The organism is Phyllobacterium sp. TAF24 (assembly GCF_052113785.1).
Classification (GTDB): domain Bacteria; phylum Pseudomonadota; class Alphaproteobacteria; order Rhizobiales; family Rhizobiaceae; genus Phyllobacterium.
Map to the genome: position 1 here is coordinate 37,501 of NZ_JBFRDN010000006.1, position 57,671 is coordinate 95,171.

The window sequence follows — 57,671 nt, forward strand, 5'->3', positions numbered from 1 at the left end:
TATGCCATTGAACCATCATCACTGCGGCCAATCCGCCGATGAAACCCGACACTGACCCAACGGAAAGATCGATATGGCCAGCAACGATGACCAACAACATGCCAAGCGCCATGACGATAATATAACTGTTCTGCAGCACGAGGTTGGTCAGGTTAACCGGTTTGAACAATGTCCCATTGGTGGTGAACTGAAAGAACAACATGATCAGGATCAACGCCAACACCAGCCCGTATTCGCGCACATTACCCTTCATCGGCGATCCGTCCGTCTTAGCTTCGGTCTTGGCCGGGGTCGCCGTGTTTTCTATAGTCATGATGCTTTCCCTTCAGCACGAATAATGGCGCGCATGATTTTGTCCTGGCTGGCTTCTTTAGCAGGCATTTCACCGACGATCCTGCCCTGGTTCATCACATAAATCCGATCACAGACGCCGAGCAGTTCTGGCATTTCCGATGAGATCATCAGCACACTTTTGCCTTCACTCACCAACTGGTTGATGATCGAATAGATTTCATATTTTGCGCCGACATCGATACCGCGCGTCGGCTCATCGAGTATCAAGAGATCAGGGTTGGCAAACAACCACTTTGACAGGACGACCTTCTGCTGGTTGCCGCCGGAAAGATTGCCGGTTTTCTGGTAGATGCTGGACGAACGAATATTGGTCTTGCGACGGTATTCATTGGCCACTTTCAATTCGGCCATATCATCCAGCACACCGCCATGGGATACGCCTTCGAGATTGACGATCGTCGTATTGTGCTTGATGTGGTCAATCAGATTGAGCCCATAGGTCTTGCGATCTTCTGTGACGTAGGCAATGCCGTTATCGACAGCTTTGCCAATGGTCGAGACATCGACCTTCTTGCCATTGATGAAAACCTCGCCGCTGATCTTGCGGCCATAGGCCTTGCCAAAGACACTCATGGCAAATTCCGTTCGCCCCGCGCCCATCAGACCGGCAATACCAACGACCTCGCCCTTGCGGACATTGAGATTAATGCCATTGATGACTGTTCTGTCACTATGAACGTGATGGTGGACGACCCAGTCCTTCACTTCAAAGACAACTTCGCCAATATTCGGCTCGCGCTGCGGAAAGCGATCGGCGAGTTGACGTCCGACCATGGAGGTCACAATCCGGTCTTCGGAAATTGCTTCCTTGTCGAGCGTTTCAATGGTCGCCCCGTCACGCAGGACCGTGATGCGATCGGCAACTTTGCCAACTTCGTTGAGCTTGTGGGAAATCAAAATCGATGAAATGCCCTGGGCTTTGAACTCGAGTAGGAGCTCGAGCAATGCATCACTGTCTTTTTCGTTGAGGCTTGCTGTCGGCTCATCAAGGATGAGAAGCTCGACCTCTTTCGACAATGCCTTGGCAATCTCCACCAACTGCTGTTTGCCGACACCGAGATTGGTGATCAAGGTTTGCGGATCTTCCTTCAGGCCAACTTTGGCCAGAAGTTCGCGTGTGCGGGTTTCCGCGATATGCCAATCGATGATCCCGAACCGTGCTGGCTCATTGCCCAGAAAGATGTTCTCGGCAATCGACAGGAGCGGAACAAGTGCCAGCTCCTGATGAATGATAATGATGCCCTTTTCTTCACTGTCACTGATATCGCGAAAATGCTGTTCTTCCCCGTTATAGTGAATCTCGCCCTCATAGCTGCCATGCGGATAGACGCCGCTCAGCACTTTCATCAGGGTTGATTTTCCGGCGCCATTCTCGCCAACAAGCGCGTGAATTTCACCCTTGCGCACGTTGAGATTGACATTATCAAGCGCTTTCACCCCGGGAAAGGTCTTGGTGATACCGCGCATTTCGAGGATGGTTTCCATCGGGACCCTCATCGACGCCTCATGGCGTTTCTCTTTGCAATTTATAAATGGCGCCGCGGCCTGGTACTACCGGAATGTTCATCCGCAGGAGCCTCTGTCGATACAAAACAAACCCCGCGCGATCAGGCGCAGGGTTTGCCAGGCTTAAAAGGGGCCTACTTGATCTGCGCTTCGGTATAATAACCGCCACCGATCAGGATTTCTTTCCAGTTGGTCTTGTCCACTTCAACCGGCTTCAGAAGATAGGACGGAACAATCTTGACACCGTTATTGTAGGTTTTGGTGTCATTGATTTCAGGCTGTTCACCCTTCAGCACCTTATCGATGAGATTGGATGTAACCTTCGCCAGTTCGCGCGTATCCTTGTAGATCGTCGAGTACTGCTCGCCTGCAATGATCGACTTCACCGAAGGAACCTCCGCATCCTGTCCGGAAACGAACGGGAATGGCTGATCCTTTGTACCGTATCCGACGCCACGCAGTGACGACAGGATGCCGATCGACAGACCGTCATAGGGTGACAGAACCGCATTGACCTTCTTGTCCGTATAATAGGCGGAAAGAAGGTTATCCATACGGGACTGAGCCACAGCACCGTCCCAACGCAATGTACCAACCTTGTCCATGCCGGTCTGGCCGGATTGGACAACGAGCTTGCCACTGTCAATCAAAGGCTGAAGCACGGACATTGCGCCATTATAGAAGAAGAACGCATTGTTATCGTCAGGCGAACCACCGAAAAGCTCAATATTGAATGGTCCCTTTGCCTCAGGAAGGCCAAGAGCCTTTACGAGTGATCCGGCCTGCAGAACGCCAACCTGGAAATTGTCGAATGTCGTGTAGTAGTCGACATTGCCGGAATCGCGGATGAGGCGATCATAGGAAATGACCTGGATATTGGCATCATGCGCCTGCTGCAGCACATTAGACAGCGTGGTGCCGTCAATCGCTGCAATGACCAGAACCTTTACACCCTTGGTGACCATGTTCTCGATCTGAGCAAGCTGGTTTGGAATGTCATCTTCCGCATATTGCAGATCAGTGGTGTAGCCGCGTTCTTTCAGCGCCTTCACCATATTGTCTCCGTCAGCAATCCAGCGTGCGGAGGATTTTGTTGGCATCGAAATACCAACCGAGCCCTTGTCCTGGGCAAACCCTTGCGTACCCATCGCGCAAAGCGCGATCAGGCCTGCAGCAACAACTTTAAGCATTTTCACTGGTATCCTCCCAATTTCCCTAATGGACGCAACGTTATTCGAGCATGTTTTCCGGGCGGAATCTTTTTTGCTTATGCCGCCAGCTCCTCCCAGAGCACGATCCTTACAACACTTAACTGAAAAGTATGACTTTTGGAATAGCTCTTTCAAGACGAGCTGAAAAGTCTTTTTTCCAGTGATTGGTGGCACAGTTAAAACGTCATTTTCCACCGTTTACATCAATATAATATTATTATACTATTTTTAGAAATTATTGGCTAAAGGTCAAGAATGAAGTGAAGCTGTCTGTGCTTCACTCGATGTTTCCCGGGAGGATAGACGTGAATCTGGTTCAGTTGCTCAATGCCAATGGAAAGAGGCAGGTTGCCGCGCGCGTAGATGGCCCATTCCGGCACGTAAAGCGGACGAAATCCATTCTGGAGTTGGCTCACGCCGCAATCGAAGCGAAATCCAGTCTCGCCAACATTGTCGAAGAACGCGGACTGGGCAAGGTAGTCGACGTTGAGGCTGCCTATGCCGAAGGACGCCTGCTTTCACCCATTGATACGCACGATCCAGCACACATCCATTTAACGGGAACAGGTCTCACTCATCTTGGGTCGGCTGCAACGCGCGATGCCATGCATCGCAAGATCGACGATGCCAAGGAAGAGGCCCTGACGGACTCGATGAAGATGTTCCGTATGGGCCTTGAAGGCGGCAAACCCAAAAAAGGTCAGACCGGTGTGCAGCCTGAATGGTTCTACAAGGGCAATGGCACAATGCTCACGGGTCCCGGCCAGCCGCTTTTATCTCCAGCCTTTGCCGAGGATGCCGGTGAAGAACCTGAGATTGCCGGCGTCTATGTTATCGGTCCTGACGGCTCGCCTTTCCGCATTGGCTTTGCGCTGGCCAATGAATTCTCCGACCATGTCACCGAACGCGTCAATTATCTCTTTCTCGCCCATTCCAAACTGCGTCCCTGCTCGCTTGGACCGGAATTGATTGTGGGTGATTTGCCTGCGGATATCCGTGGCAGTTCGCGTATTCTACGCAAGGGCAAAGCGATCTGGGAAAAGCCATTTCTATCGGGTGAAGACAACATGTCCCATACGATAGCCAATCTCGAGCATCATCATTTCAAATATTCGCTATTCCGGCAGCCCGGTGATGTCCATGTCCACATGTTCGGGACTGCTACACTGTCTTTCGCCGACGGTATCAAGACCGAGAATGGCGATGTTTTTGAAATCGAAGCGCCCGCGTTTGGTTTGCCTTTGCGCAATCCGCTGAAGGTGGAAAAGCCAGTCAAGGTAAAGGTGACAACACTTTAGGCGATCAAGTTGCCAGCCAATTCCCCTTTTTACCACCGCAACAATGGTGTCGCCATGACAAACACATCACCCGTTTTCGCGCGCTATCCCGGCCTTATCGACAAGCCCGTCTTTATATCAGGCGGCGCGACAGGAATTGGCGAGATGATTGTGCGCGCCTTTGCGGCGGAAGGTGCCAAGGTGGGATTCGTCGATCTTGCCGAGGCGGCAGGCAAGACGCTGGCGGAGGAGCTGAACGCATCCGGAGGCAAGGTAACGTTTCGTGCGGCTGACATTACGGATATCAGCACCTACCAAAAGATCATCCGGGAAATCGAGAAGATACAGGGCGCAGCGACCGTGCTTATCAACAATGCGGCCAACGATACGCGCCATGACTGGCGGGAGGTAACACCGGATTATTTCGATCAACGTATCGCTGTAAACCTGCGCCATATGTTCTTTGCCATTCAGGCAGTTGCACCGGCAATGATTGAGGCTGGTGGTGGTTCGATCATCAATTTTGGCTCCGTGGGCTGGATGATGGCCTCCGGCGGATATCCCGGTTATGCCTCAGCCAAGTCGGCCGTCCACGGCTTGACCCGCTCCTTCGCCCGTGACTTGGGCAAACACGGTATCCGGGTCAATACGTTGGTGCCGGGCTGGGTGATGACCAAGCGTCAGCTTGATCTATGGGTTGATGATGCAGCGAATGAATTGATCGACCGCAGCCAGTGTCTTGCTGGACGCGTCCTGCCTGAAGACATAGCCCGCATGGCTCTCTTCCTTGCCTCGGATGATTCAAAAATGTGCTCGGCGCAGAATTTTATCGTCGATGGTGGCTGGGTCTGATCTCAGATCAATCCGGGCTTGAAGCAGCTAGTACACGCTCGGCACCATCCTGAATGACGCCGCGCATAGCTTCTTTGGCAGCCACAACATTCCGGTCCCTGATGGCGTCTGCTATGGCTTTGTGCCGGGCAACGGAATGCATGTGGCGCTCGGAATTGGGTATGGGTGAGCTGATCGTGAACGTTGTCACCAGAGCCACTTCGATCAAAGCACTGATAGACCGCATGAACGGATTGCCGGAGGCTTCCGCAATGGCAATATGAAACTGCAGATCGCTATGGACGAAATGAGCAGGCGTTTCCCGTGCGCTGCCCATTTCATCAACCCATTCGTAGAGTTTTTGGAGCTGCGTATCGGTTCGCCGTAAACAGGCAAGACCGGCGGCCTCGGGCTCCAGCGCCAGCCGCATTTCGACAATACTCGACAGGAAATTGGCACTGGCTCCAGCTTCAAAATGCCAGACAAGAATATCTGGGTCAAAGAGGTTCCAGTTCGACCGCTCCAATACCCGTGTGCCAATCTTGGCCTTGGGTTGAATGAGCCCTTTCGCCGCCAATGTTTTTAACGCCTCGCGCAGGACCGTTCTGGATACGCCGAAGCGTTCAAGCAGTTCCGCATCTCCCGGCAGAATGCTGTTCTCGGGATAAGAACCATTGACGATCCGCAAGCCAAGATCACGCATGACATGACCGTGATGCGTGCGCGAATGGCCCGCAGTGCGAAAATCATAATTGCTGAGTTTGTTTTCTGCCAAGTGTATCCCTGCGACTGGTGGTTGCTTCTCATTGCAGAAGCAAATATTGATCAATCCACTCAATATGCGGACGCAATCTACTTCGCCAGTCCCTCCCTTCACATCATTTATAATATTATATGATCAATAACAATTCTCATTATTAACTAGTCGCGGTTCCGGCTGGCCTTATGGCAAATTCTGCATTCCGGATGAGGCACTGCTCAACTGTCCTCCACTGCGCATATCACGACGGAAGTCTGATGGAGACATACCTGCAATATTACGGAAGGATTTGTTGAAGGCGCTGAGCGAGCCAAATCCGCTATCCATCGCGACCTGCAGGACATTCGCCCCGTCCCGTAGCAGCATCGCCTGCGCATAAGACAGCCGTAGCAAGCTGACATAATTGTTCAGTGTCATCCCTGTGGATTTTTTGAAAACATTCATCGCATATTTGGGATGAACGCCCGCCGAAGTGGCGATATTGACTGAGTCAATATCGTGCAGGAAGTTACCGGCAATGAAATCACACATCCGTGCAACCACCCGGGACGACTGCTGGCTCGATTGTTCGCCAGAAGAATGCGCCCGGCAATCCGGCAACATCTTATATGGTTCGAATCCAACCCGTTCGATCCGCAACAATAATTCGTTGACCGCATGTTCCGCCTTTACCGGATCGCCTGACCGGGCATAGCTATACCAGCGCGCAAAATTCTCCTTGTCTGCAGCGTCGGTCGCAGATGTCACCAGAGTTGCTCCCTGCATCAATTGGCTCGGAACACTTTCCGGCAAACGCATACGAAAGAAATGCACGAGAGGCAGATGCGCGCCTGCATAAATTGAATCGTCAGATGAATCATCCATCTGGTGCGGCTGACCACCCCAGAACAGGCACATATCTCCCGCATTAAGTTGGATTGCGTGATCGTTCATCCGATAATGTACTGAACCGCGTATGATATAGTTGACTTCGACCTGTGCATGCCAATGGGGCATAGCCATAACAGGCGGGTGATTGTGAAACATTTGCAGAGCCGTCGGCAGACCTTCCACACTGCTTGCACCCGGCTGATAGATCGGCCTGTCTCCCATCTTACTTTCCGCCCAATTCATATTCCCTTTATGGGAGACACACGCTCCCTTGTCGCTAGTGTAGCCATGTTCGCAAAGAACGGGCAATTGAAAAGGGAGGATTTTCAATGGGCTGTAAATTTCTTGGCGCGACAGCACTTGTCGCAGCATTGGCTTTGGGTTCTGCACCGGCACGGGCCCAGCCTACCGAAATCACCATCTGGAGCTGGAATGTTGCGGCGTCTTCGCTGAAGTCGACACTGGAAGGCTTCAACAAGCAATTTCCTGACATAAAGGTAACGGTTCAGGATCTTGGTAATCAGCAGGTCTTTGACAAGACGCTTGCAGCCTGTGCAGCTGGCGGTGACGGTTTGCCCGATATCGTGACAATCGAGAACTTCGAAGCTGAGATTTTCTGGAACCGTTTTCCCGATTGTTTCGCCAATCTGAAAGACCTTGGCTACACCAGTGAGATACAAGCCAAATTCCCGGAGTTCAAACGCACTGAACTTGAGGTCGGCGATGTTGCCTATGCCATGCCGTGGGACTCAGGCCCCGTTGCCGTTTTCTACCGGCGCGACTTTTACGAGAAGGCGGGCGTTGATCCTAAAAGCGTAAAATCATGGGATGATTTCATAGCTGCCGGCAAGAAAATCGCAACCGCCAATCCGGGCGTTGTCATGGCGCAGGCAGATTTCAACGGTGACAGCGAATGGTTCCGCATGATCTCCAATGAACAGGGATGCGGATACTTTTCGACCGATGGCCAGACCATCACAATCAACCACCCCGCGTGCGTCGCCACGCTGGATAAGATCAAGCAGATGAAAGATGCCGGAACCCTGACGGCGGCCAACTGGGACGAAAAGGTACAGTCCAACACAGCGGGCACGGTTGCTAGTCAGGTTTATGGTGGCTGGTATGAAGGTACTGTCCGCACCAATTCTCCCAAGCTTACGGGCAAATGGGGCGTCTATCTTATGCCAAGTCTCACCGCCGATGGTCCGCACGCGGCCAATCTTGGTGGCTCATCACTGGCAATCAGCAACGGCTCCCAGCACAAGGAACCGGCCTGGACCTATCTGAATTACGCACTCGGTACAGATGAAGGGCAGATCGCGATGCTCAAGAGTTTCGGTCTGGTACCATCGCTTCTCAGTGCGGAGAAACAACCCTTCGTTTCCGAACCACAGCCCTATTGGGGTGGTCAGGCGGTTTGGGCTGACATTCTCGGGACATTGCCAAAGGTCGTGGCGAGCCGTGGCACTGCATTCCAGAGTGACGCTGACGGTATCTATAAGGCAACCCAAACCAAATATTTCGCCGGAGGATATCCAGACGCCAAAGCAGCACTCGACGACGCGGCAAACCAGATCGCATCGGCGACAGGACTGCCAATCGCTCAATAAGCTCAATGCCGGATAGGCGTGGGAGCGCATATCCGGCATTCAGGTGGATCGTCGTGGAGGACAATTGATGCAACTACGCAACCGGGCCGCCTATGGGTTTCTCGCCCCTTACCTTTTGATCTTCGCGGCGTTCTGGATATGGCCGATCATCAGTTCGTTTCTAATGTCGTTCCAGAATACCCGCGTGAACCCGTGGGTCTTCAGCTTCGGGGCCAATTGGGGCCGGCTCTTTAACGACCCTGCATTCTACAATGCACTGAAGAACACCATGATCATCCTGATCATTCAGGTCCCGGTGATGATCACGCTGGCAACAATTATGGCTGTGCTGCTCAATTCCCCGCTTTTGAAAGTGCGCGGCCTTTTCCGCTTTGCATTTTTTGCACCTGTCGTGGTTGGCGAGGTTGCCTATGCCGCCGTGTTTCGCCTCATGTTCAATCTTGATTTCGGCATTATCAACAAACTGCTGAACGGCATTGGCATCGCGTCCATATCCTGGTTTGCCGAAGCCCCAGCTGCCATGGCGTTGCTGATCATCGCCGTGACATGGCGGTGGGCCGGGTACAATGCGATCATCATTCTGGCCGGGCTTCAGTCCATTCCCGGTGACGTTTACGAGGCGGCAACGCTGGATCGCGTCAGCAAAATCAGGCAATTCATCTACATCACGCTGCCGCTTCTCAAACCGATTATCCTTTTCTGTGTGATCCTGTCGATCATCGGGTCCATGCAGCTCTTCACCGAACCATTCCTGATTACCAATCGTGGCGGGCCCGGCGGCGGAACGGAAACTCTTGGTCTGTTTCTGTATCGGCAAGGCTTTACCTCGCTCAACTTCGGTTACGCCTCAGCCATCGCCTACACCATGGCTGCGCTGGCAATCCTGATTTCACTGCTCAATCTCTGGGTCGGGAGGGACGAGAAATGAGTTCCCAAACACGCTCAACACTGATCCGTTCGCTGTCCCTGCACGCTGTTCTGATCCCGTTGGCGATCATCTGGCTGTTTCCGCTGTGGATGATGTTCGTCTTCGCGACTATGCCGGATTACGGCATTTTCAGCCCGCAGATCGAACTCCTGCCATCAACCCATTTCTTCGAAAACCTGAGCAATCTGCAGGCGGATACGGATTTCATCCGGGCTTTGATGATTTCGATCAGCGTTGCGATTGTTTACACGATCCTATCAGTTCTGCTTACCTCAATGGCTGGCTGGGCGCTGGCGCGTTACCATTTCATTGGCAAATCGCTTGTCGTGGCGATCATTCTTGGCACGATTACCCTGCCCTATTTTGTTGTGGTGATCCCGCAGTTCATTATGGTGGCACGCGAGTTCAAGATGGCCAACACGTGGATCGCGCTCATCGTGCCGCCCCTCTTTAATTCGCTTGGCGTCCTGTTCATGCGTCAGGCCTTTTCCATGATGCCCGCTGAACTCTTCGATGCAGCACGGGTCGAAGGTGTCAAGGAATGGCAGATCTTCCTGCGCATTGCCCTGCCGCTTGCACGACCAACCATGGCGGCATTGGCAATCATTCTCTTTCTCGCCTCCTGGAACAACTATCTCTGGCCGCTGCTGATCAATTCACGGCCCGGCATGCTGACTGCTCCTGTTGCGCTGGGAACATTGATCGGCCTCACCAAAGTATCGTGGGGTGGGATCATGGCAGGCGCTGTGATGCTCACAGCTCCAATCCTCATCATTTTCATTCTGTTGCAGCGCCACTTCATCGCCGGCATCGCCGCTGGTGCAATCAAATAGGAAACCGCCGCATGGCTGAACTTTCACTCAAGAATGTCATCAAACGCTTCGGCTCCTACGAGATCATCCGCAATGCCAGCCTTGATGTGGCCGATGGCGAATTCGTGGTTTTTGTCGGCCCATCCGGTTGTGGCAAATCCACTCTGCTCCGCATGATTGCAGGGCTTGAACACATAACAGATGGGGAAATTCATATTGGCAATAAACTCGTCAATGACATCGAACCGGCAGATCGCGGCATCGCCATGGTGTTCCAGTCCTATGCTCTTTATCCGCACATGACTGTCGAAGAAAATCTGGCATTCGGCCTGCGCATGACCGGCAATCCGAAAGCCGATACGGATCGCCGGGTTCAGCGCGTGGCGGATATTCTTCAGATCAAGGAGCTGATGCAGCGCAGGCCGAAACAACTTTCGGGCGGGCAGCGTCAGCGCGTTGCCATCGGCCGCGCCATTGTGCGCGAGCCGCAGGTTTTCCTGTTTGACGAACCTCTTTCCAATCTGGACGCGGAACTGCGGGTACAGATGCGCGTCGAGATTTCCCGGCTGCACAAGGAGCTGGGTACAACCATGATTTATGTCACCCACGACCAGACAGAAGCCATGACACTTGCAGACAAGATCGTGGTGCTTCGAGGCGGCAATATCGAACAGATCGGCGCGCCGCTTGATCTCTATGACAATCCAGCCAACCAGTTTGTTGCCGGTTTTGTCGGCTCTCCCAAGATGAACTTCATGAGCACAGAGATTGTTGCTGCAGATAGCGCAAGCGTCACCATTGCGCTCTTGAATCAGGGCAAGGTCCATCTCACCCTGCCCATAAAAAACCCGCCGCCTGCTATTGGCGAAAGGGTCACGCTGGGCGTGCGTCCAGAACATTTCGTCAAGGCAGGCCACGGTGATGCTGACCTTACAATCACAGTGGATGTTGCCGAACACCTCGGTAACACCAGTTACATCTACGCCAATGTTGCGGGCGGCGAACAGCTGATCATCGAACGTGAAGAATCCCGCACAGAACTCAAGACCGACACACTGACCGTTGCCATCAAATCCAGCCATGCCCTGTTGTTCGACAGTGCAGGAAACCGACTTCGATAAACCGAATTTCGATCTCCCCGCCATACTCCCGGTGGCAAAACTAATCCAAAGAGGACATAGCATGACTGACACAGTATCAATCCGTTGGGGCATTATCGGCCCCGGCACAATTGCCCGCACCTTTGCTGGCGGCGTTGCCCATTCCACGACAGGCAAGCTCGTCGCCATTGCTTCGCGCAATCCGGATAGGCCGGAACTGGCAAGCCATTTTCCCGGCGCGCGCATTGTCAACGGCTATGACGCCTTGCTTGATGACCCTGAGGTTGACGCCATTTATGTCTCAACGCCCCATACCGGACATGCCGAGTGGGCAATCAAGGCCATACGCGCAGGAAAACATGTGCTGGTGGAAAAACCGATAGCCCTCAGTGCTTATGATGCCGATGCAATCTTCCACGAAGCCCGCAAGGCCGGTGTCTTCGCAGGTGAAGCATTCATGTACCGCGTTCACCCGCAAACCATCAAACTCATCGAATTGGTCAAAAGCGGAACCATAGGCGATGTACGTATTATCAGATCAAGCTTCGGCTTCAACATGGGCAGCGTCAAACCCGAGCACCGCCTGTTTGCCAATGAAACAGCAGGCGGCGGTATCCTCGATGTCGGCTGCTATCCCGTTTCGATGACACGATTGATCGCAGGCAGTGTCGAGGGCAAGCCGTTCCTTGATCCTGAATTCGTGTCGGGCGTCGGTCATCTCGGCCAAACCGGCGTTGATCAATGGGCGTCTGCCCTGTTGAAATTCCCGAACGGAATTATTGCTGAAGTATCCTGCTCAATCATGGCAGATCAGGATAATACCCTGCGCATCATCGGCTCAACAGGCCGTATCGAGGTCAAGGATTTCTGGTACGCCTCCGGTCAAGAAGGCGGCATTGGTAAGATCGAGATTCACCGGCACAACAAACCGCAAGAAACAATCGAATTTGAGGAGAGCCGTTGGCTTTATTCCTTCGAAGTGGATGCAGCGGGCGAAGCTATCCACCAGAAGCGGCAGGAATTTGCAGCGCCGGGCATGAGCTGGGCCGACTCCATCGGTAATCTGCGGGTGCTGGATCAGTGGCGTGCCGCAATAGGTCTTGAATACGGCATCGAGAAAGCCGCAAAGCGGACGACGACGATTTCCGGCACCAAGCCAGTGCCGGGCAAGAGCGTACCAAAACGGGCAATTCCCGGCCTTGCTAAGCAGGCTTCCTCTGTTGCACTCGGCTTTGAATTCTTTCCGAACTTCGCTGCTGCTTCTCTGACCCTTGACGCCTATTATGAGGCAGGCGGTAATCTCTTCGATACAGCCTTTGTTTACGGCGGCGGCAAAACTGAAGAAATTTTTGGCGACTGGCATACGAGCCGCAACGTCCCGCGCGAAGATGTGGTCCTGATTGGCAAAGGTGCCCACTCCCCGCTTTGCTACCCTGACGTCATCGCCAAGCAGCTCTCACGGTCGCTGGAGCACCTGAAAACCGATTATGTCGACGTCTATTTCATGCATCGTGACAATCCCGACATTCCCGTGGGTGAATTCGTCGACGCGATGGATGCTGAGGTCAAAGCCGGTCGCATTCGTGGTCCGTTTGGCGGGTCAAACTGGACACGGGAGCGGATGGACGAGGCCATTATTTACGCCGAAAAGAATGGCAAGACGGCACCGGGCGCCCTGTCTAACAATTTCTCATTGGCTGAGATGCTGGACCCAATCTGGGCGGGTTGCGTTGCTGCGTCTGACGATGCGTGGAAAACATGGCTCAATAAAAAGCAAATGCCCAACTTCGCATGGTCCAGTCAAGGCCGGGGCTTCTTTACGGATCGCGCTGGCCGCGACAAGCGGGACGATGAAGAATTGGTACGGGTCTGGTATTCGGAGAAGAATTTCGGACGTCGTGACCGGGCGATAGAACTTGCAGGGAAACTTGGCCGCAATCCTATTCATATAGCTCTAGCCTATGTGCTCGCCCAACCCTCTCCCGTCATCCCTTTGATTGGACCACGCACGCTTGGTGAGCTTGAGGACAGCCTCTCGGCACTCAACATTAATCTTACGCCAGATCAGGTGAAATGGCTGGAAGGCTAGGCTTGGATGTGGCAAGCAGGGATACCGGTTTGGCGAGGATGAAGCGATGAAGTATTCGGCATGTATCGAGTGGTTGTTTGCTGAAGAGTCACCCGATTTCGCCAACCGTATCCGCTTGGCTGGAGATGCGGGTCTGGATGCAGTTGAGTTCTGGAAATGGACCGAGAAGGATATTCCTGCGGTCGAGAAGGCGTTGGCTGAAACAAAGCTCGCTCTGTCCAGCCTCGTTGCGGAACCCATGATTCCGCTGACCGATCCTGCCAACCATGATGCCTTTCTGATTGGCCTTCGTGCCAGTGCGCATATGGCAAATCGGCTGGGTGCCAAAGTGCTTATTGCGCAGGCCGGGGATGATCTTCCCGGTCACACCCGCGCCGAGCAGCATCAGGCTTTGGTCGATTGCCTGATACAAGCTGCCGATGTGCTTGCGGGAACAGGCGTCGTTCTGGGTCTCGAACCACTCAACACACTGATCGACCACAAGGGCTATTTCCTTCATTCAACGGTTGAAGGCCTTGATATTATCGATGAAGTGAACAGGCCAGAAATCCGGATTGTCTACGATATCTATCATTCCCTCGTGATGGGAGAAGAGACCGCAAAAGTGCTCGACGGCCGGGTTGATCGGGTTGCGCACGTCCATGTTGCCGATCATCCGGGCCGCAATGAGCCGGGCAGTAGGACACTGGAACTGTCAAAGTCTTTGAACTGGTTGTTCGATAATGGCTATGATGGCTTTGTCGGATTGGAATACAGGCCAACGGCTGGCACCAAATCCAGTCTTGAGACGACATTCCGGGCGCTCGGCTCACGCTAAAACCTTTCCGGCTTAAATAGAATCGTTCTGCCGGAAAGGCTCTGGAACGGCGTTTTGCTATTGAAGTGTCAATGGTTAAGCAGGTAAGCAGGACGTGATCCGCACTTCACGTCACTACGTCGCAATCATTCATGTGCAACAAGGCGGGATAGCGGATCAGACATGAAGGATGCCGATATCCATGACCGAGCCCCGCAAACGCCAGCCCCTGCCGACCATTGCGGATGTCGCTGAACTCGCCGGCGTTTCCCGCGCCATCGCATCGCGGGCCCTCTCAACTGAACCGCGGCCAGTGTCGGCTGACAAGCGCGAACGGGTGCTGGCAGCAGCGGCAAAACTTGGCTTCAAACCCAATCTTCTCGCGCGAAGCCTGACCACCAAAACTGTCAATCTTGTTGCTGTCATCGTCAACCACATCCACGATCTTTCCGATCTAGACCTGTTTGATCTCCTGATCAGTCAGATACAATCCATCGGCAAGCAGGTGATTTTTGTTCGTGTTGGCTCCGCCGAACGCATAGATGAATTCCTGCGCAATGGTATCGCCTATCACGTCGACGCAGCCCTCGTATTTTCAGACTTCGCCGATGCAGAGACAGTACGGAAAATGTTCCGTAACGACAGCGTTCTGATGCTCAATGGCATGCGCGACGCAAATTCTCCTGCCATCATACCCGATGAACGGATCGGCATTGCTGCGGCGGTAGCGGATGCCGCCCGCAAAGGCGTGCGCAGTGCGATCCTTGTTACCGGTCGCGCAGCTTCTCCTGTCGAACAAGCCCGCATTGCAATCTATAAATCGGAGCTGATGCGCCAAGAAATTAAGCTGGTTGCAGAACTGCCGGGCGACTATTCCTATCAAAGTGGACGTCAGGTCGCATCCTCAACCAACTGGCAAGCAGCCGACGCCGTTTTCTGCACATCCGACGCCATGGCTATGGGTATCCTCGATATCCATCGACGAGACTTTCCGGCCAACAAATCTGAAGCATTTCGGCTGTATGGCTTCGATGACGTAACCCTAGCCGAATATGAGGCCTATCCCATCTCCTCGATAGGCTACGACAAGGCCACTTACATCAATGAAATCCTGAAGTTTTTGCGGGAACCTGCTTTGTTCAGTTCAGGAGAGAAACTGATACAGGTGCCAACCTATTTCGTTTCGCGGTCCAGTTCCTGACCGAAAGAGAAAAGACCGGGAGATACCCGGCCTTATCAAGTCAAATTACCAAAGCGGCGTTAGTGCCGGTGGATTGGACTTTTCACCCCACCATTTCTTGTAATTCGCATCATAGGCACCTGACTGAATATAGTCAGAGACGAACATATCGAGCCAACGGACGAACTCTGGATCGCCCTTGGCAACTGCGATGCCAATCGGATCGTTTGAGTAAAGGCCCGGTAAAGTGACAAGGCTATCGTTCTTGGTTGCGAGATAATCGAGCAGTGAAGAATCTTCGATAGCCGCATCAACGCGCGTCTGCTGCAAAAGCAACACGCCATCGGGTGAGAAATTGTCGGTGTAAACAAGCTCGGCCGTTGGCACGCTCTTCTTCAAAAAGCTTTCGCCTGTCGTGCCCCGACCGACGACCACTTTCTTACCGGCGAGATCTTCGAGCTTGGCAATGCCGGCATCCTTTTGCACGATGACCCGCAGGCCAGCACGGTTGTAAGGGATCGAGAAATTGACGGTCTTGGCACGTTCAAGCGTCGCCGACGTATTGGCGACCACAATGTCAAGCTGTCCGGAAACAAGCATAGACACACGAGCGTCACCGGAGACATCAGTAAATTCAACGGGAACACCGAGCTTGGCCGCCAGCATCGTTGCCACATCGACGTCATAGCCAACGGGATTATTCTTGTCGTCGCGGAAACCGATGGGCTCGCCGCCAAGTGAAACACCAATGCGGACTGTTCCGGCAGCGCGAATGTCGTCAATCTTCCCGGCATGGGCTGCGCCGGTAAAGGCAAGTGCGGCAGTCAGCGCCAGTGCCGCTAATTTTCCGATTTGTACTCTCATGAATTTCCCCTTTATGTTGTTTATTGCGTCTCAAATTGTCTTGCTACCCGGTGCTCGGGCGCACTCATTCCAGCTTGCCAGAACCAGTATTTGATTTCTCCATGGCAACGGAAACTGGCCACTTCATGATTGCCTTTGGCGTCAATCGCATGAATGACCACACCTGCCAGAAACCCGGTGGTCAATTGCGCAAGGTCCTCCATCGCCATATCGACAGCTTCGCGCAGTGAATGCCCGAAGCGCATGGCAAGCACGATACTACGTGCCGTCCCGCAGCGGATCGTCATTTCGCCCGTATGGGTACAGGCCGCTGCACCATAGCGGCTGTCCGCATAAAACCCTGCTCCTGCGATAGGCGAGTCGCCCAAACGCCCCGGATATTTCCACGCCCAACCGGAAGTGGAAGTTACCGCATGAATACCATTTGCAGAATCCTTCGACAGGAACACCGTCGTATCGCGCACCCGTTCCGGGTCGGTAATGGTGCGGCTGAGAGGGGCCAATGGAATATCGGGAAAAGCCGTCAGTTCTTCCCGCGTCAATTCCTTTTGAAGACGCTCCCACCAGACGCGCTTGCTGTCTTCATATAACGTTTCATCGATGGGAAAACCAATTTCCGTGGCAAAACGGCGGGCACCTTCGCCGGTCAGCATAACGTGCGGTAAACGTTTCATCACCTCATGGGCCAAAGCCGCCACGGGAAGTGTATCGGGAACAGCGCCGACGGCTCCAACATCCCGCGTCGTGCCATTCATCACACCAGCGTCAAATTCCATACGCCCAAGCATATTCGGCCAGCCGCCATAGCCGACGCTACGGACCTTCACCTCGCGCTCAACCTCGCTGATACCGGCCACCATGGCGTCAATGCCATGCGCTTGCTGCTTAAGAAGTTCGACACTCTTGGCGAAACCCGGCCAGGCTTCCGTATTTGCAATCAGGATCATTGTCAGTCTTTACGCATTTTGGAGAGGAACTGGGCGATACGCGGCTTGGCCATGCCGCCATCGGCGGCAAAGAACTCAGCCGTTGGCAGATCAACGACAAGTTGTCCCTTGTCGAGAAACACAACCCGCGATGAAATCGTTCGGGCAAATTCGATTTCGTGGGTCACGAAAACCATGGTCGTTCCGTCACTGGCAAGTTTGGCGAGAATGGCCAGCACATCCGATGTCATCTCCGGATCAAGCGCGCTGGTGATTTCGTCGAGCAACAGATAGCGCGGCTTCATGGCAAGCGCCCTGCAAATACCAACACGCTGGCGTTGACCGCCGGACAATTGCGACGGAAACGCGTCAGCCCGCGCGCTCAGACCCACGGATTCCAAAAGCGCGCGTGCATCGGCTTCCGCCTGTTTGCGCGGTATTTTCAGCACCTCAACCGGAGCCAACGCAATGTTCTGCACGGCGGTCATGTGCGGATAAAGATTGAAAAGCTGGAAAACCGTTGCTGACCGCTTGCGCGCTTCGGTGAGTTCCTTCGGACGGGACACATCGAAATCATCGATGGTAATGCGCCCGGCATCAAGCTTTTCCAGACCGTTCATGCAACGGATCAGGGTCGATTTGCCCGAACCGCTGGAACCGAGGATCGACACGACTTCACCACTATGGACATCAAGGTCTATTCCATCGAGTACGGTTGCAGCGCCGAAAGCTTTGCGTACACCTCTCACGCTGATCATTTCACAGACCTTTCCATGCGGTATGCGCCCTCAGCCGCTTTTCCAAAGTTGCCCCCCCATACGCGATGAGCTTGGCCATGACGTAGTATAGCGCGCCCACCATCGCCCAGACGACGAAAGGCTTGAGTGTGCGCAGATTGAGGATGTTGCCAATCTTTGTCAGGTCAACCACGCCAATCACCGATATCAGCGATGTCACCTGCAACTGATTGACCAGAAGGCCTGTGAGCGGCCCAATGGCAAAGGCCATGGCCTGCGGTGCAATGATATGGCGAAGCACCTGCCAGCGGGACAGGCCAAAAACCCGGGCAGCCTCGATCTGGTCGCGGCCGATGGATTCTATCGCGGACACGGCAATCACATAGACGAATGCGGCGGTATTGCCGGAGAGCGTAATGACGGCAGCCTCGACCGGTGTGACGTTGAGCTTGGCAAAGGCAGGCAGGCCAAAGAACACGAGAAACAGCTGAACCAAGACCGGCGAGTTTTTCAAAAGCTCAGCGAATACGGTAACGATCTGTGTGAGTACAGGCACACGATAGAACCGGATAACTGCCCAGAGAGAACCGAGCAAAAGACCGATGATCGTCGTTGCCAGAAAGAGCGCGAGGGAAACACCAAGACCCTGCGCAAGCAGAACAATGTCGTAAGAGGTGAACGACGTATAACGCATCAGGCGACCCCGCTCTGATCACGATTGAGGTAGCGATGCAAGGCACCGATGGCGAGCGAAACCAGATAAGTCAGGCTGGCATAGGCGACGAGCAGCACCGCGTATATTTCAAAGGGCCTGAATGTGTCCGATGCGACGATCTTTGCTGAACCCGTCAATTCGTTGAGCGTGATGGTTGAGAGGATCGATGATGTCAGGATGAGGTTGATAAAGACCGATCCGAGCGGACGTACTGATGTTCTCAACGCAATCGGCATCACGATCTTGCGGAAGATGGTCGGTTTTGAAAGCCCGCTCACCTCGGCGGCTTCCAAAATACCCGTATCAATCGAAAGAATGCCCGAACGGATCACATCCGACGTGAAAGCACCGCCCGCTATGGAGAGGGCAATCACGCCCGTGGCAAAAGCATCAAGATAAATGCCAATTTCCGGCAGGCCGTAGAAGAAAAAGAACAACTGGACGATGAACGGAATGTTCCGGAACAAGTCTACATAGATATAGGCGATACGGGAAAGGATCGGCGAAGCTGATGTAACCAGCGCGGCAACGATCATGCCAATGCACAGGCTACCGACAAGCGCCAGAACGCAGGCCTCGGCTGTCAGAACCGCACCTTTCAGCAGAAAAGGAATATGCGGAGCCAGTATGGTCAGATCAAAGGTCAAACATCAGTCCAGCGCAAAGTGAAACCGGTTTCAGTTTTGCCCAACAGAGGAAGTCTGTCAAGCGGATATGACATCAATAAAAGGATTGATTATTAGGAGAGAAACTCGGCGCGGTGGGGCGAGAAACTATCAATCAAACGGCCTTTTTCCAGCGCCTTGACACCATGAACAAGGTTGGAGGGAACAATGAAGCTGCCGCCCTGCTCCAGCACCTGGCTGATGCCATCAATGGTGACTTCAAAGCGTCCTTCGGCAACATAGCTCGCCTGAATATGCGGATGGGAATGGAGCGACCCAACGGCGTCTTTTTCGAACTGTACTTCAACCAGCATCATCTCAGGCAGATAGGCCATGATCCGGCGACTGACACCGGGCTCAGTCTTCGTCCATTCAGAAGCGTCTTTTGAAACAAACAGAATATCGTCAGCCATTTACATAGTTCCCAATATCAACATGTCGACCAAAGTCGTATCTCGGTTTAGTCGACATTGTGAACGGAGGGAAGTGGCGCGGTCAAGCGGGTCGACCGCGCCTCTCTTATCATGCCGCCAGGCGGCGGTTATTGGCGATCTCAGCGAGTTTCAATGCGCGTTCGAGGCACTCGGCCTGTTCACTTGCAAACCGTTCTCCAGTGATTTCCATAATCAGCATCGTATCCGGCAGGAAAGTCAGCTCTTCAAAGATTTCTTCCCACGGAATGTCACCCCAACCAATCGGCAGATGCAGATCGCCGATACCCAGCGCCGTTGCTTCAGCCGGATGATAGAACTTTGTCATGCTGTAGGGACGACCAAAGCTGTCATGCACATGCAGATGGCCCGTAACCGGCGCCATGGCTTTGATCTGTTCGCGCCAGTTGAGTCCAAGCCGTGTGCTTTCAATATAGGCATGGCTAAAATCGATCAGGCCGCAGACATTGGCACTGTCAATTGCTCGCACCGTTTCACCGACCTGTGCGGGCGTCTGGCGATATTCCGCATCGGTGACAGCAAAGATGTTTTCGAGTGCGATCCGCACACCATAACCCTTGGCAATTTCCGCCATCTCAGCAAGCGCATCGCGCTCCATCTTGTCGAGATCGGCGATCCGCGACTGGGCCGGCATTTTGGCATTGCCGCTGTGCTGTACGAGGATTCCGGCTTCAACACGGTTGCAAAGTTCCAGCATCGCGCGAACAACGGCCTTCTGGTACTCCAGATGCTCGCGGTCCATGAAGTTGGACACGATCTGGCCATGCACGCTGTAGCGCAAGTCGAACTTGCTTGTGATTTCAGTCAGACGTTCGGCACGGCCCGGAATGATCCGGCCACCCGAGATAATCTCTTCGCCATAAAGCGACAATTCGGCGGCATTGGCACCCAGATCGGCGATGGTACGCAAGGCATTTTCCAGCGTGTCAAAATTACCTTTGCCGGTGTAAGTACAAAAACCGACGGCAGAAATGGTTGAGTCCGTGCTCATGTTTGATCCTTTCAAAACAGGTTATGCGGCCACTGTCTTCGTTGCAGGTTGGCGCGTTGCGACAGGAGCATCGTCAAGGCGCAAACCGCTTTGCAGCGAAAACAGATGAATATGTTCAGCGGGCAATTGCAGGCCAGCAACTGCGCCTTGCTCGAAGAATTGGTCTTCCTCAACAGAGACCGCAAAGCTCATTCCGTCGATCTCAACATGCACGATGCGGCCAGAGCCAAGCTCCTCCACAAAATCGACATTGGCCGGAACACTGTTGACTGTACCAGCCGGAACGAGACGGCAATGTTCTGGACGGATACCGACAGAAACAGCGGCACCCACGTGCTTACCACCCAGAACCGGATCGATTGCCTGCCTGATACCATCAAGCAGTACATGATCACCACTCGGCGCGATCATCGTGTCGAAGAAATTCATGGCAGGCGAACCGATAAACGTTCCGACAAAGCGCGTGCGTGGCCGATGATAAATTTCAAGCGGTGTGCCCACCTGTTCCACATGGCCCTTGTTCATGACGATCAGTTTGTCGGCAAGTGTCATGGCCTCCACCTGATCGTGCGTAACAAAGACTGATGTCGCCGAAAGCCGCTTGTGCAGCCGGCGGATTTCCACCCGCATCTGAACGCGCAGCTTTGCATCAAGATTGGACAACGGTTCATCGAACAAAAATACTTTCGGCTCGCGAATGATAGCGCGACCCATGGCAACGCGCTGGCGCTGGCCGCCTGACAGTTGTGCCGGTTTGCGATCAAGCAGTTCTTCAAGGCCGACAATCTTGGCTGTCTCCGCAATGCGCCGGTCGCGTTCGGCACGCGGAACGCCCGCAACTTTCAACGCATAGCCGATATTGGCAGCAACGTTCATGTGCGGGTAGAGCGCATAATTCTGGAAAACCATCGAACAGCCGCGGTCTCTCGGCTCGAGATTGTTGACCACTTTGCCATCGATTGAAATCTCGCCCGAGGTGATCTCTTCAAGACCAGCGATCATACGGAGCAGCGTTGACTTGCCGCAACCCGATGGTCCGAGAATGACAACGAATTCACCGGATTTGAAGTTCAGGTCGACGCCGTGCAAAATCGGCGTGCTTCCATAGGTCTTGCGCACATCTTTGATGCCAATTTCGGCCATTGCTTTTTCCTTTACTTCTCAGTCGAGACGAGGCCACGGACAAACCAGCGCTGCAGGACTGCAACGACGATAAGGGGTGGCAGCATGATGATGAGAGCGCCTGCCATGGAGACATTCCATTCGGGCAAGGCGTTGACGGATGGTACAAGCGCACGCATGGCAACCATGGCCGTCTGGTAACTGGCATCGGTGGTCATCAGCTTGGGCCAGAGATACTGGTTCCACGCATAGACAAACATGATCGTTGCCAGCGCCAACATATTGGTGCGCGAGAGCGGCAGCAGAATATCGATGAAGAAGCGCAGCGGTCGCGCTCCATCCATCTTGGCGGCTTCCGCCAGCTCATCGGGAAGCGTCATGTAGAATTGCCGGTAAAGGAATGTGCCTGTCGCTGTTGCTATCAGCGGAAGGACCAGACCTGAATAGGAATTCAAAAGATTCCACTGCAACGACAGTTCAATGCCAGTCACAGTCTGGATGATCCAGCGAACAGGTTCGAACACATCGGCGGCAATGTTGTAGGTGGGGATCACGCGTACTTCGAGTGGCAGCATCAACGTCATGAAAACCATCCAGAAGAAGACGTGACGCAGCGGGCTCTTGAAGTAGACGATGGCAAAGGCGCTTAGCGCAGCCAATACGATCTTGCCGGTCATAACAAGCAGCGAGGTGATAAGGCTGTTGAGCAATGCCGGACCGAGATTGGCACGATCCCAGGCGGCGTGAACATTTTTGAAAAAGTCTCCGCCGGGCGTCATGTTGAAGGGTACAGCCGTGACCTCTTGCAGGGACTGGGTCGCGGCCGTGAAAATCATCCAGAACGGCCCGAGAATAAGGACCAATCCCAGAATCATGATGAGGTAGGTGATGGCGTTGAGTATGGGGGTGCGTTCGATCATCGCCATAATCCTACTTGTAATGCACGCGCCGCTCGACGAAGCGGAACTGGATGAACGTAAACACCATGATGAGCGCGATGAGGACGAGGCTCTGCGCCGCCGCACCCGAATAGTTCAGGCCGCGGAAAGCTTCGCTGACGATGCGGTAGACCATGACGTCAGTCGCCTTGTTCGGCCCGCCTTCCGTGGTCAGATCGACGATACCGAATGTATCGGGGCCAACGAAACTTTCCGTCAGATTGAGGACCAGAAGGAAGAACAGGGTCGGGGCAAGAAGCGGAATCTGGATATCAAGCGCACGGCGAACCGGTCCTGAGCCATCCATGGACGATGCTTCGAGCAGACTACGCGGTATGGATTGCAGACCGGCGGTCATGAAAATGAAATTGTAGCCGATCCATTTCCACGCAAAGCAGATGATAATGAGGATCATCGCGTGGCTGCCATATTTGGCGGGATTCCAAAGATCGGGCGACCATGTATTCACCACTGCAATCAGCCCGCTTTCCGGTGCAAAGATGAAGCGGAAAGCCAAACCCACGGCGGGCGCGGCAATTGCATAGGGCCAGATGTAGAAAAAGCGAAAAAGACCTGATCCCTTCAACTGGCGGTCAACGCAGATCGCCAGAACAAAGGCAATCAGCATCGACAATCCGGTTGCGGTGAATGCAAAGAACAGGCTGAGTGAAACGGAACGCCAATATTCCCTATCGGCAAAAACATCGCGAAAGTTGTCGAGGCCGACAAAGAGACGTTCGCCAGCACCACCAAAGGCAGGTTCCAGCGTAAAAGCCCAGTTGAAAACCGATATGGCCGGCCAGTAAAAAAAGAACAAAATGAGCAGGAGTTGCGGCAAGGCAAAAAGGAGGGGCAACCACCAGCTTTTGAAAACAGCGCGCTTGTTCATGAGATCAATCAATTCTGCCTATGGGCGAAAATGAAATGGCCCGGTGCAGCGATGCTCCGGACCATTTGAAAGCCTGTAATTAGTTCAGTGCTTTACCGGCATAGGTCTTTTCAAAACGGCGCAGGATGACATTGCCGCGCTCGACAGCCTGATCAAGACCAGCCTGAACGGTCAGCTTGCCAAAGAAGATGCCTTCCATGGCATCGGAGATTTCCTTGCGGATCTGCGGGAAGCCGCCGAGACGGATGCCGCGGGTATTGGCTGATGTTGGCGTGAATGTCAGGCTAGCGATTGCTTTTTCACGGCCCTTGAAGGCTGGCTGATCGTAAAAGCCCTTGGCTTTCATGGCTTCAAAGCCTGTCTTGGTAACAGGGATATAGCCCGTTACTGTCGACCACCACTCAACCATATCGGGCTGGGCAATAAAGTTCAGGAACGCAGCCGCGCCCTTATATTCAGCTTCCGGACGATTGTTCAGCACCCAAAGCGACGCACCGCCAACCATCGAATTCTGACGGGCTGTGCCCTTCCAGACTGGAAGCATGGTGACGTCCCACTTTGCACCCTGCTTGATTGTCTTGCCGATTGTGCCGTGATCGGCAATCGAGGACTGGATCATCTGGCAGGTCTCKGACGTAAATGCTGGAACAACGTCCATGCCGAGCTGCTTGGTCTTGACCACGAACAGGCCTTCATCCGTCATCTTCTTGAAGAATGTCAGCTGGTCGACCAGCTTGGTCTTATTGAGCGTAAGCTCAGTATCAAGCCCGTCATAGCCATTGTTCTTGGTGGCAATAGGCTGATTGTGAATGGCGGAGAACTGTTCGACGGTTGCCCAGCTGTCAAAGCTGAAGCCGAATGGGCAGGCATAACCGGCAGCTTTCAACTTGCGTGCAGCGGCTTCAACATCTTCCCACGTTTCAGGCGCATTCTGGATGCCTGCTTTGGTGAAGGCGTCAACATTGTAATAGAACATTGCGGTGGAGGAATTGAACGGGAATGAGTTCAGCTCGCCCTTTGCAGTGGCGTAATAATTGGCGATGCCCGGGAAATAGTTGCTCCAGTCGATCTTGTAGCCATTGTCTTCCATCAACTTTTTGGCTGGAACGAAAGCGCCTGAGAGCATCAGGTCGAGCGTGCCGCCATCAAATACCTGTACGACAGCTGGGTGCTTTTTGGCGCGGTAGGCAGCAATAGCGTTCTGGACAGTTTCAGGATAGCCGTTCTGGCTGGTGCAGACGATTTCAAAATTGGCCTGCGAGTCATTGAACTTCTTACAGGCGTCCTGCACGCGTTCGCCAAGGTCACCGCTGAGGCCATACCAGAATTCAAACTTGACCTTTTCGGCCATAGCCGGTGTCGCGCTGAAGCCAGCGGCCAACAGCCCCGCGGCCAAACCTATTTTCACACCAAAACCCTGCATTAAAGCCCCCTGAATACGGCAATTGAGAAAATGATCTCGAGGCAGTTCTGGACAATTCCAGCTGCCTCGCTCGCATTCAACTCTGGACGGGCTGTGTGAAAGTTTGATCGAACTTAGACGAAACTATTATGACAATTGTTCAATCTGGCCGTGTGAACCAGATTGAATGGCGGCGAGAAGATCGGTGACTACAGCAAGCCCCGCGCGGCAAGATTGCGCATAAGTGCCGACGTGCCAAAGGTCCATTCGGGACATTCCGTCGACAACCGCACCGTATTCGTAAGCGCACCCAATTGCGGATTTGATATAGTCACGACATCGCCGATCTTATGGGTGAACCCCTGCCCCGGTGTGTCGCGGTCTTCAACCGGCGCAAAGAGCGTTCCCATGAACAGCATGAACCCATCGGGATACTGGTGATGCCTGCCGGTAGTCTGGGCAACCAGATCCAGCGGATCTCGACTGATCTCCCGCATAGTGCTGCTGCCCCTGAGAACGTAGCCATCCTTGCCCTCAACCATGAGGTCAAGGTCGGCATTGCGCACATCATCAATGGAATAGGTCGCGTCAAAGAGCCGAATGAACGGGCCGATTGACGATGAGGCGTTGTTGTCCTTGGCCTTCCCAAGAAGAAGTGCAGAACGGCCTTCGACATCGCGTAGATTCACGTCATTGCCGAGCGTTGCGCCTTTCACCACGCCTTTGCTATTGACGGCGAGGACGATTTCCGGCTCCGGATTGTTCCAGCTCGATATGGGATGCAGGCCTACCGCTGCGCCCCAGCCGACCGATGAGAGCACTTGCGCCTTGGAGAACACTTCCGCATCCGGCCCGATACCGACCTCCAGATATTGCGACCAGACGCCTTCCTCTATCAGGGCAGCCTTGACCTTTGCCGCCTCTGGCGAACCGGCTTTCAGGTCGCGTAGGCTATCACCAATAATAGGCATCACACGTTCGCGGATCTTGAGCGCAAGCGTGGGATTGCCTGCCGCCTTTTCCTCAATAACGCGTTCGATCATGGAGCGGGCAAAGGTGACACCACAGGCTTTCACTGCCTGAAGATCGCACGGCGCAAGCAGTCGAAGCTGCGATGCGTCCCCCTCGCTTTCGACAGATGCCTTGAAAATCTCGTCCAGCGAGCCCAGCTTCGCGCCGCCCTGTGCTTTCGCGTAAGCAGCGGGATCTTCCAGTTCCAGAAGATCGCGCATGGTTGCGATCTCCTTGGATGTGATGTCGAACAAAACTCCGTCGCGGATCACAACGATTGCGGGACCTTGCACATCAGGGCGCCAGACACGGCCAGCAAATGTTCCGGTCTTGAAAGTCTCTGTCGATATGGTCACGGGCAATGCTCCTGGAAGTCTTGATATTATGGCGATCAATGCGTGGCAGTTTTACTGCCAAGACGCATTCCACTAGCACCATCAAACAGATGGCTGTGAGCAGGATCAATCCCTATGTGAATTCTATCGCCTGATTTAATGGAGAGCCGCTCACGGAAGAGGCACATGATCTCCTGATCACCCAATTTGCCAACCACCATGATTTCCGATCCCGTTGGTTCGACAACACTGACGTCGACCGGAATGCCGCCCTCCGCAATCCTTATATGTTCCGGGCGCACGCCATAGATCACTTCATCCGATCCTGCCGATGCAATCGTCTGCGGTACAGGCAGTTTGATCCCCTCCGCCGTTTGAAACGAACCAACTCCCGCCAGACTGCCCCGGATGAAATTCATCGACGGTGAACCGATGAATCCGGCGACAAACAGATTGGCCGGATAGTCATAGAGGTCGAGCGGCGTACCGATCTGCTCAACCAGACCATCCTTCATCACAACGATCTTGTCCGCCATGGTCATGGCCTCGATCTGATCGTGAGTTACGTAGACAATAGTTGTCCCGAGCCGCTGGTGTAGCCCCTTGATTTCGCTGCGCATCTGCACCCGCAATTTGGCATCGAGATTGGAAAGTGGCTCATCAAACAGGAACACCTGCGGATCGCGGACAATGGCGCGGCCCATGGCAACACGCTGCCGCTGACCGCCTGACAATTGCCGGGGAAAACGGTCGAGCAGTTTTTCCAGACCAAGGATTTCGGCAGCCCGGCCAACACGACTTTCCTTTTCCTGCTTCGGCGCATTCTTCAGCATGAGCGCAAAGCCCATATTGTCGGCAACAGTCATATGGGGATAGAGCGCATAATTCTGGAACACCATGGCAATGTCGCGTTCCTTGGCAGGCAGATCATTGACCACACGACTGCCAATGGCAATCTCGCCCGTGGTGATCTCTTCAAGCCCTGCGATCATACGCAGCAACGTCGATTTTCCGCAGCCTGATGGCCCAACGAGAATAACGAATTCGCCATCTTCAATATCGACGGATACGCCATGCATCACATTGATGGTGCCGTATTTCTTGGTGACATCCTTGATCGAGACCGAAGCCATCGCGTTCTCCCTGTTCTCTAAGATTATTTTAGCCGCCCTTGACGGCACCGGCGGTAAGCCCTGCAATGATCTGGCGCTGGGCAAAAACCGTCAGCAACAGTACGGGTAATGTCACAACCAGCGCCGCAGCGGCCAATGGGCCCCAACTGACCTGTTCAAAGGACAGCATATTGTAGACGGCGACCGGTAACGTCCGGGTCTCGCGGCTGGCAAGCACAATGCCAAAGACGAAATTGTTCCAGGAAAAGATCACCGCCAATATCAACGAAACCACAATACCGGGTTTGGCAATCGGCAGCGCTACCTTGACAAAAACCTGCCACGAGGTTGCGCCGTCAATCATGGCAGCCTCTTCCAGTTCCATCGGCGTTGTTTCGAAATAGCCGATCATGATCCAGATCACGATAGGCACTGTCACAACCAGATGGATGATGATCTGCGGCCACAGTGTCCCCAGCAACCCCATTGTCTGGAAAAGCAGAAACAAGGGGATGAGATAGGAAAGGCCCGGCGTCATACGCGCGATCATGATGACGATGGCCGCCTTGTCGGCGCGCAAACGTGCAATACCATAACCCGCAGGCACGCCGACAAGCAGTGCAAGCAATGTCGATATGCCAGTTACGACAAGACTGTTCCAGAAATAGTGCAGGAAATCATTGGTTGCAAAAATCTGCGTGTAGTTCGACCACGCAATGCGTTCCGGAATGAAGATGGGTGGATAGGCGCCATTGTCGATCTCGTATTTCAACGAAAGCGACAACATCCAGAGAAAGAAGAAAATGGCGGGCGAAACAATCACGAACACGACAAAGGCAGTGCCCAGTGATTTCAGCGGACTACGGCGGGCCATCGGCGTCTCCCTCAGCTATTCCACTTGGTCCGCTGGCGCAGGTAAAGCAGCGCCAGAGACATGGTGATGATGACGATGAAGAAGACCGCGGCAATCGCCGAGCCATAGCCTATGTCGTAATAGGAGAACGCAACGTTATAGAGATAGATATTGATCGTTTCGGATGCCGTTCCCGGACCGCCTTGCGTCATGGCAAAGATGATGTCGAAGCTCTTCAGAGCATCGATTGAACGGATAATCACTGCGACCATCATGAACGGCAGGATCATCGGCAGTGTGATGTAGCGGAATTTCTGCCAACCATTGGCGCCGTCAATCTCCGCGCTTTCGAACGGGTCGCGCGGCATGGAAGCGAGGCCCCCGAGCACAATCAGCATAACCAGCGGCGTCCATTGCCACGTTTCGACGAGTACGAGCGATGGTATCACGGTCTTCTGGTTGAATATCCATTCCTGCGGACCGATGCCAACCAGCGACAACAAGTAATTGAGAACCCCAAGCTGCGGGTGGTACATCATGGTCCAGACCAGTGCGATCGCCACGGGCGTTGCCATCATTGGCATGACGAAGATACCGCGGAGCAGCCCGCGCATCGGCAGTTTGCTGTCAAAGATCAGAGCTGCAATTGTTCCGAAAAACAATGGGGCTATAACCGAGAGAAGCGTATAGAGCACCGTGTGCCCCATCGATTGCCAGAAGCGGGCATCGGTGGCCAACCGGGTAAAATTGGCAAAGCCGACAAAGCTTTGTTCTCCACCAAGATGCCATTCATTGACACTCATCCATAGCGTGAACGCCCACGGGAATAGAATGACCGCCCCGACAATAACCAGCGCCGGAATAACAAACGGCCAATAGCTCGGCTTGAGCCGGCGTTTGCCTGATCTGGCCTTGGTGTTTTGTGCTTCACTGGTCATGGCCGGGGCGGCGATAGTCATTTGCCCTCGCTGCGCGCGAGGATCGGGCGGAATTCTTCCGTTGCCCGTTTCATTTCCGTTGCAGGGTCAGCACCACCGAGAAGGTTGGTCAGCCCGACACCCATCACATCGCGGAACTCTGTGACCGGGACGATAACGGGCAGGCAAAGCTGGCTGACCTTGGCCGATGCCGTCAACACATCAACCCATTCGGACGGCATGGTTACACCCTTGCGAACCTCGGGATCATTGAGGATTGAATTGCGGAACGGTACACCCGAACCGGTTTGCAGCAGACGTGCGCCCATCTCCTTCGAGATTGCCCACTGGCAATAAAGATAGGCTGCTTCCTTCTTCGATGACCCTTCCGTCACTCCGATACCGTCACCAAATGTTGGCGCGGCCTGCGTGGCTGGTCCCTTCGGCATAACGCCATAGCCGACCTTGCCAACGACCCGCGATTTCTCCGGGTTTTCCAGTGGCGGTGCAAAGCCGATACCATCAAGCCACATGGCAACCTTGCCCTGCAGGAAGTTTGATTGGCATTCGGCCCAATTGAAGCCAGTCACGCCGGGAGGCGCGGATTTGGTCATCAGCCGCTGATAGAGCGTTGCCGCTTCGATAGCTTCAGGCGTGTCGGTCTGGAGATTGCCATCATCAATCGTGCTCTTGCCATAACCAAGCATGAGACTGGCCCAGACAGGCGTATTGGCGTTCTTCATGCCCCGCGCGACGAAGCCGTAAGTGCCCTTGCTCGTATCGGTAAGCTTCTCTGCTGCACTCACCAGCTCATCAAAGGATTTTGGATATTCAACCCCTTTGGCGGCAAAGAGTTCCTTGTTCCAATAGAGAATCCAGTAATCCACTGAGAACGGAAGACCGCCGAAACGACCGTTTTTGTCCTTGGCAAAAGCCAGCCCGGCTTCGGCGAAATCGCTTTCGACGAGTGAAGGTTCGGTAAGGCTGGGGTCCTTCAGGAATGGTGTCAGGTCGGCAAGCCAGCCGCCCTTTTCGAACTGCCGTTTCTGCACGTGATAGCTGATATGGATGACGTCAAAGCTCGGCTTGCCGGATGTCAGTTCAATCACGGCTTTCTGGCGTTGCTGCTGTTCCGGTGTCTGCTCGGAATTGACCTTGATCCCCGTCAGTTCTTCGAATTCTTTCTGATACTTTTGCAGGATATCGCCACGCGGACTCTTGATCAGGTTCACCTCAAGCGTCGTGCCCGCATATTTCTTCCAGTCGACATTGGCGAATGCCGGTTTTAGTCCGGCAAAGCTGGCAGCGCCTAGTGCTGCTGATCCGGCCAGAAATTGCCGGCGTGTCGGTTGAATCCGTTGCATGCTTATCATCCTCCCATGATTATTTGAGTGCCGTAACTCCCATTTCCGGCACCGGCGCATTCAGACTTTCAGAGCAAGGTTCCTTGCATTGTTTATGTGTTCAGCGATGGCATCCATCGCCGCCTGGGGTTCGCGTGACTCGATGGCTGATATTACCGCCAGATGCTCACGCATCACCGGAATGACCCGACCTGTGATGCGAAACCGCTCCTGGTTAATCAACCGCATCTTGATGGCATTGATACGATAGGCTTTCGAAATGATCCCGTTACCAAGGGAATCAATGATCGTATCGTGCAGGGACCAGTCAATCGCCTGTGCGTGCAGCTCAAGCTCCGGCGTTTCACCATCCCTCAATGCCATTTCCAATGTCTCTTCATGTTCGCGGCGCAGCTTTGCCAACAGATCATCGGATGCGGACACGCAGAACAGCGCGATGGCCTCCTTCTCCATGAACACACGAAACTGAAACGCCTCGCGTATCAGGTTGATATCAATATGCGCAATCTGTATTCCGCGCTGCGGAACCGTCTTCACCAACCCCTCGGCTTCAAGCCTTGGGACAACTTCGCGGATCGCGCCAAGCGGCATCCCCGTCATGGCCACAAGCTGGCGCTGCGATACGAACTGTCCCGGATGAAAATCACGGGCCAGAAGATGCTCTGTGAAACTGGCATAGGCTTTTTCACGCAGTCTTACCGGCTCGCCACTATCATCCATGCCTGTTCCTCCTCGGGGCGCTTTTACGATTCCCCGTCAGGCTGCCGCTGCTACGAACAAACGATCAAAGATCGTCGTCAGATGCTTGAAATCACCCTCTGGCAAAGCGTCCAGCGGGCCGCGCGTGCGCCGCCAACCGTCTTCACCACGATGATGCGCAACCATTGCCTTGACCGCAGGAATCACTGGATACTTCACCAGTTCGTTGACAGCCGCAACCACCTCTTCGTCATCACGCCCTTCATCAATCATGCGCAGAAGACGTTCGGGGTAAAGATTGGCCAGCCCTGAAATCGCGCCCTGCCCGCCAAGCCGCACGCCGCCTGCAAGGCTTCGCTCGTCACCAATCAGAATGGCAAGATCATTGTGCCGCGCCAGCATTTTTTCCGTATAGTTCCAGTTGCCGGAGGAGTCCTTTACACCTGCAATGGCGTTGGGGAAGGCCTCCCGCAAGCGCGTGACAAGATCAATGGAAATCTCAACCGCCGTAACAGACGGGAGATTATAAAGAATAACTCCACGAACATCTGGTCCGATTGCCCTGAATGTTGCCGAATGCCAGTCAAACAATCCGTCATCACTGACATTCTTGAAGTAAGATGGCGGTGCAAGGAGAATGCCCTTGCATCCCGTATCAAGCGCAAACCGCGCCTGCTCAGCAGCATCGACGTGGGAATTTGCCATGATGCCGACAACGATTTGCGATGGTTCAATTCCCGCCGCAATGAATTCCTTGATAACAGTCTGACGCTCCAGCGCACCGATAGACGAGCCCTCACCCGTTGTTCCAAACAACGTCACACTGCTGCAACCACGCTGCAAACAGGACTTTGCATGATCGATCGCGGCACGCAGATCAATTGCCAACGCCGCATCAAACGGCATCGTCAACGCCGCAGAAAGTCCAAACCGTTCAACCCGAGACAATGATTTTCCTCCCACCCTCTCAATGAATAAAGACTACTAACATGTTAGTTATGAGTCAATAAGTTGTCACGCACTTTTTTATCATTATGAATACAGATGTTGCTAGACTAGGAGGAACTGTTCAACTTCATTTCGCGTTGGCGCACCGGCGCGTCCACCAAACCGTGCGCACTTGATAGCGGCGGCAGCGCTGGCAAACCGCATGATCTCTTCCATGGCCTGCCCCTCAGCCAACCCAAGCGCAAAGGCTCCGTGAAACACATCTCCAGCCGCGAGCGTGTCCACGACATCTACTGGAAAAGCCGGCATATGGTTCACTATACCCGCTTCGCCTTCCGACCAGAAACAGCCCTTATTCCCACCGGTTACAGCGACAAAACCGCGATAGCGTGCCGCCAGGGCAATCACCGCATGCTCGATATCCGTTTCACCGGTGACGATTTCCGCCGCGGGTTCGGAGGCGACAATGTGCGAGGCTAAAGGCAACAGTCGTTCAAGTGTCTCAAGCGACGCAACGTCCGCATCGAGAACGCCGGGAACGCCTGCCTCCCGCGCCGCCTTGAGCGCAGTTGCTGCCGCCAACGGCCAGCGGACATCCGTCATCACCACATCGAATGCGCCGTCTTTAACCGACGGAATTTCCTCCGGCGCGCTCAAAAGGGTTTTGTCATAAAACGGCACGATCATACGCTCGCCCGATCTGTCGACGAAGATCGACGAGAAGGCCGAACGTGCGCCCTCAATGCGGCGGACGAGCGAGCAGTTGACACCTTCGTCTGTCAATTCGGCAACCACCCGATCACCAATATGGTCCAGCCCGGCTGAGGCCCAGAGAAATGCGTCACCACCGAGCCTCGCAATGCTGGCCGCCTGACTTGAGGCCATGCCCGCCGCAATCTCAACAGCCTCCTGCGGGATGAATTTACCGGGACCGGGCGGCAACCTATCCAACCGGAAGATCGTGTCCATCGTCAGCGCACCAACGCACAGAATCCTTGGCTTCGTATTTGCCTGCATAGTCATATTACCCATGTTGGCTGAATCAGCAGAGATGTGCAGCGATAAGGAAACGTTTCATCTGATCCGTCAAGCCAAGGGCAGGTCCTCCAATTTTCCGTGGAACGCTTTGTGCGCGGCAGGATCAAATGATTGCCGATTGCCAGTGGCAGCCCTATGGTCACCCTCCGATTATGATTGATGAGACCAGTATGACTGCCACAACTGCCCGTATTGCGCGTATCATTGCCACCGAGATTAACGCCAGACCTGAACAGGCCAATGCTGCCATTGACCTACTGGATGGCGGCGCAACCGTTCCGTTCATTGCCCGCTACCGCAAGGAGGTGACCGGTGGGCTTGATGATACACAGTTGCGGCTTTTGGATGAGCGGCTGGTGTACCTGCGTGAACTCGATGCGCGACGCGATACGATCATCGAGTCGATCCGCAGTCAGGGTAAACTGACCGATGAGTTGGAAAACAAAATCCTGTCATCAGTCACCAAAGCTGAACTTGAAGACATCTATTTGCCCTACAAACCCAAGCGGCGAACACGGGCTGAAATTGCCCGCGAGCGTGGATTGGGCCCACTCGCCGAAACAATTCTGTCTGACCGCCGCACAGTTCCATCCGAACTTGCTCAGACCTTTCTGGCCGCAGATGTACCTGACGTAAAAACGGCTCTCGATGGCGCACGCGATATTCTGGTCGAGACTTTCTCGGAAAATGCCGATCTTGTCGGCCGTCTGCGCAACCATATGAAGGATAAGGCCGTTCTGCGGGCCAAGATTGCCAATGGCAAACAGGAAGCAGGCGCGAAATTTTCTGACTATTTCAACCATTTCGAGCGCTGGGCAACTATCCCCAGCCATCGCGCCCTCGCCATGCTGCGCGGGCGCAATGAAGATGTGCTGTCGCTCGACATTGAGGTTGATGCCGACGATACGTCGCCCGTCAAACCTGTTGAGCGCATGGTCGCCAGCGCTTATTCAATCTCACCGAACGGAACAGCCGCCGATAGCTGGTTGATGGAGGTTGTCCGCTGGGCCTGGCGTGCGCGACTGTCTCTCAACCTGTCCATCGATCTGATGACGCAGATGCGCGAAAAAGCCGAAGAAGAGGCTATTCACGTTTTCGCCCGCAACCTGAAGGATCTGCTTTTGGCAGCACCGGCGGGATCGCGCGCAACGATGGGACTTGATCCGGGCATTCGTACCGGCGTCAAAGTCGCTATTATCGATGGCACAGGTAAAGTGCTTGACACCACAACAGTCTATCCCTTCCCGCCGCGCAATGATGTCCGCGGGACGCAAGCCGAACTGGCCCGCCTGATTGTCAAACACAAGATTGAGCTGATCGCGATCGGCAACGGGACCGGCAGTCGCGAGACCGAGCGCCTTGTCGCTGATATGCTTGGCGATATGCCATCGCCAAAGCCGTTAAAGGTGATCGTTAGCGAAGCCGGTGCGTCGGTTTACTCGGCATCTGCAACAGCAGCTGCGGAATTCCCCGATCTTGACGTTTCGCTTAGAGGCGCTGTTTCCATAGCCCGGCGCTTGCAGGACCCGCTGGCAGAACTGGTCAAGATCGAGCCTAAATCCATTGGCGTTGGCCAGTACCAGCATGATGTTGACCAGTATCGCTTGGCCCGCTCACTCGACGGTGTTGTCGAAGATGCTGTGAATGCGGTGGGCGTTGATCTCAACACCGCCTCGGCACCGCTACTCGCTCGCATTTCAGGCCTGGGCACCTCACTGGCCGAAGCGGTAATCGCTTACCGCAACGAGGTTGGTCCGTTCAAAACCCGGCGTGATCTTCTGAAAGTCGCCCGGCTAGGGCCGCGTGCCTTCGAACAATGCGCAGGATTCCTGCGTATTCCTGACGGCACAGAGCCGCTGGACGCATCAGCCGTCCATCCGGAAGCTTATGGCGTCGCCAAGAAGATCGTCAGTGCTTGTGGTCGCGATGTCCGCTCGCTGATGAATGACGGTTCTGCTTTGAAGGCGCTCGATCCACGCCTTTTCGTTGACGAGCGTTTCGGTCTACCAACGGTTCGCGACATCATTGCAGAGCTTGAAAAACCCGGTCGCGATCCTCGCCCGCAGTTCAAGACGGCTGCCTTTGCCGACGGCATCGACAATATCAAGGATCTGAAACCGGGAATGATGCTTGAAGGAACTGTCACCAACGTGGCTGCCTTCGGCGCCTTTGTCGATATCGGCGTCCATCAGGACGGTCTGGTCCATCTCTCACAGCTGGCAGATCGTTTCGTCAAGGACGCGCACGAAGTCGTCAAGGCGGGGGATGTGGTGAAGGTTCGCGTCGTTGATATCGACGTAAAACGCAACCGCATCAGCCTGACCATGCGCAAGGATGGCAGCGCACCTGTGCCAAGAGAGCAAAAGGCTGACAATAACAGCTACAGACCAAAGCCAGCCGCACCGAACAAGCCGCAGACTTCATCACCGCAGGGCGCTTTTGGTGCGGCACTCGCGGATGCCTTGCGCAAGAAGTAACGGCTTTAATGCATATCCAGCGGCGTCTTGTGAGCAGCAATATCGTGCGGCAAAATTGTTTGCCGCTCGATCATGCGATGAACGTGGATTTCGCCACCGCGATGTAGCTCGCGAATGCGGTCACCAATCGCGGCATCGGCCTGTGTTCGCCGTTGATTATGGCGAACATATTCAATCCAAGTGGGCGTGTGATAACTTTCCGTCCAGATTTCCGGTTTTTCCAGATCGCGCATCAGCGCCCACTGCCCTGCTCCATCGCGAATTCGCACACGGCGACGGTCTGACATCAATGAGAGGAATTCGGGAATGTCTTCTTCGGCAATCACATAATCAATCATGATGACAATCGGACCGCTGCGTGGCTTCAGATCAAGTGCCAGAAGCGGCTCGCTGAACCGGTTGAGCGGATCAAGATTGAGCGATTTGAATTCAGGCAAGGCATAGCGAAATCCAATCACAGCCCCCACAAGCATCAAGGCACCGGACGCGATCAGTGCTCTGTCCGCTCCATATTGCTCCGCTGCCGCACCCCAGACCCAGCTTCCTGCGGCGATACCTGCAAATGTCGTCGTCTGATAGAGCGACAGGGCGCGTCCCACTACCCAGCGCGGCGTCGACAGTTGCACCGTTACATTGAACAGGGAAAGGGCGAGCACCCAGCACGCCCCCGCCAGCAACAGAGCGATATTGGTTGGCCAGACAGACGTGCTTATCGCTGTAATGACAGCACTCACGGCAAATCCTGCAAATGCAAAGCGCACAATGGCTTCGCTTGAGAGAAATTCGCGCAAGCGTGCGCTAAGCAAAGCACCGCCAATAGCGCCAATACCGAATGAGCCGAGCATGACGCCATACGTCAAAGGTCCGCCGTGAACGAGATCACGCGCGACAAGCGGCAACAGTGCCAGAATGGCGCTTGCCGAAAGACCGAACACAAAACCACGAATCACCACTTTGCCGATATTGGGGGACATCGCCACATAACGCAGACCCGCCGAGATGGCTCGTCCCAGCGATTCGCGCGGCAAGGGGCTGGGGTCAATCTTCGGCTGCCACCGCATCAATGCGTAGATAACGGCAAAATAGCTGACCGCATTCACCGCAAAGGTTGCAGCTGCACCGGCTATGGCAACGATAAGACCGCCGATGGCCGGACCGACGCTGCGCGTAATGTTGAACCCCATACTGTTCAGCGCCACGGCATTGGGAAGGTCCTCGCGGGGGACCATATCACCCACCGAGGCTTGCCAGGATGGGTTGTTCAGAGCCGTTCCGCAGCCCAGAAGAAATGTAAAGGCCAGCAGAAGCCACGGCGTAATAAGGCCGAGATAAGCAAATACCGTCAGCAGCGCTGAAACAATCAGCATGAACCATTGCGCCACGAGCATCACTTTGCGCCGATCAAAATTGTCGGCAAGTGCACCGGATACAAGCGAAAAAATCATGATGGGCAGAGCAGTGGAAGCCTGAACGAGGGCCACCATATTCACCGAATCGGTAATTGACGTCATCATCCAGGCAGCACCAACCGCCTGAATCAGCGATCCAAAGTTGGATACAAGGCTCGCCATCCAGATGGTGCGGAATATGTCGTGCCTGAACGGGGCCAGTGGTGATGATCGATCCGCCACCGCGTCTACTTTCTCTTTGGCGTGAAGTGCAAATCACTGCTCTGAACATTTATAGGCTTGGCAGATCGGATTGCCAGCGGTCAAATAGCTTTGAAACGCATTTTCGATAGCCTGGTAACAAAATCCGGCAACGATCCGTCATTTGCGCGCATTCAAATGATCGCTGGAAGATAAAATGGGGTGCAGTGCAAAAACCGTCCGAACAGGGGTTTTCTTCCTGAATGAATTGGACTATATGACCCCCCATCGGCTTAATCAGCCACCGCATTTCAAAGCGGTTGTTGGGGAATAGGTTAACGGTAGACCCACGGACTCTGACTCCGTTAGTCCTGGTTCGAATCCAGGTTCCCCAGCCACTTTTTCGCATCAGCAAACCATCTCATTTAACGTCCTTAGTTTGATCGTTATTGACTTTCGACCTTGCGCGGCTGACACCTTACGAGAGTATTTCGCGGCACCAGCTTCAGTGGTTGTAACATTGCAATGAGCAGTTTGAAATTCGGAACAAGCGGCCTGCGTGGTCTGGTAACGGAACTACCCGACGCGGTTTGCAAAGCTTATACTCTCGCATTCCTCACACACATGCAGAAGGTGACCGGTGTTACATCGGACAGCACTTTGCTCATCGGTTACGATCTGCGTTCAAGCAGTCCGCGCATAGCCGCAGCTTGTATTGCCGCAGCGCAAGCTTTCGGCATGAAGGTGGAAAATTGTGGTCCTTTGCCAACACCGGCGCTGGCATTGAGGGCCCTTACCTTGAAGGCGCCAGCAATTATGGTCACAGGCAGCCATATTCCTGCAGATCGAAATGGCTTGAAATTCTATCGACCGGATGGCGAAATCGACAAGATTGATGAAGCCGGTATTCTGGCGGTTCTTGATCTCGCCATGGAACATTCGATTGCGCCGGATGAACCGACAATGATCATGCCGGATGCCTTGCAAAATTATATCAATCGAAGCATTGCCGTGCTCAAGCCAAGGGCGCTGGCCGGAAAGAGGATCGGCGTTTATCAGCATAGCTCTGTTGCTGGCGATTTGATCGTCACTATTCTGCAAAGCTTGGGAGCTGATGCTATCGCGCTCGGTCACTCCGACATATTCGTGCCTGTCGATACCGAAGCTCTTCGTCCAGAGGATGTCGCCTTCGCCGAAGATGCGTGCAAAAAGTACAAGCTTGATGCGCTGGTTTCAACTGATGGCGATGCCGATCGGCCGCTTATCGCTGATGAGAATGGCGTTTTCATCCGCGGTGACAGTGTTGGCCTGTTGACCGCACATTTTCTCAACGCAGATGCCGTCGTTACACCGGTAACCTCGAATACCGCCATTGAACTCAGCGGTCTCTTTGCAAAAGTCTATCGGACGCGCGTCGGATCACCCTACGTGATAGAGGGCATGGAACAGGCCCGGGCGGACGGATTGAAGCGAATTGTTGGCTTTGAAGCCAATGGCGGAGTTCTGTTGGGCACTCCCGTGACCACCGAAGGGGGAACATTGAGTGCATTGCCAACGCGCGATGCAATGCTTCCCATCTTGAGCGTTCTCGGCATGGCGGCCAGTAAAGACGTTGCGATATCCGCGCTGCTACAAGACCTGCCGTCCCGCTTTACCCGCAGTGGTCGTCTGGAACATATCCCATCAACGGCTAGCGATCCGTTTCTGCAAGGTTTGCTTGATAGTGTGCGCCGCGATCCTTTCTTTGCGCAGGTTGGCACGATTAGAGCAAGCGACGCGATTGATGGCGTGCGTGTTGTGCTCTCGAGCGGCGAAGTGGTCCATTATCGCGCGTCGGGCAATGCACCGGAACTGCGCTGTTACGCAGAGGCATCCAACGACAGCCGCGCTGAAGAACTGCTTCAATGGGGATTGAAGCAAGCTCAAGAAGTCTTGAGCTCGCCTTCTTGATCTCTGCTTAAGGCATTAGCTCAATTGCAGAAGTCTTTTGACCGTTGACTTGGTCGACTGTTCCCAATCGGGCGCTTTCCAGCCAAACACCTCATGGAATTTTTCAGTGTTAAGGCGTGAATTCAAGGGCCGCCGGGCTTTTGTAGGATATTCTGACGTCAGAATATCCTTGACGTCAGCAAATGGTCCTTGCACGTCTTGACTGGCCTGAAAAATCACCCGAGCAAAATTGCTCCAGCTCGTGCTGCCTGTCCCGGCAAGATGATATATGCCGAAAGCGTCAAATTGCGGATCGACATGAAGACGCTCAGCCACGCAAAGAATACCATCCGCAATATCAATCGCCGATGTTGGGTTACCCCATTGATCCGATACAACTGACAAACTGTCGCGGCTCGCCGCCAGATGCAGCATGGTTTTGACGAAGTTCTTGCCGAACGGACTATAGACCCATGCAGTGCGCAGGATCAGGTGCTTGCTGTTGGCTGCAGCGACCAATGCTTCGCCCGCCAGTTTGGTTCGCCCATAGACGCCGTGTGGTCCGGTGGAGTCAGCTTCGGTATAGGGCTTTTCACCTTCGCCAGCGAAGACATAATCCGTTGAAAGATGAATAACAGGAGCGCCTACCCGCGCGGCAGCCTCGGCTACCGCGCCTGCACCAGTTGCATTGATAGCATATGATAATTCAGGTTCATCCTCCGCCTGATCGACAGCCGTATAGGCAGCGGCTGAAACAACGAGATCAGGCTTTGCAGTCTTTATCGCATCGAAAATTGTATCCGGCTTTGCCAAATCAAAGTCCGGGCGTCCGAGCGTCAACAGTTCCACCGACGGATGAAGCGCGGCGCGTTCGATCAGACTGCGGACAACCTGCCCTTCCCGTCCTGTTACAACAACTCTCATGCTGTTCCTTTTTTCAGGGATACCGAACCGAGCCGCTCCCCTGCATAACTTCCACTACGGATCGGCTCCCACCACCACTTGTTGTCGAGATACCATTGCACAGTCCGCTCCAGACCAGTGTCAAACGTCTCTGCTGGCTTCCAGCCGAGTTCCCGTTCGATCTTGGAGGCGTCGATGGCATAACGGCGATCATGGCCGGGTCGATCGGTAACGAAGGTGATGAGATCTCGGTAGCGTACTCCGCCTTTGCGCGGGCGTTTGCTGTCAAGAATATCGCATATGGTTTCGACAACGCTGAGATTGGTGCGCTCGGCACGACCGCCAATATTATAGCTTTCGCCCGGCTTGCCTTTGGTTACAACCAATTCCAATGCCCGAGCGTGATCCTCAACGAAAAGCCAGTCGCGAACATTTGCACCGGCTCCATAAACCGGCAACGGCTTCTCATCCAAAGCGTTGAGAATAACCAGCGGGATCAGCTTTTCGGGAAAATGGAAGGGACCATAATTGTTCGAGCAATTCGATAGGACTACCGGCAGACCATAAGTCTCATGCCATGCACGAACCAAATGATCCGAGGCCGCTTTTGACGCTGAGTAAGGGGACGAGGGAGCATAGGGCGTCTCTTCCGTGAAGATGCCGCTGTCGAAAGGCAGATCGCCAAACACTTCATCCGTAGAAATATGATGGAAGCGGAAATTGGATTTTGCTGGTTCCGGCAGGTCTCGCCAATATGTCAGCGCAGCATTAAGCATGCGGAATGTTCCGACAATGTTTGTTTCAATGAAGGCTGCCGGACCGTCAATCGAGCGATCCACGTGACTCTCGGCAGCCAAATGCATAATCGCATCGATCTTCTCATTGCGAAGAATGTCCAGAATTGTGGTGTCATCACAAATGTCAGCCTCAACGAAGCTGTAATTAGGATAATTCTCGATCTGTCGAAGCGATGCGAGATTACCCGCGTAAGTAAGCTTGTCGAGGTTAAAGACTTGGTTTTGGGGATTTGCCGCAAGCTGACGGCAAACCGCCGACCCGATAAAACCCGCACCACCCGTAACTAGGATTTTCATGAAAAAAACTCTCTCTCAGGGGAAAACTTCGGTGCCGTCAAGCAAAGGTGCTTTCCGGTCCTTGTCAGAAAGCTGGAGCATTGAAGCATCCAGTGGCCACTCAATCCCGATAGAGGGGTCATCGAAGCGAATACCACGATCATGTTGAGGTGAATAATAATCCGTAACCTTGTAAATAACCTCGGTATTTTCCTCCAATGTTACAAAGCCATGGGCAAAACCTTTTGGAACAAGAATCTGGTTCCACTTTGCAGCCGACACCTCAAGCGAAACCCACTTCCTGAACGTCGGAGAGTCCCGGCGAATATCGACGACCACATCAAGAATAGAGCCCTTGACGACGCGCACCAATTTATCCTGAGCACGCGGCGGCAACTGATAATGCAACCCGCGCAAAACACCTTTGGCAGCCGAAAACGAATGATTGTCCTGCACAAACTGCAGCTTAATCCCCGCCGCGGCAAAACTATCGGCATTGTAGGTTTCGGAGAAAAAGCCTCTGTCATCACCAAACTTGGGCGGCAATATCTCAAGTACGCCTTCAAGGGCGAGAGGTCTGACTTCAATCATTCTTTCCCAATCTCCTCAGCACGCCGCCGCAAATAGGCTGCATATTCCGTCTTCCCCATCTTTGCTGCCCGTTCGAGCACCTGATCGGAGTTCAACCAACCCCATTCCAGACCGATCTCTTCCGGGCATGCGATCTTGATGCCTTGCCGATGTTCGATTGTCCGAACAAACGATGAAGCCTCATGCAAACTGTCGTGCGTACCAGTATCAAGCCAAGCATAGCCGCGCCCCAACTGCTGGACCTGCAAATCCCCGCGCTCAAGATAGACATTGTTGACGCTGGTAATTTCCAACTCGCCACGGGACGATGGTTCAATGGACGCTGCAATGTCCACAACATCATTGCTGTAAAAATAAAGCCCCGTCACAGCCCAGTTGGATTTGGGTTTCGCCGGCTTTTCCTCGATGGATATTGCCTGACCTGTGACTTTATCGAATTCAACGACGCCATAACGTTGCGGATCGTCAACATGATAGGCAAAGACTGTTCCACCCGTCGTAATCGATGAAGCAAGCTGACACAATTTGGAAAGGCCATCGCCGAAATAGATGTTATCGCCCAGAATCATGGCGACACTGTCTTGGCCGATAAATTCGCGCCCTATGATAAACGCTTCAGCCAAGCCGTTTGGCTGCGGTTGTTCAGCATAGGAAAAGTTGACGCCGAAATCCGAACCATCTCCAAGCAGTTTCTGAAAAAGCGGCAAATCGTGCGGTGTTGAGATGATCAGAATATCACGGATACCCGCGAGCATGAGAACACTCAATGGGTAATAGATCATGGGTTTGTCATAGATGGGGAGAATTTGCTTCGACACCGCGATCGTCAATGGGTAAAGACGTGTACCGCTTCCGCCAGCTAGTATAATTCCCTTCATTCGATCACTTCCTTATGTCAATGCTAAAGTCGAGTCGTGACATGACGCCTTCAATAGCCGCCGGTAATTTCATTTAAAAATGGCGAAATGCGGTTCGCCTATCATTGTGGCAGACATTTGGCGAGAACAGAACCACGAGTCAACCGAGACGAAATGGAAAAATGGCAAGACTAAATGTCTATTCTCCAACAAGTTGATGATTTTACGACATAATTATCATCGATAACTATATACGCAATGCCAAGTAAAACGGATTTTTGAATGCGAACTGAGCACCAATCTGAAGTCAGCGCGATTATCGTGACCTATAATCCGGATGTTGCAGCTCTTGCGAAACTTCTGAACGCGATAGGTCCCCAAGTTGCTGATGTCATTGTGGTGGACAATGGTTCGAAAACCGATTTGAATCAGTGGCTTGCAAATCAGCCCATCGAGGTAAAATTCGTACCTCTCGGCACAAATTGCGGTATCGCAAAAGCACAAAATGTCGGCATTGATCAGGCCCGAACAAGGGGTTCAAACTTCATTCTTCTGCTTGATCAGGACAGTGTGCCAGCCCCAAACATGGTGGCCATATTATTATCGGCAGCGAAAGCCCAGATCGCCGAAGGTATCAAGCTTGGGTGCGTTGGTCCGCGGTATGAGGATTCGCGCCAGAACAATCCTCCCCCTTTTGTAAAAATAGAGGGGCTCCGCCTTCAGCGTCAAACCTGTGCTTCGGCGAATTCAGTTGTGGACGTGGATTATCTCATTGCTTCGGGCTGTCTCATTCCCATGACAACCATTGACGATGTTGGTGATATGAAAGAGGAACTGTTCATCGACTATGTGGATATCGAGTGGGGTTTGCGCGCGCAACAGAAGGGCTACCGTTCTTTTGGCGTTTGCGCCGCGCAAATGCAGCACGATCTCGGTGACAATCCCGTCAAATTCCGTGGACGATATATTCCTGTCCATAGTCCATTGAGGCACTATTATCATTTCCGGAACGCTGTCTGGCTTTACCGSCAATCATGGCTACGGACCAACTGGAAAGTTGTCGATGCGGCACGTCTCGCACGAAAATTCGTTTTCTACAGCCTCTTTACCGCACCTCGGCTCGAACATGCCTGGATGATGACAACCGGCGTATTTCACGGCCTTATCGGGCGTATGGGAAAGAGGCCCGGCAATGGTTGAACACAATGTCCTCATCGCAAATCCAGATTATGAGATCACGATCAGCGTCGTGATTTTCAAACCGGATCGTTTAGTGCTCGGCAATACACTCAAAAGCCTGCAAAGGGCACTTGAAGAGACAACTCCGCTTCGCGCCAAGCTCTACGTCATCGACAACACCCCTGATGTTTCGGACCACAATTGGCTGAGAGAATTGTTGCCTGACCTTCCACTTGAGATCATCGCGGGGCACGGCAACATTGGTTTTGGTGCAGCCAACAATATGGTTCTGGACAGAGCGGGTAAATTCCACCTTGTTTTGAACCCAGACGTGGAAATGCAGCCGGATGCCCTGAAACAGGCGCTGGCATTCATGACAGAAAACCCAGCCGGTGGCCTGATCACACCAAAGGCGTTTAATCCAGACGGAAGCACGCAGTATCTTTGCAAACGATATCCCGCAATCTTCGACCTGCTTCTTCGCGGCTTCGCCCCAAACGGTATCAAAAAGCTGTTTCGCAAGCGTTTGCAGCGGTACGAAATGCGGGATCAGATTGCAGATACGCTGTTCTGGGACCCCCCCATTGTCAGCGGATGTTTCATGTTCTTCCGCGGCGACATATACAAACAGTTGGGTGGTTTTGATCCGCGCTATCTGCTCTATTTCGAAGATTTCGATATTTCACTGCGCACCGGCAAAATAACGCGTATTGCCTATGTCCCGGCAGTCAAAATCGTCCACGAAGGTGGTCACGCTGCCAGTAAAGGCCTCTGGCACATCAGGCAATTTGCCCGCTCGGCCTTCATATTCTACACGACCTATCCACTGAAGCTTTTCTAATCCGTCGTCAAAGATGCAACGAAGACATTTTTATTTGTCGCGGCCATCAATCTGCCGATTGATTGCCAGAGCAATCAACGTGCATGCAGCGCCAGACAGGAGATAAGCACCACTCGCAATAAGACCGAAGCGGCTTGACAACGCCAAAGCAACAAGCGGAGCAAAACCGGCACCGAACAACCACGCAAGATCTGTTGTCAGCGCAGACCCCGTATAGCGGTACCTTCTTGAAAAATTCGACGCAACCGAGCCGGATGACTGGCCGAAGGACAAGCCGAGAAGCAGGAAGCCGAAAACCATGAAGATGATCTCGCCGACATCACCACCATCAAGAAGTTGAGGCGCAAAGCCACTGAAGACAGCAATGGCAATGGCCGTGGCTATAAGCAATCGGCTCCGTCCCACACGATCGGCGATATTTCCGGAAGCTAGAATTGCCAGAACACCCACTGCCGCACCAATCGTCTCAATCATGAGAAAGCGTGCTGGCCCCTGATCCGTGAAAAGGAATACCCAGGAGAGAGGAAACACGGTGACCATATGAAACAGGGCGAAGCTGGCCAAAGGAGCAAATGCACCGATAACAACATGCCGTCCTTCTGCCTGCAATGTATCGCTGACAGTGGTTGGCTGTAGTTCCCGGCGCTCGAAAAGTTCGGCGTATTGCTCGGTGACAACCATGCGCAGACGGGCAAAAAGCGCCACCACATTGATCGCAAAAGCAACAAAGAAAGGATAACGCCAACCCCATTCCAGAAAGTCCTGTGCGGACAGATGTGCAACGAAGAACGCAAAGAGGCTGGCTGCAACCATCAATCCGAGCGGGGCACCAAGCTGCGGGATCATGGCATACCAGCCCCGGCGACGTTCTGGTGCATTCAGGGCAAGGAGTGAGGCAAGTCCATCCCATTCACCGCCGAGCGCCAACCCCTGACCGAGCCGGAAAAGCGCTAGAAGCAGCGCCGATACCCAGCCCACTTGCTCATAGCCGGGAAGAAAAGCAATTGCCACTGTCGAGCTGCCAAGCAGGAACAGAGTGATGGTGAGCTTAACTCCACGGCCATAGGTGCGGTCGATGGCCATGAAGATTACAGTACCAAGCGGTCGCGCAATGAAGGCCAGCGCAAAAATTGCGAAGGAATAGAGCGTGCCGGTAAGCGGATCGACATAGGGGAAAACGAGTTTGGGGAAAACAAGCACCGACGCAATGGCATAGACGAAAAAGTCGAAGAACTCCGACGTACGGCCAATAATAACGCCAATGGCGATTTCGCCCACGTTGACGTCGTCGTGACTGCCATGCAGGCCTTTCACGTCACGTCCGTGCGTCGATGAGGGCACCCCTATTTCCGCGCTCATATCTGGTTGCGCTCCTCAATCCTGAATTGGCAGCTGCTTTCTTCAAGCCGCTCTCACGGCTTATGCTAGCATCTCCTTTATCATTGTGACACATTACGGAAGGATTGGGCAAATTGTCCAATGTCACTTTGAATGGGGTGCCGTTACGGATGGCGTAAATTACCGCTGTTATCAAGACAGGAACGACCTTGAAACGTTTTCTTGCCGTCGCCATACTTCCGTTTCTTACCATGCTGACCGCATGCAATGCTGTCGTCATGAGCCCGTCTGGCGACGTGGCCGCACAGCAGCGGGACCTCATTGTTATCTCGACCATTCTGATGCTGATCATCATTGTGCCCGTCATGCTGCTGACGGTGTTTTTTGCATGGCGCTATCGCCAGTCTAATACGGAAGCCCGGTATGAACCAGACTGGGATCACTCGACGCAGCTTGAGCTGATCATCTGGGCGGCCCCCTTGCTCATTATCATTTGCCTTGGCGCATTGACGTGGATGGGTACACACCTGCTCGATCCCTACCGCCCGCTGGATCGTATAGCTCCCGGCAAACTGGTCGATAAACAGACCAAGCCCCTGCAAGTGGAAGTTGTCGCGCTCGATTGGAAATGGTTGTTCATCTATCCTGAATATGGCGTGGCAACCGTCAATGAACTGGCCGCTCCAGTAGACAGACCAATCAATTTCCGCCTGACCTCATCGGCGGTAATGAATTCATTCTACATTCCCGCCCTTGCCGGTCAGATCTACACCATGCCAGGCATGGCGACGAAGCTTAGCGCTGTGATCAACCATCCCGGTACGTTTGAAGGTTTTTCGGCAAATTATAGCGGCGCTGGATTCTCCGGTATGAAGTTTGCGTTCCTCGGCCTGTCCGATGCCGATTTTGACAAGTGGATGGCCGGTGTGAAGGCGCAAAGCGGTTCGCTGGATCGCAATGCTTATCTCGAACTTGAACGTCCCAGCGAAAATGACCCGGTGCGCCGCTACGGGAGCGTCGATGCACAGCTCTTTACCGCCGTGCTCAACCGCTGCGTCGAACTCGGTAAGATGTGCATGGATGAAATGAGTTCCATCGATGCCAAGGGCGGTCTTGGCCTTGCGGGCATCAACAATCTGCATCCACTTGAATATGATAAATACACACGGCGCGGTGCGATATTTGCTCCACCAGCGACCTATGTCGCGCGGATATGCACCACTGAAGAAGAGGCGAGAATGCGTGTGAGCCAGCCGCTTCTGTCACCGCGTGACATTTCTCCTGTCCTTGGCGCGGGTCTGCCGCGCCCGGTATCAGCCCCATTGTTCGGCGCACCGCGCCGCCCGTCGAATTCCTGAACGGATTGAGTCCGATATGTTTGATAATCCCGCTCTTCTCAAAGCAGTCTTCGGCCGCCTGACGCTGGAATCCTTTCCGTATCATGAGCCGATTCTTGTCGGCACTTTCGCAATGGTGGCCCTTGGCGGCTTGGCACTGGTGGGAATACTGACCTATTACCGCCTATGGGGTTATCTCTGGCGCGAATGGTTCACCAGCATCGACCACAAGCGCATTGGCATCATGTATATGGTCCTGGGTATCGTCATGTTGCTGCGCGGCTTTTCCGATGCCATCATGATGCGCCTGCAACAGGCCATAGCTTTCGGCGGGTCGGACGGTTACCTCCCGGCGCATCACTACGATCAGGTGTTCACCGCCCACGGCGTGATCATGATCTTCTTCGTCGCCATGCCGCTCGTCACGGGCCTAATGAACTTTGTCGTTCCGCTGCAAATCGGCGCGCGTGACGTGTCCTTTCCGTTCCTGAACAATTTCAGCTTCTGGATGACAACCGCTGGCGCCATACTGGTCATGATGTCCCTGTTCGTCGGGGAGTTTGCCAAGACCGGCTGGCTCGCCTATCCACCGCTTTCCAATATCGGATACAGTCCGGATGTCGGGGTGGACTACTATATATGGGCGCTGCAAATAGCCGGTATCGGCACATTGCTATCGGGCGTCAATCTGGTTGCGACCATCGTCAAGATGCGCGCGCCCGGAATGACAATGATGAAGCTGCCGGTCTTCACCTGGACAGCCCTATGCACCAACGTCCTGATCGTTGCCGCCTTCCCCGTGCTGACAGCCGTTCTCGCTCTGCTCAGCCTTGACCGCTACGTCGGCACGAACTTCTTCACCAATGATTTTGGTGGCAATCCGATGATGTATGTAAACCTCATCTGGATCTGGGGCCATCCGGAAGTCTACATTCTCATTTTGCCCGCTTTCGGCATTTTCTCCGAAGTGACCTCCACATTCTCCGGCAAGCGCCTCTTCGGTTATACCTCGATGGTCTATGCGACCGTCGTTATCACCATTCTCGCCTATCTCGTCTGGCTCCACCACTTCTTCACCATGGGTTCCGGTGCGAGCGTGAATTCTTTCTTCGGCATCACGACGATGATCATTTCGATCCCCACAGGCGCCAAAATATTCAATTGGCTCTTCACCATGTATCGTGGCCGCATCCGCTTCGAACTGCCGATGATGTGGACGATTGCCTTCATGTTGACCTTCGTTATCGGCGGCATGACCGGCGTGTTGCTCGCCGTGCCACCGGCAGACTTTGTGTTGCATAACAGCCTGTTCCTCGTGGCGCATTTTCATAATGTCATCATCGGCGGTGTGCTGTTCGGCCTTTTTGCCGGTATCAGCTATTGGTTCCCGAAGGCATTTGGTTTCAAGCTTGATCCGTTCTGGGGCAAGATGTCGTTCTGGTTCTGGGTCATCGGCTTCTACTTCGCCTTCATGCCGCTGTACGTATTGGGTCTGATGGGCGTAACAAGGCGCCTGCGGGTGTTCAATGATCCGTCGCTGCAGATCTGGTTCGTCATCGCCGCTTTCGGTGCTGTCCTGATCGCTATCGGCATCCTGTCCTTCCTCATCCAGATTTATGTCAGCATCCGCAACCGTGAGAAGCTGGCGGACTTTACAGGCGATCCCTGGGATGGTCGGACGCTCGAATGGTCAACATCATCACCACCACCCGCTTACAACTTTGCCTTCACGCCGGTGGTTCATGATCTCGACGCTTGGCACGACATGAAAAGACGCGGCTACACACGTCCGCTCGAAGGCTTCAAGGCGATCCACATGCCCAAAAACACCGGCACGGGTATTATCCTTGCGGTTCTGAGCATCATCTTTGGCTTTGCCATGATCTGGTACATCTGGTGGTTGGCTGCCTTCGGTTTCGTGGCTATGCTCGCCGTAACGATCGGCCATACATTCAACTATAAGCGCGACTTCCACATACCGGCAGATGAAGTTATTCGCACGGAAGGTGAGCGGACAGCTCTCCTCGCAGGAGCCGCACAATGAGTTCTTCCGTGGTTCACGAGAACAGCGCAACACCAACTTTCTACGTGGTTGATGAGCACGATCATCCCGAAGGCGGCAGCACCATGTTCGGCTTCTGGATTTACCTGATGAGCGATTGCCTCATCTTTGCGGTGCTGTTCGCAACCTATGGCGTGCTTGGCGGCAATTATGCAGCCGGGCCGTCGCCAAAAGATCTTTTCGATCTGCCGCTTGTGGCGATCAATACGTCAATGCTGCTCTTTTCGTCCATCACCTATGGCTTTGCCATGCTGACGATGGACAAGGGACGGATTGGCGCAACGCAGGCTTGGCTTGGCTTGACCGGCCTCTTCGGCCTAGCGTTCATTGGCATCGAACTTTACGAGTTCTCGCATATGATCCATGAAGGCGCCACGCCGCAGAGAAGCGCCTTCCTGTCGTCCTTCTTTACACTTGTTGGAACGCACGGGCTGCACGTCACCGTTGGTCTGGTCTGGCTGACAACCCTGATGATACAGGTCAAACGTTATGGGCTTATCGCGGCAAACAAGCGCCGCTTGATGTGCCTCAGCATGTTCTGGCACTTCCTTGACGTCATCTGGATTGGCGTTTTCACTTTCGTTTACCTGATGGGAATGTTGCGATGACAACGGCGCATACTGATGATCACAGCCACCCGGACGATGGCGGGCACGCACACGGCTCGCTTCGATCCTATCTGATCGGTTTTGGCCTCTCGGTTGTCCTGACAGCCATTCCCTTCTGGCTCGTTATGACCGGCGCACTGGACTCCAAACAGGGGACGGCACTCGCAATCATGGCATTGGCCGTGATCCAGATTGTTGTGCACATGGTGTTCTTCCTGCACATGAACGTTCRTTCGGAAAATGGCTGGACGATGATGGCACTGATCTTCACGCTCGTCCTCGTGGTCATCACGCTCACCGGGTCCCTATGGGTCATGTATCATCTGAACACCAACATGATGCCCGGCCACGATATGAGCCAGATCCCCTGATGGCATAGCCAATGGATGGCAATGTTGACGACAGCGGCGACCCTGCAAACCCACGACCGACATCTCTGTGGCGGCTTGGCATGTTTGGGCTTGTCGCGTTGTTGGGGGTCGTTCTGCTGTGCGGCCTTGGTATCTGGCAGATGGAGCGACGCGTCTGGAAACTGGATCTGATCGAGCGTGTCGAGCAACGTGTTGGCGCACCTGCGACGCCTGCGCCGGGACCAGATACTTGGCCCGCGATTGGTGATCAGGATACCTATCGTCATATCCATGTGAGCGGACGCTTTCTGCAAAACCGTGATACGCTTGTCAAAGCCGTTACTGAACGCGGCAGCGGATACTGGCTTATGAGCCCTTTTCAGACAGACAATGGTTTTACTGTGCTGATTAACCGGGGTTTTGTGCCAGAAGGAGCAGCGGAAAGCTCATGGCAGGAAACCCCAGACACGGAGGTAACGGGCCTCATGCGCATGAGCGAACCCAAAGGCGGTTTCCTCAGGCGGAACGATGCCTCTGTCGATCGATGGTATTCGCGCGATGTTGACGCAATCGCGACAGCAAAATCCCTTGGTGTCATCGCCCCCTATTTTATTGATGCAGATTCCAATGCCAAATCGCAACAACCACCCATTGGAGGATTGACGGTCATTCGTTTTGCCAACAATCATCTGGTTTATGCCATAACATGGTTTGTACTGGCCCTTATGCTTGCCGCAGCTACGATTTACGTTGGACGGAATGAATGGCAAATTCGCAAAATCATACGATTGAATCGGTCCTGACATATTGAGCCAAGTGCTGAACCCAGAGGCGGAACGCGTGGAGTCGAAACAGATCAGCGCAGCTGAAAATAGTCTGATGACCGGGCTTGGACCCGTGGCACCGCCAGCCGATTACACCGCCAATTGGAAAAATATGAGCCTTCTGATCCAGCTTCGCTGGATCGCGGTCGTCGGACAAATCGTGACGATTGCCGTTGTGCATGAATGGTTCAATATTGAATTGCCGCTGCTTCCGATGTTTCTGGTTCTCGCTGGGATTATTGGGCTCAATCTCGCCAGCATTGTCTGGCTGCGCAATGACAAGATTACCACACAGGCCTCTCTGTTTATCGTTCTTGTGTTCGACGTGGCTGCTCTCACCGCGCAGCTCTATTTGAGTGGCGGCGCAACCAATCCCTTTATTTTCCTGTATCTCTTGCAGGTGACGCTCAGTGCGGTGCTGCTGGACGCGCGACTGACTTCAGCGATCGTCGCCATAGCTTGCACAAGCTTTGCTGGCCTTACGGTATTCTACGAACCCATTATCCTGCCCGGGCAAGGCTTCGACGAGCTTTTTCGCCTCCACATTATCGGCATGCTCATCTGCTTCGTTCTGGACGCTGCTCTCCTTGTCGTGTTTGTGGCGCGGATCAATCGGAATCTGCGCGAGCGCGATGCGAACCTTGCTGCCTTGAAACAGCATGCGGCAGAAGAGGATCATATTGTCCGTATGGGACTGCTTGCATCCGGCGCTGCACATGAGCTTGGTACACCGCTTTCTTCACTCTCGGTCATTCTTGGGGACTGGCGACGCGTTCCCGCCCTTGCCAAAAACCCCGATCTTGTGCAGGAAATCGACGAAATGCAGGCAGAGGTGCAGCGCTGCAAAGCGATTGTGACCGGGATTTTGCTCGCGGCCGGTGAAGCGCGCGGAGAAGCTCCTGCTATCACCACCGTCAATGCTTTCCTTGACGAACTTGTCGCTGAATGGCGCGCCGCGCGGTCTGCGACAACCCTTTCCTATGGGAATGCTTTTGGACTCAATCTTACAATCGTCTCGGATTCAGCCCTGAAACAGGTCATATTCAACGTGCTTGACAATGCATTCGATGCATCGCCCGGTTGGGTCGGATTTCTGGCGGAGCGCGAGGGTGATATGCTGGTACTGCGTGTCAATGATGCAGGTCCCGGCTTTCAGCCCGATATATTGGCAAAATTTGGCAAGCCTTATCAGTCAAGCAAGGGTCGCCTCGGCGGTGGTCTCGGGCTTTTTCTGGTCGTCAATGCGGTACGCAAACTTGGGGGCGCCGTGAATGCACGCAATCTGCCGCAGGGTGGCGCTTCTGTGACATTGGAGTTGCCGCTTGCATCGCTCGCCATTGGAGTGCGTGACCATGACAAGTGAACGGCTGCTGGTTATTGTTGAAGACGACACCGCGTTTGCCCGGACTCTGAAACGCTCCTTTGAGCGGCGCGAATACAGTGTCGTGTTGGCGAGCGGACTTGAGGAAGTTCAGGAGATTCTGAAGACCCAATCGCCACACTATGCAATCGTCGATCTGAAACTTGCCGGCGCTTCGGGCCTCACCTGCGTCGAGGCACTGCATGCCCATGACCCGGAAATGCTCATTGTCGTGCTGACGGGTTTCGCCAGCATTGCAACGGCCGTGGAAGCAATCAAGCTTGGTGCGTGTCACTATCTGGCCAAGCCATCCAATTCCGACGATATCGAAGCAGCATTCAGCAAGGCAGCAGGAAATACACAGATCGATCTGACAGCACGCCCGACGTCTATCAAGACGCTGGAATGGGAACGTATCCATCAGATGTTGGTAGAGACGGACTTCAACATATCAGAGACGGCGAGACGGCTTGGCATGCACCGCCGCACCCTCGCCCGTAAACTTGAGAAACGCCGGGTGAATTAGCCCGGCGCATTTCTTCGCTTACCGACCGGGTTGATTGCGCAGCTTTTCCGCTTCCGCATAAAAGCGCTTTTCCCATTCCTTGTGGTTATCGAGCCCTTCCCGAATGAATGGGGTGAATACGGCCAGATTCATGAGCAGCCAATTGACGAAATTGGCGGGGAATCTCGTGGGCTTTACGAAATCGACGAAAAGAACAACGCGGGTTTTATCCGTATGATTCCAGGCTTCGTGCTCATAGGCATCATCGAAAATGAGCGCCTTGCCCTCCTGCCAGTGACAAATCTGGTCTTTGACGCGAATTGCCAGCCTGTCTGACTGTTCAGGAACAATCATGCCCAGATGGAGACGGAGCACACCATTATATGGCCCGCGATGCGGTGGCAGATGCTTTCCGGGTTCGAAGATCGAAAACATTGCCGTTTTCAGATTTGGTATCTTTTGCACGGCCGCCCAAGTCTTCGGGCAGGCAAGAATATTCTGTTCAGATTTCACGCCAAACCCGATCAGGAAGAACGTCTTCCAGCTCTTGTCCGTCGAAATGGTTTTAACATCGGTGGAAATGTCCTGAAATGCGGGCAATTCGCTCTGCCGAACAAGAACCTTGTCAAGTTCCGAGCGGATTTCCGGCCAGGCTTTTTCTATCTCGCTCGACCACGGAAAGGTTGCATTGTCATAAACCGGAGGATTGCCGAACTTGGCATATTTCAGATTGAGGCCCTCAGCCCAGGATACAATGCTCATAAAAAAGCGCGTGACCCGGCTGGCGCGCTCCATCGGTGCAATTCCGACCGTTTCAAAAGACTGCTTCGTATTTCCCGTCTGCAGTTTTCCCGAATCAGATTCTTTCAAAGTTCCGTCAGTCACGATTTCTATCCCAATCATTCATTGGCTTTACCCGCGCGTGCCGGACTCAATATCTTCAAAGAGCCCGGCACGCGTGTAGACTTTAGATTATACAATCTATGTGGAGTTTCTAGGGCTCGCAGCAATAATTGAGAAGCCAACTCAGCTTTTTCAGGTGCTTTTTGCCGGTGTTATCCAATGAACCGCATCACTTCATCGTGTCTTTGGCAACCCTCTGAAAGGTTCGCTAAAGTCCCAGAGATTGCTGTGCCGGCTCCGTTGGCCCGACGTGGACACCTTCCAGTTCAAGCATCCGAATTTTGGATGACGAGCCACCCGGTGCGGAGAAACCGCCGACCTTGCCGCCTGCAGCCAGTACCCGGTGACATGGAATAATCAACGCGACCGGATTCTTCGCCATAGCCTGCCCAACGTCCCGCGCGGCTTCCGGTCCGGCACCAAGTTCCTTCGCCAAACCACCATAAGTGACTGTATGGCCCCAGCCGACACGCCGGACAGCATCATAGATGCGTTTGAAGAACTCATCCTGTCCATCAAGATCCAGCTTTATGTCAGAAAAGTCCGTCTCCTCGCCTTTGAAATAGCGTTTTACGGCGGCTACGGCTTCAGAAATTTCCGGCGTGGGAGCGGCAGGTTCCGCGACCGGCAAACGCCTTAACAAAAGCCGTTCGGTTGATTCAGCGCTCTTTGTCGGGAGTTGAAAACGCGTGACACCTTGGCTGTTCCAGGCAATTCCGCAAAAGCCGCCCTCGGTTTCAAAAACAAGATAATTGTGCACTGTCTGACCCATAACATGGCCTCCATCTTTCACTTGTTATGAACATCATGCCGACAGGCTTTTGATTCAACCCGTTTCTTGCACAATATGAAAGCTACTGACGATCCATGACAAACCTCTAATGAGCAGGTGCGCCGCTCGACTGCCCCTTCTTGGTCAGAAGCACAAAGAATGCAGCAATAATCAGCATGGCCCCGAGAACAACGAATGTATCGCTGTAACCCATGATCAGCGATTGCTTCTTGACCGTCTGCCCGAGCGCAATAATAGCCTGCTCGCGCGCTGCGACGGGATCACTGACACCATGCGCCATAAAATAAGCCGTCATCTGATCAAGCCTGCCACGCACTGTCTCGCTGAACAGATTGACCGAGGTGCCGATGGTGTTGGAGTGAAACTGCTCCCGTTTGGTGACGATCGTTGCAAGCATTGCCGTGCCAAATGCACCGCCGAGATTCCTCAGCATATTGAAGACACCAGATGCGGCAGCGGACTCATTGCGCGCTACACCCACCATTGCAATGGCCGTCAACGGAGCCATGACGACCGCTTGCCCGATGGCACGCACAATATTGGGAACCCAGAGCTGATCACCGGAATAGTTGGCCGACATGTGAACGTTCATGAAGCAACTGCCGCCGAACACACACAATCCGAGAAATACAATAATCCGCGTATCGAACCTGCCCATCAGCATGGGAACAAACGGAATAATCAAAAGCTGCGGCAAACCGGTCCATGCCATGACAGAGCCGATTTGTTCGGAATTGTACCCCTGAACTTGTCCCAGATATTGCGGCAGCAGATATACTGAGCCATAGAGGCCGAAGCCGACAAGCATGTTGGCGGCAGTGCCAAGACCGAAATTGCGCCGCTTTAACAGACGCAAGTTTACAGCCGGGTTCTTCACCGTCAGCTCGATCCAGACAAACAGAGCCAGAAAGACAACGGCGATGATGGTGAGGCGAACGATGAACGGTGAACCCAGCCAGTCGTTTTTATTGCCTTCTTCAAGGACAGTCTGAAGCGCGCCCAGACCGATGGCCATAGCCAATATGCCGAACCAATCCCCTTCCTTCAGCAAACCAAGGTTCATGGGTTGGCGCTCAAGATTAAGGTAGAGCGCAGTGACCATGAAGGCGCCGGGTACGAGATTGATAAAGAAAATATACTGCCAGCCATAATTCTCGGTCAGATATCCACCAATCGTCGGACCGATGGCCGGAGCAAACGTGGCCGTTATGGCAAAGAGAGCCATACCGATTGAATGCTGGGAGCGTGGCAGCTTCGTCAGGATCAGCGTGAACGCCATGGGAATCAGCACGCCGCCCGTAAAGCCTTGAATTGCCCGCAGGATAATCATCTCTTCAAGATTGCGCGCAAAAGCACAGGCTACCGAGAACGCCAGAAACAGAAGTGCGTTGACCAGCAGAAACCGCCGGAAAGAGAACACCCGGCTGAGATAATCCGTCAGAGGGATGACAATGATTTCGCCAATGAGATAGGCCGTTGATATCCAGGCACCATTATCGACACCTGTACCAATACCGCCCTCGATATTAAGCAGTGACGCATTGGTAATCTGGATATTCAACACGGCCATGAAGGCGCCGATCAGGCCCGCAAAGACAGTAATCCATGTCTTCATGCTTGCGGGCTGTTCCAGATCGGCAGCGGGTGTGGCGGCAGCGGACATTTTCTTCGTCCTATTTGGATCTTTTAGTTGCTGGCCTTGTAGCAGGCAGTCGCACCACAATTGGCCGCGCTATCCGCATTCTTGAGATTGATAGTGGGAGTGACCGACATGCCGGGACGCAACAGGCCAGTCAGCTTGCTGTCATTATCAAGCACAACCTTGACCGGGATACGCTGAACGATCTTGGTGAAGTTGCCAGTGGCATTGTCGGGCGGCAGCAAGGCAAATTCCTGACCGCTCGCGGGCGCAATACTGTCAACAACGCCCTTCAACGCGACACCCGGATATGTATCGACAGCGATATCGACCGGCTGTCCCTTTTTCACATCGGTCAGCTGCGTTTCCTTGAAGTTCGCGATGACATAGACATTGTCGACTGGAACTACTGCCATAAGCTGGGTGCCGGACTGCACATATTGTCCGACGCGTAGCGTACGGTTGCCGACAACCCCATCAACGGGTGAGACGATCGTGGTGTAGCTCAGATTAAGCTCCGCTTGATCCTGTACTGCCTTGTCATGAGCGAGTGCGGCATTGGCTTTCGCCAGTTGCGCTTGCAACACGCCGATCTGCTTTTGCGCCGAGATAACAGCTCCCTCGTCGCGCTGCAGGGTTGCCTTGGCAATATCAAGTTTGGACACCGCCTGCTGCGCGTTCTGCACACTGCCCGCGCCTTGCGTTGCAAGGGCGCCGTAACGGTCATTGTCCTGCTGGGCGAACTTCAGGCTAGCCTGATCAACAGACACGGTGGACTGCGCCTGCGCAATCGCTGCCTGCTGCTGATCAATACTTGCCATGGTATTTTCTATATCGGCCTGTGCGGCAGCTACATCAGCCTTGGCCTGATCAAGCGCAACGACATAATCACGATCATCAATTTTGGCCAAAGGCTCATTGGCATGAACCGGCTGGTTGTCTGCGACGAGCACCTCACGAAGATAACCCGAGACTTTCGGCGCAACGATCGTGGAATCGGCCTTTACATAGGCATCATCGGTTGATTCCTGAAACCGGCCGACTGTCCAGTAATGCCAGCCGAACTCAGCAGCCAACCCGACAACAACCACGGCAGCGCCAATCATAAGCAGGCGGCGAACATTCCGTGGACGCGGCTTCGGCGGCTCCGTAACGGTTCCCTGTGGTGCCGGCATTGCCTCATCAGCACTCAGTGTCTTTTCAATCTTCAG

At 53.8% G+C, this 57,671-nt stretch carries 54 protein-coding genes and 1 tRNA gene (2 of these 55 only partly in view); 21 read left to right on the top strand and 34 right to left on the bottom strand.

Going from position 1 to position 57,671, the window contains the following annotated elements; genetic code table 11:
* The 3 genes from mmsB to chvE all read right to left on the bottom strand — a co-directional run.
* Positions 1-313, bottom strand: the beginning of a protein-coding gene (gene mmsB, locus AB4Y96_RS07325; RefSeq protein WP_441916435.1) for a multiple monosaccharide ABC transporter permease. The gene continues 887 nt to the left of window position 1, outside the view; 313 of the gene's 1,200 nt are visible here — the first part of the coding sequence; it begins with the start codon at positions 311-313; the stop codon falls past the left edge of the window.
* Complete coding sequence (gene mmsA, locus AB4Y96_RS07330; RefSeq protein ID WP_441916436.1) at positions 310-1,839, bottom strand: multiple monosaccharide ABC transporter ATP-binding protein; 1,530 nt, start codon at positions 1,837-1,839, stop codon at positions 310-312. Before mmsA ends, mmsB begins: the two co-directional genes overlap by 4 nt.
* Before the next feature lie 155 nt (positions 1,840-1,994).
* On the bottom strand, positions 1,995-3,050 hold the full coding sequence (gene chvE, locus AB4Y96_RS07335) for a multiple monosaccharide ABC transporter substrate-binding protein (RefSeq protein ID WP_441916549.1): 1,056 nt from the start codon (positions 3,048-3,050) through the stop codon (positions 1,995-1,997).
* Positions 3,051-3,376: 326 nt separating this feature from the next.
* Between chvE and araD1 the strand changes: the two genes are divergently transcribed.
* Both araD1 and AB4Y96_RS07345 read left to right on the top strand, forming a co-directional pair.
* Positions 3,377-4,369: an AraD1 family protein gene (araD1, locus tag AB4Y96_RS07340; RefSeq protein WP_441916437.1), complete on the top strand. Its 993-nt coding sequence runs from the start codon at positions 3,377-3,379 to the stop codon at positions 4,367-4,369.
* Between the two features lie 54 nt (positions 4,370-4,423).
* Positions 4,424-5,200, top strand: a complete 777-nt coding sequence (locus AB4Y96_RS07345) for an SDR family NAD(P)-dependent oxidoreductase (protein WP_441916438.1) — start codon at positions 4,424-4,426, stop codon at positions 5,198-5,200.
* A 7-nt stretch (positions 5,201-5,207) separates the two neighbouring features.
* Here AB4Y96_RS07345 and AB4Y96_RS07350 read toward each other — a convergent pair whose 3' ends face one another.
* Positions 5,208-5,882 carry a FadR/GntR family transcriptional regulator gene (locus AB4Y96_RS07350; protein ID WP_091882265.1) on the bottom strand — a complete coding sequence of 225 codons (675 nt, stop codon included), beginning with the start codon at positions 5,880-5,882 and terminating at the stop codon, positions 5,208-5,210.
* Positions 5,883-6,122: 240 nt separating this feature from the next.
* Positions 6,123-7,052 carry a helix-turn-helix domain-containing protein gene (locus tag AB4Y96_RS07355; RefSeq protein WP_441916550.1) on the bottom strand — a complete coding sequence of 310 codons (930 nt, stop codon included), beginning with the start codon at positions 7,050-7,052 and terminating at the stop codon, positions 6,123-6,125.
* Between the two features lie 86 nt (positions 7,053-7,138).
* On the opposite strand from AB4Y96_RS07355, the gene AB4Y96_RS07360 reads away from it, so the two are divergent.
* The 7 genes from AB4Y96_RS07360 to AB4Y96_RS07390 all read left to right on the top strand — a co-directional run bounded on the left by AB4Y96_RS07360 (position 7,139) and on the right by AB4Y96_RS07390 (position 15,345).
* Entirely contained in the window at positions 7,139-8,419 is a 1,281-nt protein-coding gene (locus tag AB4Y96_RS07360; RefSeq protein ID WP_441916439.1) for an ABC transporter substrate-binding protein, read from the top strand.
* A 67-nt stretch (positions 8,420-8,486) separates the two neighbouring features.
* Positions 8,487-9,347 (top strand): carbohydrate ABC transporter permease, encoded by an 861-nt coding sequence (locus AB4Y96_RS07365; protein WP_441916440.1) that lies wholly within the window; start codon positions 8,487-8,489, stop codon positions 9,345-9,347.
* Positions 9,344-10,180: a carbohydrate ABC transporter permease gene (locus tag AB4Y96_RS07370; protein ID WP_441916441.1), complete on the top strand. Its 837-nt coding sequence runs from the start codon at positions 9,344-9,346 to the stop codon at positions 10,178-10,180. The genes AB4Y96_RS07365 and AB4Y96_RS07370 overlap by 4 nt, the downstream gene beginning before the upstream one ends.
* Before the next feature lie 11 nt (positions 10,181-10,191).
* Positions 10,192-11,280 carry an ABC transporter ATP-binding protein gene (locus AB4Y96_RS07375; RefSeq protein ID WP_091881239.1) on the top strand — a complete coding sequence of 363 codons (1,089 nt, stop codon included), beginning with the start codon at positions 10,192-10,194 and terminating at the stop codon, positions 11,278-11,280.
* Between the two features lie 61 nt (positions 11,281-11,341).
* Positions 11,342-13,348 carry an aldo/keto reductase gene (locus tag AB4Y96_RS07380; RefSeq protein WP_441916442.1) on the top strand — a complete coding sequence of 669 codons (2,007 nt, stop codon included), beginning with the start codon at positions 11,342-11,344 and terminating at the stop codon, positions 13,346-13,348.
* A gap of 46 nt (positions 13,349-13,394) precedes the next feature.
* Entirely contained in the window at positions 13,395-14,165 is a 771-nt protein-coding gene (locus AB4Y96_RS07385) for a TIM barrel protein (protein ID WP_441916443.1), read from the top strand.
* Positions 14,166-14,346: 181 nt separating this feature from the next.
* A complete protein-coding gene (locus AB4Y96_RS07390) occupies positions 14,347-15,345 on the top strand; it encodes a LacI family DNA-binding transcriptional regulator (protein ID WP_441916444.1) in 999 nt (332 codons plus the stop codon).
* 45 nt (positions 15,346-15,390) lie between these two features.
* On the opposite strand, the gene AB4Y96_RS07395 is transcribed toward AB4Y96_RS07390, so the two are convergent.
* The 19 genes from AB4Y96_RS07395 to AB4Y96_RS07485 all read right to left on the bottom strand — a co-directional run bounded on the left by AB4Y96_RS07395 (position 15,391) and on the right by AB4Y96_RS07485 (position 33,281).
* Positions 15,391-16,188, bottom strand: a complete 798-nt coding sequence (locus AB4Y96_RS07395) for a transporter substrate-binding domain-containing protein (protein ID WP_441916445.1) — start codon at positions 16,186-16,188, stop codon at positions 15,391-15,393.
* Positions 16,189-16,208: 20 nt separating this feature from the next.
* Positions 16,209-17,135, bottom strand: coding sequence for an isoaspartyl peptidase/L-asparaginase (locus AB4Y96_RS07400; RefSeq protein ID WP_441916446.1), 927 nt, complete (start codon positions 17,133-17,135; stop codon positions 16,209-16,211).
* Positions 17,136-17,137: 2 nt separating this feature from the next.
* Positions 17,138-17,872 (bottom strand): amino acid ABC transporter ATP-binding protein, encoded by a 735-nt coding sequence (locus AB4Y96_RS07405; RefSeq protein WP_441916447.1) that lies wholly within the window; start codon positions 17,870-17,872, stop codon positions 17,138-17,140.
* A gap of 1 nt (position 17,873) precedes the next feature.
* Complete coding sequence (locus tag AB4Y96_RS07410; RefSeq protein ID WP_091881254.1) at positions 17,874-18,545, bottom strand: amino acid ABC transporter permease; 672 nt, start codon at positions 18,543-18,545, stop codon at positions 17,874-17,876.
* Entirely contained in the window at positions 18,545-19,213 is a 669-nt protein-coding gene (locus AB4Y96_RS07415) for an amino acid ABC transporter permease (RefSeq protein WP_091881257.1), read from the bottom strand. The genes AB4Y96_RS07410 and AB4Y96_RS07415 overlap by 1 nt, the downstream gene beginning before the upstream one ends.
* Before the next feature lie 92 nt (positions 19,214-19,305).
* Positions 19,306-19,644, bottom strand: coding sequence for a cupin domain-containing protein (locus AB4Y96_RS07420; protein ID WP_441916448.1), 339 nt, complete (start codon positions 19,642-19,644; stop codon positions 19,306-19,308).
* A gap of 109 nt (positions 19,645-19,753) precedes the next feature.
* Positions 19,754-20,674 carry a sugar phosphate isomerase/epimerase family protein gene (locus AB4Y96_RS07425; RefSeq protein WP_441916449.1) on the bottom strand — a complete coding sequence of 307 codons (921 nt, stop codon included), beginning with the start codon at positions 20,672-20,674 and terminating at the stop codon, positions 19,754-19,756.
* A 21-nt stretch (positions 20,675-20,695) separates the two neighbouring features.
* Positions 20,696-21,817 (bottom strand): sn-glycerol-3-phosphate import ATP-binding protein UgpC, encoded by a 1,122-nt coding sequence (locus AB4Y96_RS07430; protein WP_441916450.1) that lies wholly within the window; start codon positions 21,815-21,817, stop codon positions 20,696-20,698.
* An 11-nt stretch (positions 21,818-21,828) separates the two neighbouring features.
* The gene (locus tag AB4Y96_RS07435) at positions 21,829-22,716 is read right to left on the bottom strand and encodes an ABC transporter permease subunit (protein ID WP_441916451.1); all 888 of its coding nucleotides are present in this window, start codon (positions 22,714-22,716) and stop codon (positions 21,829-21,831) included.
* A gap of 10 nt (positions 22,717-22,726) precedes the next feature.
* Positions 22,727-23,623: a carbohydrate ABC transporter permease gene (locus AB4Y96_RS07440; RefSeq protein WP_441916452.1), complete on the bottom strand. Its 897-nt coding sequence runs from the start codon at positions 23,621-23,623 to the stop codon at positions 22,727-22,729.
* Positions 23,624-23,702: 79 nt separating this feature from the next.
* Complete coding sequence (locus AB4Y96_RS07445; RefSeq protein ID WP_441916453.1) at positions 23,703-25,046, bottom strand: extracellular solute-binding protein; 1,344 nt, start codon at positions 25,044-25,046, stop codon at positions 23,703-23,705.
* A 188-nt stretch (positions 25,047-25,234) separates the two neighbouring features.
* The gene (locus tag AB4Y96_RS07450; protein ID WP_441916454.1) at positions 25,235-26,392 is read right to left on the bottom strand and encodes a fumarylacetoacetate hydrolase family protein; all 1,158 of its coding nucleotides are present in this window, start codon (positions 26,390-26,392) and stop codon (positions 25,235-25,237) included.
* A gap of 35 nt (positions 26,393-26,427) precedes the next feature.
* A complete protein-coding gene (locus tag AB4Y96_RS07455) occupies positions 26,428-27,504 on the bottom strand; it encodes an ABC transporter ATP-binding protein (protein ID WP_441916455.1) in 1,077 nt (358 codons plus the stop codon).
* A gap of 28 nt (positions 27,505-27,532) precedes the next feature.
* On the bottom strand, positions 27,533-28,357 hold the full coding sequence (locus AB4Y96_RS07460; protein WP_441916456.1) for a carbohydrate ABC transporter permease: 825 nt from the start codon (positions 28,355-28,357) through the stop codon (positions 27,533-27,535).
* 11 nt (positions 28,358-28,368) lie between these two features.
* A complete protein-coding gene (locus AB4Y96_RS07465) occupies positions 28,369-29,295 on the bottom strand; it encodes a carbohydrate ABC transporter permease (RefSeq protein ID WP_441916457.1) in 927 nt (308 codons plus the stop codon).
* The gene (locus AB4Y96_RS07470) at positions 29,292-30,617 is read right to left on the bottom strand and encodes an ABC transporter substrate-binding protein (protein WP_112522344.1); all 1,326 of its coding nucleotides are present in this window, start codon (positions 30,615-30,617) and stop codon (positions 29,292-29,294) included. Before AB4Y96_RS07470 ends, AB4Y96_RS07465 begins: the two co-directional genes overlap by 4 nt.
* A 60-nt stretch (positions 30,618-30,677) precedes the next feature.
* Positions 30,678-31,337, bottom strand: a complete 660-nt coding sequence (locus AB4Y96_RS07475; RefSeq protein WP_091881289.1) for a GntR family transcriptional regulator — start codon at positions 31,335-31,337, stop codon at positions 30,678-30,680.
* Between the two features lie 36 nt (positions 31,338-31,373).
* Positions 31,374-32,264: a dihydrodipicolinate synthase family protein gene (locus tag AB4Y96_RS07480; RefSeq protein WP_441916458.1), complete on the bottom strand. Its 891-nt coding sequence runs from the start codon at positions 32,262-32,264 to the stop codon at positions 31,374-31,376.
* Between the two features lie 102 nt (positions 32,265-32,366).
* Entirely contained in the window at positions 32,367-33,281 is a 915-nt protein-coding gene (locus AB4Y96_RS07485; protein ID WP_441916459.1) for a sugar kinase, read from the bottom strand.
* Positions 33,282-33,472: 191 nt separating this feature from the next.
* Between AB4Y96_RS07485 and AB4Y96_RS07490 the strand changes: the two genes are divergently transcribed.
* Positions 33,473-35,779, top strand: coding sequence for a Tex family protein (locus tag AB4Y96_RS07490; protein ID WP_441916460.1), 2,307 nt, complete (start codon positions 33,473-33,475; stop codon positions 35,777-35,779).
* A gap of 5 nt (positions 35,780-35,784) precedes the next feature.
* Here AB4Y96_RS07490 and AB4Y96_RS07495 read toward each other — a convergent pair whose 3' ends face one another.
* On the bottom strand, positions 35,785-37,410 hold the full coding sequence (locus AB4Y96_RS07495) for an MFS transporter (RefSeq protein ID WP_441916461.1): 1,626 nt from the start codon (positions 37,408-37,410) through the stop codon (positions 35,785-35,787).
* A gap of 282 nt (positions 37,411-37,692) precedes the next feature.
* Here AB4Y96_RS07495 and AB4Y96_RS07500 point away from each other — a divergent pair.
* Positions 37,693-37,766, top strand: a tRNA-Gln gene (locus AB4Y96_RS07500).
* 121 nt (positions 37,767-37,887) lie between these two features.
* Positions 37,888-39,318: a phosphomannomutase gene (locus AB4Y96_RS07505; RefSeq protein ID WP_441916551.1), complete on the top strand. Its 1,431-nt coding sequence runs from the start codon at positions 37,888-37,890 to the stop codon at positions 39,316-39,318.
* 15 nt (positions 39,319-39,333) lie between these two features.
* Here the strand turns inward: AB4Y96_RS07505 and rfbD are convergent, their stop codons facing one another.
* The 4 genes from rfbD to rfbA are packed head-to-tail and all read right to left on the bottom strand — an operon-like array spanning position 39,334 to position 42,742.
* On the bottom strand, positions 39,334-40,221 hold the full coding sequence (rfbD, locus tag AB4Y96_RS07510; RefSeq protein ID WP_441916462.1) for a dTDP-4-dehydrorhamnose reductase: 888 nt from the start codon (positions 40,219-40,221) through the stop codon (positions 39,334-39,336).
* Positions 40,218-41,294, bottom strand: coding sequence for a dTDP-glucose 4,6-dehydratase (rfbB, locus tag AB4Y96_RS07515; RefSeq protein ID WP_441916463.1), 1,077 nt, complete (start codon positions 41,292-41,294; stop codon positions 40,218-40,220). Before rfbB ends, rfbD begins: the two co-directional genes overlap by 4 nt.
* A gap of 15 nt (positions 41,295-41,309) precedes the next feature.
* Positions 41,310-41,864, bottom strand: coding sequence for a dTDP-4-dehydrorhamnose 3,5-epimerase (gene rfbC / locus AB4Y96_RS07520; RefSeq protein WP_441916464.1), 555 nt, complete (start codon positions 41,862-41,864; stop codon positions 41,310-41,312).
* A complete protein-coding gene (rfbA, locus tag AB4Y96_RS07525; protein WP_441916465.1) occupies positions 41,861-42,742 on the bottom strand; it encodes a glucose-1-phosphate thymidylyltransferase RfbA in 882 nt (293 codons plus the stop codon). The genes rfbC and rfbA overlap by 4 nt, the downstream gene beginning before the upstream one ends.
* Before the next feature lie 261 nt (positions 42,743-43,003).
* Here rfbA and AB4Y96_RS07530 point away from each other — a divergent pair, with 261 nt between their 5' ends.
* Positions 43,004-43,921, top strand: a complete 918-nt coding sequence (locus tag AB4Y96_RS07530; RefSeq protein ID WP_441916466.1) for a glycosyltransferase family 2 protein — start codon at positions 43,004-43,006, stop codon at positions 43,919-43,921.
* On the top strand, positions 43,914-44,741 hold the full coding sequence (locus tag AB4Y96_RS07535; protein ID WP_441916467.1) for a glycosyltransferase: 828 nt from the start codon (positions 43,914-43,916) through the stop codon (positions 44,739-44,741). Before AB4Y96_RS07530 ends, AB4Y96_RS07535 begins: the two co-directional genes overlap by 8 nt.
* 30 nt (positions 44,742-44,771) lie before the next feature.
* On the opposite strand, the gene AB4Y96_RS07540 is transcribed toward AB4Y96_RS07535, so the two are convergent.
* Positions 44,772-46,100 (bottom strand): MFS transporter, encoded by a 1,329-nt coding sequence (locus tag AB4Y96_RS07540; protein WP_091881317.1) that lies wholly within the window; start codon positions 46,098-46,100, stop codon positions 44,772-44,774.
* 188 nt (positions 46,101-46,288) lie between these two features.
* On the opposite strand from AB4Y96_RS07540, the gene cyoA reads away from it, so the two are divergent.
* The 7 genes from cyoA to AB4Y96_RS07575 all read left to right on the top strand — a co-directional run bounded on the left by cyoA (position 46,289) and on the right by AB4Y96_RS07575 (position 53,146).
* Entirely contained in the window at positions 46,289-47,437 is a 1,149-nt protein-coding gene (gene cyoA, locus AB4Y96_RS07545) for a ubiquinol oxidase subunit II (protein WP_441916468.1), read from the top strand.
* 16 nt (positions 47,438-47,453) lie between these two features.
* Positions 47,454-49,460, top strand: coding sequence for a cytochrome o ubiquinol oxidase subunit I (gene cyoB, locus AB4Y96_RS07550; RefSeq protein ID WP_441916469.1), 2,007 nt, complete (start codon positions 47,454-47,456; stop codon positions 49,458-49,460).
* Positions 49,457-50,086: a cytochrome o ubiquinol oxidase subunit III gene (cyoC, locus tag AB4Y96_RS07555; protein WP_091881322.1), complete on the top strand. Its 630-nt coding sequence runs from the start codon at positions 49,457-49,459 to the stop codon at positions 50,084-50,086. Before cyoB ends, cyoC begins: the two co-directional genes overlap by 4 nt.
* Positions 50,083-50,457, top strand: a complete 375-nt coding sequence (cyoD, locus tag AB4Y96_RS07560) for a cytochrome o ubiquinol oxidase subunit IV (RefSeq protein WP_441916470.1) — start codon at positions 50,083-50,085, stop codon at positions 50,455-50,457. The genes cyoC and cyoD overlap by 4 nt, the downstream gene beginning before the upstream one ends.
* 11 nt (positions 50,458-50,468) lie before the next feature.
* A complete protein-coding gene (locus AB4Y96_RS07565) occupies positions 50,469-51,239 on the top strand; it encodes an SURF1 family protein (RefSeq protein ID WP_441916471.1) in 771 nt (256 codons plus the stop codon).
* Positions 51,240-51,315: 76 nt separating this feature from the next.
* On the top strand, positions 51,316-52,623 hold the full coding sequence (locus tag AB4Y96_RS07570; protein WP_244518396.1) for an ATP-binding protein: 1,308 nt from the start codon (positions 51,316-51,318) through the stop codon (positions 52,621-52,623).
* Positions 52,613-53,146, top strand: a complete 534-nt coding sequence (locus AB4Y96_RS07575) for a response regulator transcription factor (protein WP_091881330.1) — start codon at positions 52,613-52,615, stop codon at positions 53,144-53,146. Before AB4Y96_RS07570 ends, AB4Y96_RS07575 begins: the two co-directional genes overlap by 11 nt.
* A gap of 18 nt (positions 53,147-53,164) precedes the next feature.
* On the opposite strand, the gene AB4Y96_RS07580 is transcribed toward AB4Y96_RS07575, so the two are convergent.
* From AB4Y96_RS07580 to AB4Y96_RS07595, 4 genes are all read right to left on the bottom strand, one after another.
* The gene (locus AB4Y96_RS07580) at positions 53,165-54,010 is read right to left on the bottom strand and encodes an aspartyl/asparaginyl beta-hydroxylase domain-containing protein (protein WP_441916472.1); all 846 of its coding nucleotides are present in this window, start codon (positions 54,008-54,010) and stop codon (positions 53,165-53,167) included.
* A gap of 226 nt (positions 54,011-54,236) precedes the next feature.
* A complete protein-coding gene (locus AB4Y96_RS07585; RefSeq protein ID WP_441916473.1) occupies positions 54,237-54,800 on the bottom strand; it encodes a methylated-DNA--[protein]-cysteine S-methyltransferase in 564 nt (187 codons plus the stop codon).
* A 106-nt stretch (positions 54,801-54,906) separates the two neighbouring features.
* Positions 54,907-56,484, bottom strand: a complete 1,578-nt coding sequence (locus AB4Y96_RS07590) for a DHA2 family efflux MFS transporter permease subunit (protein WP_091881339.1) — start codon at positions 56,482-56,484, stop codon at positions 54,907-54,909.
* A gap of 23 nt (positions 56,485-56,507) precedes the next feature.
* Positions 56,508-57,671 carry the 3' portion of an HlyD family secretion protein gene (locus tag AB4Y96_RS07595; protein WP_091881342.1) on the bottom strand. Its footprint extends 27 nt past the window's final position, so only the last 1,164 of its 1,191 coding nucleotides appear in the window; its start codon lies off the right edge, out of view; its stop codon occupies positions 56,508-56,510.

What these genes read in the sequence shown, in the direction of transcription:
- mmsA (WP_441916436.1), bottom strand. Translation starts at nt 1,839, where the DNA reads ATGGAAACCATCCTCGAAATGCGCGGTATCACCAAGACCTTTCCCGGG.
- chvE (WP_441916549.1), bottom strand. Translation starts at nt 3,050, where the DNA reads ATGCTTAAAGTTGTTGCTGCAGGCCTGATCGCGCTTTGCGCGATGGGT.
- AB4Y96_RS07345 (WP_441916438.1), top strand. Translation starts at nt 4,424, where the DNA reads ATGACAAACACATCACCCGTTTTCGCGCGCTATCCCGGCCTTATCGAC.
- AB4Y96_RS07350 (WP_091882265.1), bottom strand. Translation starts at nt 5,882, where the DNA reads ATGCGTGATCTTGGCTTGCGGATCGTCAATGGTTCTTATCCCGAGAAC.
- AB4Y96_RS07355 (WP_441916550.1), bottom strand. Translation starts at nt 7,052, where the DNA reads ATGAATTGGGCGGAAAGTAAGATGGGAGACAGGCCGATCTATCAGCCG.
- AB4Y96_RS07360 (WP_441916439.1), top strand. Translation starts at nt 7,139, where the DNA reads ATGGGCTGTAAATTTCTTGGCGCGACAGCACTTGTCGCAGCATTGGCT.
- AB4Y96_RS07365 (WP_441916440.1), top strand. Translation starts at nt 8,487, where the DNA reads ATGCAACTACGCAACCGGGCCGCCTATGGGTTTCTCGCCCCTTACCTT.
- AB4Y96_RS07370 (WP_441916441.1), top strand. Translation starts at nt 9,344, where the DNA reads ATGAGTTCCCAAACACGCTCAACACTGATCCGTTCGCTGTCCCTGCAC.
- AB4Y96_RS07375 (WP_091881239.1), top strand. Translation starts at nt 10,192, where the DNA reads ATGGCTGAACTTTCACTCAAGAATGTCATCAAACGCTTCGGCTCCTAC.
- AB4Y96_RS07380 (WP_441916442.1), top strand. Translation starts at nt 11,342, where the DNA reads ATGACTGACACAGTATCAATCCGTTGGGGCATTATCGGCCCCGGCACA.
- AB4Y96_RS07385 (WP_441916443.1), top strand. Translation starts at nt 13,395, where the DNA reads ATGAAGTATTCGGCATGTATCGAGTGGTTGTTTGCTGAAGAGTCACCC.
- AB4Y96_RS07390 (WP_441916444.1), top strand. Translation starts at nt 14,347, where the DNA reads ATGACCGAGCCCCGCAAACGCCAGCCCCTGCCGACCATTGCGGATGTC.
- AB4Y96_RS07395 (WP_441916445.1), bottom strand. Translation starts at nt 16,188, where the DNA reads ATGAGAGTACAAATCGGAAAATTAGCGGCACTGGCGCTGACTGCCGCA.
- AB4Y96_RS07400 (WP_441916446.1), bottom strand. Translation starts at nt 17,135, where the DNA reads ATGATCCTGATTGCAAATACGGAAGCCTGGCCGGGTTTCGCCAAGAGT.
- AB4Y96_RS07405 (WP_441916447.1), bottom strand. Translation starts at nt 17,872, where the DNA reads ATGATCAGCGTGAGAGGTGTACGCAAAGCTTTCGGCGCTGCAACCGTA.
- AB4Y96_RS07410 (WP_091881254.1), bottom strand. Translation starts at nt 18,545, where the DNA reads ATGCGTTATACGTCGTTCACCTCTTACGACATTGTTCTGCTTGCGCAG.
- AB4Y96_RS07420 (WP_441916448.1), bottom strand. Translation starts at nt 19,644, where the DNA reads ATGGCTGACGATATTCTGTTTGTTTCAAAAGACGCTTCTGAATGGACG.
- AB4Y96_RS07425 (WP_441916449.1), bottom strand. Translation starts at nt 20,674, where the DNA reads ATGAGCACGGACTCAACCATTTCTGCCGTCGGTTTTTGTACTTACACC.
- AB4Y96_RS07430 (WP_441916450.1), bottom strand. Translation starts at nt 21,817, where the DNA reads ATGGCCGAAATTGGCATCAAAGATGTGCGCAAGACCTATGGAAGCACG.
- AB4Y96_RS07435 (WP_441916451.1), bottom strand. Translation starts at nt 22,716, where the DNA reads ATGATCGAACGCACCCCCATACTCAACGCCATCACCTACCTCATCATG.
- AB4Y96_RS07440 (WP_441916452.1), bottom strand. Translation starts at nt 23,623, where the DNA reads ATGAACAAGCGCGCTGTTTTCAAAAGCTGGTGGTTGCCCCTCCTTTTT.
- AB4Y96_RS07455 (WP_441916455.1), bottom strand. Translation starts at nt 27,504, where the DNA reads ATGGCTTCGGTCTCGATCAAGGATGTCACCAAGAAATACGGCACCATC.
- AB4Y96_RS07460 (WP_441916456.1), bottom strand. Translation starts at nt 28,357, where the DNA reads ATGGCCCGCCGTAGTCCGCTGAAATCACTGGGCACTGCCTTTGTCGTG.
- AB4Y96_RS07465 (WP_441916457.1), bottom strand. Translation starts at nt 29,295, where the DNA reads ATGACTATCGCCGCCCCGGCCATGACCAGTGAAGCACAAAACACCAAG.
- AB4Y96_RS07470 (WP_112522344.1), bottom strand. Translation starts at nt 30,617, where the DNA reads ATGCAACGGATTCAACCGACACGCCGGCAATTTCTGGCCGGATCAGCA.
- AB4Y96_RS07475 (WP_091881289.1), bottom strand. Translation starts at nt 31,337, where the DNA reads ATGGATGATAGTGGCGAGCCGGTAAGACTGCGTGAAAAAGCCTATGCC.
- AB4Y96_RS07485 (WP_441916459.1), bottom strand. Translation starts at nt 33,281, where the DNA reads ATGCAGGCAAATACGAAGCCAAGGATTCTGTGCGTTGGTGCGCTGACG.
- AB4Y96_RS07490 (WP_441916460.1), top strand. Translation starts at nt 33,473, where the DNA reads ATGACTGCCACAACTGCCCGTATTGCGCGTATCATTGCCACCGAGATT.
- rfbD (WP_441916462.1), bottom strand. Translation starts at nt 40,221, where the DNA reads ATGAGAGTTGTTGTAACAGGACGGGAAGGGCAGGTTGTCCGCAGTCTG.
- rfbB (WP_441916463.1), bottom strand. Translation starts at nt 41,294, where the DNA reads ATGAAAATCCTAGTTACGGGTGGTGCGGGTTTTATCGGGTCGGCGGTT.
- rfbC (WP_441916464.1), bottom strand. Translation starts at nt 41,864, where the DNA reads ATGATTGAAGTCAGACCTCTCGCCCTTGAAGGCGTACTTGAGATATTG.
- rfbA (WP_441916465.1), bottom strand. Translation starts at nt 42,742, where the DNA reads ATGAAGGGAATTATACTAGCTGGCGGAAGCGGTACACGTCTTTACCCA.
- AB4Y96_RS07535 (WP_441916467.1), top strand. Translation starts at nt 43,914, where the DNA reads ATGGTTGAACACAATGTCCTCATCGCAAATCCAGATTATGAGATCACG.
- AB4Y96_RS07540 (WP_091881317.1), bottom strand. Translation starts at nt 46,100, where the DNA reads ATGAGCGCGGAAATAGGGGTGCCCTCATCGACGCACGGACGTGACGTG.
- cyoB (WP_441916469.1), top strand. Translation starts at nt 47,454, where the DNA reads ATGTTTGATAATCCCGCTCTTCTCAAAGCAGTCTTCGGCCGCCTGACG.
- cyoC (WP_091881322.1), top strand. Translation starts at nt 49,457, where the DNA reads ATGAGTTCTTCCGTGGTTCACGAGAACAGCGCAACACCAACTTTCTAC.
- AB4Y96_RS07565 (WP_441916471.1), top strand. Translation starts at nt 50,469, where the DNA reads ATGGATGGCAATGTTGACGACAGCGGCGACCCTGCAAACCCACGACCG.
- AB4Y96_RS07570 (WP_244518396.1), top strand. Translation starts at nt 51,316, where the DNA reads ATGACCGGGCTTGGACCCGTGGCACCGCCAGCCGATTACACCGCCAAT.
- AB4Y96_RS07575 (WP_091881330.1), top strand. Translation starts at nt 52,613, where the DNA reads ATGACAAGTGAACGGCTGCTGGTTATTGTTGAAGACGACACCGCGTTT.
- AB4Y96_RS07585 (WP_441916473.1), bottom strand. Translation starts at nt 54,800, where the DNA reads ATGGGTCAGACAGTGCACAATTATCTTGTTTTTGAAACCGAGGGCGGC.
- AB4Y96_RS07590 (WP_091881339.1), bottom strand. Translation starts at nt 56,484, where the DNA reads ATGTCCGCTGCCGCCACACCCGCTGCCGATCTGGAACAGCCCGCAAGC.